The organism is Clostridium sp. K04, assembly GCF_019734375.1.
GTDB lineage: Bacteria > Bacillota > Clostridia > Clostridiales > Clostridiaceae > Clostridium > Clostridium saudiense.
The window spans coordinates 1-57,671 of the sequence record NZ_JAASHD010000014.1; the positions used below are offsets into that span (position 1 = coordinate 1).

Annotated in this window: 53 protein-coding genes and 1 pseudogene (1 of these 54 running past the window's edge); 8 read left to right on the plus strand and 46 right to left on the minus strand. The window is 27.6% G+C overall.

Annotated elements, in window-relative coordinates:
• Positions 1–295: 295 nt before the first annotated feature.
• From HCG70_RS07455 to HCG70_RS07510, 12 genes are all read right to left on the minus strand, one after another.
• On the minus strand, positions 296–1,648 hold the full coding sequence (locus HCG70_RS07455; protein ID WP_055275965.1) for an alpha-amylase family glycosyl hydrolase: 1,353 nt from the start codon (positions 1,646–1,648) through the stop codon (positions 296–298).
• Positions 1,649–1,951: 303 nt separating this feature from the next.
• A complete protein-coding gene (locus HCG70_RS07460) occupies positions 1,952–2,746 on the minus strand; it encodes an acetyl-CoA carboxylase carboxyltransferase subunit alpha (RefSeq protein ID WP_154820878.1) in 795 nt (264 codons plus the stop codon).
• Positions 2,730–3,608, minus strand: a complete 879-nt coding sequence (accD, locus tag HCG70_RS07465; protein WP_055275967.1) for an acetyl-CoA carboxylase, carboxyltransferase subunit beta — start codon at positions 3,606–3,608, stop codon at positions 2,730–2,732. Before accD ends, HCG70_RS07460 begins: the two co-directional genes overlap by 17 nt.
• A 12-nt stretch (positions 3,609–3,620) precedes the next feature.
• Positions 3,621–4,964, minus strand: coding sequence for an acetyl-CoA carboxylase biotin carboxylase subunit (locus HCG70_RS07470; protein WP_042400333.1), 1,344 nt, complete (start codon positions 4,962–4,964; stop codon positions 3,621–3,623).
• 13 nt (positions 4,965–4,977) lie between these two features.
• On the minus strand, positions 4,978–5,394 hold the full coding sequence (gene fabZ / locus HCG70_RS07475; protein WP_042400336.1) for a 3-hydroxyacyl-ACP dehydratase FabZ: 417 nt from the start codon (positions 5,392–5,394) through the stop codon (positions 4,978–4,980).
• A gap of 33 nt (positions 5,395–5,427) precedes the next feature.
• Entirely contained in the window at positions 5,428–5,901 is a 474-nt protein-coding gene (accB, locus tag HCG70_RS07480) for an acetyl-CoA carboxylase biotin carboxyl carrier protein (protein ID WP_055275969.1), read from the minus strand.
• Between the two features lie 6 nt (positions 5,902–5,907).
• Complete coding sequence (gene fabF, locus HCG70_RS07485; RefSeq protein ID WP_055290851.1) at positions 5,908–7,143, minus strand: beta-ketoacyl-ACP synthase II; 1,236 nt, start codon at positions 7,141–7,143, stop codon at positions 5,908–5,910.
• 14 nt (positions 7,144–7,157) lie between these two features.
• Complete coding sequence (fabG, locus tag HCG70_RS07490; RefSeq protein ID WP_042400344.1) at positions 7,158–7,901, minus strand: 3-oxoacyl-[acyl-carrier-protein] reductase; 744 nt, start codon at positions 7,899–7,901, stop codon at positions 7,158–7,160.
• Positions 7,895–8,848, minus strand: a complete 954-nt coding sequence (gene fabD, locus HCG70_RS07495) for an ACP S-malonyltransferase (protein ID WP_042400346.1) — start codon at positions 8,846–8,848, stop codon at positions 7,895–7,897. Before fabD ends, fabG begins: the two co-directional genes overlap by 7 nt.
• 12 nt (positions 8,849–8,860) lie before the next feature.
• Positions 8,861–9,793 (minus strand): enoyl-[acyl-carrier-protein] reductase FabK, encoded by a 933-nt coding sequence (gene fabK / locus HCG70_RS07500; RefSeq protein ID WP_055275976.1) that lies wholly within the window; start codon positions 9,791–9,793, stop codon positions 8,861–8,863.
• 17 nt (positions 9,794–9,810) lie between these two features.
• The gene (gene acpP, locus HCG70_RS07505; RefSeq protein ID WP_042400349.1) at positions 9,811–10,038 is read right to left on the minus strand and encodes an acyl carrier protein; all 228 of its coding nucleotides are present in this window, start codon (positions 10,036–10,038) and stop codon (positions 9,811–9,813) included.
• 93 nt (positions 10,039–10,131) lie between these two features.
• Entirely contained in the window at positions 10,132–11,109 is a 978-nt protein-coding gene (locus HCG70_RS07510; RefSeq protein ID WP_042400351.1) for a beta-ketoacyl-ACP synthase III, read from the minus strand.
• Positions 11,110–11,509: 400 nt separating this feature from the next.
• Between HCG70_RS07510 and HCG70_RS07515 the strand changes: the two genes are divergently transcribed.
• Entirely contained in the window at positions 11,510–12,562 is a 1,053-nt protein-coding gene (locus HCG70_RS07515; protein WP_055275979.1) for a nitronate monooxygenase family protein, read from the plus strand.
• A gap of 76 nt (positions 12,563–12,638) precedes the next feature.
• Here the strand turns inward: HCG70_RS07515 and HCG70_RS07520 are convergent, their stop codons facing one another.
• Positions 12,639–13,160, minus strand: coding sequence for a CarD family transcriptional regulator (locus HCG70_RS07520; protein ID WP_042400356.1), 522 nt, complete (start codon positions 13,158–13,160; stop codon positions 12,639–12,641).
• 281 nt (positions 13,161–13,441) lie between these two features.
• Here HCG70_RS07520 and greA point away from each other — a divergent pair, with 281 nt between their 5' ends.
• On the plus strand, positions 13,442–13,906 hold the full coding sequence (greA, locus tag HCG70_RS07525) for a transcription elongation factor GreA (RefSeq protein ID WP_042400359.1): 465 nt from the start codon (positions 13,442–13,444) through the stop codon (positions 13,904–13,906).
• A gap of 33 nt (positions 13,907–13,939) precedes the next feature.
• On the opposite strand, the gene HCG70_RS07530 is transcribed toward greA, so the two are convergent.
• From HCG70_RS07530 to HCG70_RS07545, 4 genes are all read right to left on the minus strand, one after another.
• Positions 13,940–14,722 (minus strand): hypothetical protein, encoded by a 783-nt coding sequence (locus HCG70_RS07530; protein WP_042400362.1) that lies wholly within the window; start codon positions 14,720–14,722, stop codon positions 13,940–13,942.
• A gap of 82 nt (positions 14,723–14,804) precedes the next feature.
• Entirely contained in the window at positions 14,805–15,320 is a 516-nt protein-coding gene (locus HCG70_RS07535; protein ID WP_042400365.1) for a GrpB family protein, read from the minus strand.
• Positions 15,321–15,678: 358 nt separating this feature from the next.
• On the minus strand, positions 15,679–16,332 hold the full coding sequence (locus tag HCG70_RS07540; RefSeq protein ID WP_042400368.1) for a Bax inhibitor-1 family protein: 654 nt from the start codon (positions 16,330–16,332) through the stop codon (positions 15,679–15,681).
• A 53-nt stretch (positions 16,333–16,385) separates the two neighbouring features.
• The gene (locus tag HCG70_RS07545) at positions 16,386–17,777 is read right to left on the minus strand and encodes an MATE family efflux transporter (protein ID WP_042400370.1); all 1,392 of its coding nucleotides are present in this window, start codon (positions 17,775–17,777) and stop codon (positions 16,386–16,388) included.
• Between the two features lie 99 nt (positions 17,778–17,876).
• On the opposite strand from HCG70_RS07545, the gene HCG70_RS07550 reads away from it, so the two are divergent.
• Positions 17,877–18,311 (plus strand): MarR family winged helix-turn-helix transcriptional regulator, encoded by a 435-nt coding sequence (locus tag HCG70_RS07550; protein ID WP_052330720.1) that lies wholly within the window; start codon positions 17,877–17,879, stop codon positions 18,309–18,311.
• Between the two features lie 64 nt (positions 18,312–18,375).
• Here the strand turns inward: HCG70_RS07550 and HCG70_RS07555 are convergent, their stop codons facing one another.
• Complete coding sequence (locus HCG70_RS07555; protein WP_198133999.1) at positions 18,376–18,858, minus strand: N-acetylmuramoyl-L-alanine amidase family protein; 483 nt, start codon at positions 18,856–18,858, stop codon at positions 18,376–18,378.
• A 113-nt stretch (positions 18,859–18,971) separates the two neighbouring features.
• Here HCG70_RS07555 and dusA point away from each other — a divergent pair, with 113 nt between their 5' ends.
• Positions 18,972–20,009 (plus strand): tRNA dihydrouridine(20/20a) synthase DusA, encoded by a 1,038-nt coding sequence (dusA, locus tag HCG70_RS07560; protein ID WP_042400373.1) that lies wholly within the window; start codon positions 18,972–18,974, stop codon positions 20,007–20,009.
• A 54-nt stretch (positions 20,010–20,063) separates the two neighbouring features.
• Here dusA and HCG70_RS07565 read toward each other — a convergent pair whose 3' ends face one another.
• From HCG70_RS07565 to HCG70_RS07640, 17 genes and pseudogenes are all read right to left on the minus strand, one after another.
• Entirely contained in the window at positions 20,064–20,861 is a 798-nt protein-coding gene (locus tag HCG70_RS07565) for a Cof-type HAD-IIB family hydrolase (protein WP_042400375.1), read from the minus strand.
• 128 nt (positions 20,862–20,989) lie between these two features.
• Complete coding sequence (locus HCG70_RS07570) at positions 20,990–22,333, minus strand: MATE family efflux transporter (protein WP_042400378.1); 1,344 nt, start codon at positions 22,331–22,333, stop codon at positions 20,990–20,992.
• 398 nt (positions 22,334–22,731) lie between these two features.
• On the minus strand, positions 22,732–23,748 hold the full coding sequence (locus tag HCG70_RS07575) for an alpha-hydroxy-acid oxidizing protein (RefSeq protein ID WP_042400381.1): 1,017 nt from the start codon (positions 23,746–23,748) through the stop codon (positions 22,732–22,734).
• A 209-nt stretch (positions 23,749–23,957) separates the two neighbouring features.
• Entirely contained in the window at positions 23,958–25,658 is a 1,701-nt protein-coding gene (locus tag HCG70_RS07580) for a molecular chaperone HscC (protein WP_042400384.1), read from the minus strand.
• An 82-nt stretch (positions 25,659–25,740) separates the two neighbouring features.
• A complete protein-coding gene (locus HCG70_RS07585) occupies positions 25,741–27,885 on the minus strand; it encodes a tetratricopeptide repeat protein (protein ID WP_221697654.1) in 2,145 nt (714 codons plus the stop codon).
• Positions 27,886–28,017: 132 nt separating this feature from the next.
• Complete coding sequence (locus HCG70_RS07590; protein WP_074431760.1) at positions 28,018–28,167, minus strand: FeoB-associated Cys-rich membrane protein; 150 nt, start codon at positions 28,165–28,167, stop codon at positions 28,018–28,020.
• Positions 28,168–28,202: 35 nt separating this feature from the next.
• Positions 28,203–30,347 (minus strand): ferrous iron transport protein B, encoded by a 2,145-nt coding sequence (feoB, locus tag HCG70_RS07595; RefSeq protein WP_055275987.1) that lies wholly within the window; start codon positions 30,345–30,347, stop codon positions 28,203–28,205.
• Between the two features lie 32 nt (positions 30,348–30,379).
• On the minus strand, positions 30,380–30,601 hold the full coding sequence (locus tag HCG70_RS07600) for a ferrous iron transport protein A (protein ID WP_042400389.1): 222 nt from the start codon (positions 30,599–30,601) through the stop codon (positions 30,380–30,382).
• A gap of 11 nt (positions 30,602–30,612) precedes the next feature.
• A complete protein-coding gene (locus HCG70_RS07605; protein WP_042400391.1) occupies positions 30,613–30,822 on the minus strand; it encodes a FeoA family protein in 210 nt (69 codons plus the stop codon).
• 202 nt (positions 30,823–31,024) lie between these two features.
• On the minus strand, positions 31,025–31,861 hold the full coding sequence (locus tag HCG70_RS07610; RefSeq protein WP_042402216.1) for an aldo/keto reductase: 837 nt from the start codon (positions 31,859–31,861) through the stop codon (positions 31,025–31,027).
• 10 nt (positions 31,862–31,871) lie between these two features.
• Entirely contained in the window at positions 31,872–32,543 is a 672-nt protein-coding gene (gene rpiA, locus HCG70_RS07615; protein ID WP_042402214.1) for a ribose 5-phosphate isomerase A, read from the minus strand.
• A gap of 17 nt (positions 32,544–32,560) precedes the next feature.
• Positions 32,561–33,415, minus strand: coding sequence for a MurR/RpiR family transcriptional regulator (locus tag HCG70_RS07620; protein ID WP_042402212.1), 855 nt, complete (start codon positions 33,413–33,415; stop codon positions 32,561–32,563).
• Between the two features lie 166 nt (positions 33,416–33,581).
• Complete coding sequence (locus tag HCG70_RS17780; RefSeq protein WP_242858777.1) at positions 33,582–33,779, minus strand: TrkA C-terminal domain-containing protein; 198 nt, start codon at positions 33,777–33,779, stop codon at positions 33,582–33,584.
• Positions 33,780–33,827: 48 nt separating this feature from the next.
• Positions 33,828–35,225, minus strand: a pseudogene (locus HCG70_RS07625) (potassium/proton antiporter); the annotation flags it as partial.
• 272 nt (positions 35,226–35,497) lie between these two features.
• A complete protein-coding gene (locus HCG70_RS07630) occupies positions 35,498–36,877 on the minus strand; it encodes an MFS transporter (protein ID WP_055290859.1) in 1,380 nt (459 codons plus the stop codon).
• A gap of 27 nt (positions 36,878–36,904) precedes the next feature.
• Complete coding sequence (locus tag HCG70_RS07635; RefSeq protein WP_042402204.1) at positions 36,905–38,551, minus strand: glycoside hydrolase family 43 protein; 1,647 nt, start codon at positions 38,549–38,551, stop codon at positions 36,905–36,907.
• A gap of 97 nt (positions 38,552–38,648) precedes the next feature.
• Complete coding sequence (locus HCG70_RS07640) at positions 38,649–39,818, minus strand: glycoside hydrolase family 5 protein (protein ID WP_221697656.1); 1,170 nt, start codon at positions 39,816–39,818, stop codon at positions 38,649–38,651.
• A 238-nt stretch (positions 39,819–40,056) separates the two neighbouring features.
• Between HCG70_RS07640 and HCG70_RS07645 the strand changes: the two genes are divergently transcribed.
• Positions 40,057–40,917 carry a helix-turn-helix domain-containing protein gene (locus HCG70_RS07645; protein ID WP_042402198.1) on the plus strand — a complete coding sequence of 287 codons (861 nt, stop codon included), beginning with the start codon at positions 40,057–40,059 and terminating at the stop codon, positions 40,915–40,917.
• Between the two features lie 18 nt (positions 40,918–40,935).
• On the opposite strand, the gene HCG70_RS07650 is transcribed toward HCG70_RS07645, so the two are convergent.
• Together HCG70_RS07650 and HCG70_RS07655 are read right to left on the minus strand one after the other, a co-directional pair.
• Positions 40,936–42,615: a peptide ABC transporter substrate-binding protein gene (locus HCG70_RS07650; protein ID WP_221697657.1), complete on the minus strand. Its 1,680-nt coding sequence runs from the start codon at positions 42,613–42,615 to the stop codon at positions 40,936–40,938.
• A 543-nt stretch (positions 42,616–43,158) separates the two neighbouring features.
• Positions 43,159–44,229, minus strand: coding sequence for a M42 family metallopeptidase (locus HCG70_RS07655; protein WP_042402192.1), 1,071 nt, complete (start codon positions 44,227–44,229; stop codon positions 43,159–43,161).
• 179 nt (positions 44,230–44,408) lie between these two features.
• Here HCG70_RS07655 and HCG70_RS07660 point away from each other — a divergent pair, with 179 nt between their 5' ends.
• On the plus strand, positions 44,409–45,131 hold the full coding sequence (locus tag HCG70_RS07660) for a gamma-glutamyl-gamma-aminobutyrate hydrolase family protein (RefSeq protein ID WP_055277758.1): 723 nt from the start codon (positions 44,409–44,411) through the stop codon (positions 45,129–45,131).
• A gap of 84 nt (positions 45,132–45,215) precedes the next feature.
• On the opposite strand, the gene HCG70_RS07665 is transcribed toward HCG70_RS07660, so the two are convergent.
• The 3 genes from HCG70_RS07665 to HCG70_RS07675 all read right to left on the minus strand — a co-directional run bounded on the left by HCG70_RS07665 (position 45,216) and on the right by HCG70_RS07675 (position 48,044).
• Positions 45,216–46,892, minus strand: coding sequence for a peptide ABC transporter substrate-binding protein (locus HCG70_RS07665; protein ID WP_221697658.1), 1,677 nt, complete (start codon positions 46,890–46,892; stop codon positions 45,216–45,218).
• A 263-nt stretch (positions 46,893–47,155) separates the two neighbouring features.
• Positions 47,156–47,395, minus strand: a complete 240-nt coding sequence (locus tag HCG70_RS07670) for a hypothetical protein (RefSeq protein WP_055277760.1) — start codon at positions 47,393–47,395, stop codon at positions 47,156–47,158.
• 118 nt (positions 47,396–47,513) lie between these two features.
• Positions 47,514–48,044 carry a 2'-5' RNA ligase family protein gene (locus HCG70_RS07675; protein WP_042402655.1) on the minus strand — a complete coding sequence of 177 codons (531 nt, stop codon included), beginning with the start codon at positions 48,042–48,044 and terminating at the stop codon, positions 47,514–47,516.
• Positions 48,045–48,222: 178 nt separating this feature from the next.
• On the opposite strand from HCG70_RS07675, the gene HCG70_RS07680 reads away from it, so the two are divergent.
• Positions 48,223–48,822 carry a hypothetical protein gene (locus HCG70_RS07680; RefSeq protein ID WP_042402658.1) on the plus strand — a complete coding sequence of 200 codons (600 nt, stop codon included), beginning with the start codon at positions 48,223–48,225 and terminating at the stop codon, positions 48,820–48,822.
• Positions 48,823–48,875: 53 nt separating this feature from the next.
• Here HCG70_RS07680 and hydF read toward each other — a convergent pair whose 3' ends face one another.
• The 6 genes from hydF to HCG70_RS07710 form a co-directional block, all read right to left on the minus strand.
• The gene (gene hydF / locus HCG70_RS07685) at positions 48,876–50,069 is read right to left on the minus strand and encodes a [FeFe] hydrogenase H-cluster maturation GTPase HydF (RefSeq protein WP_195948711.1); all 1,194 of its coding nucleotides are present in this window, start codon (positions 50,067–50,069) and stop codon (positions 48,876–48,878) included.
• A gap of 9 nt (positions 50,070–50,078) precedes the next feature.
• Positions 50,079–51,455, minus strand: a complete 1,377-nt coding sequence (gene hydG, locus HCG70_RS07690) for a [FeFe] hydrogenase H-cluster radical SAM maturase HydG (RefSeq protein ID WP_221697659.1) — start codon at positions 51,453–51,455, stop codon at positions 50,079–50,081.
• An 11-nt stretch (positions 51,456–51,466) separates the two neighbouring features.
• Complete coding sequence (gene hydE / locus HCG70_RS07695) at positions 51,467–52,603, minus strand: [FeFe] hydrogenase H-cluster radical SAM maturase HydE (protein ID WP_055277763.1); 1,137 nt, start codon at positions 52,601–52,603, stop codon at positions 51,467–51,469.
• A gap of 8 nt (positions 52,604–52,611) precedes the next feature.
• A complete protein-coding gene (locus HCG70_RS07700; RefSeq protein WP_042402670.1) occupies positions 52,612–52,860 on the minus strand; it encodes a TM1266 family iron-only hydrogenase system putative regulator in 249 nt (82 codons plus the stop codon).
• Positions 52,861–53,276: 416 nt separating this feature from the next.
• Complete coding sequence (gene metH, locus HCG70_RS07705; RefSeq protein WP_221697660.1) at positions 53,277–56,936, minus strand: methionine synthase; 3,660 nt, start codon at positions 56,934–56,936, stop codon at positions 53,277–53,279.
• Between the two features lie 86 nt (positions 56,937–57,022).
• Entirely contained in the window at positions 57,023–57,340 is a 318-nt protein-coding gene (locus HCG70_RS07710; RefSeq protein ID WP_221697661.1) for a nucleotide pyrophosphohydrolase, read from the minus strand.
• Between the two features lie 208 nt (positions 57,341–57,548).
• Here HCG70_RS07710 and HCG70_RS17660 point away from each other — a divergent pair, with 208 nt between their 5' ends.
• On the plus strand, positions 57,549–57,671 hold the start of the coding sequence (locus tag HCG70_RS17660) for a hypothetical protein (protein WP_311776464.1). It continues 825 nt past the right edge of the window; only the first 123 of its 948 coding nucleotides appear in the window; it begins with the start codon at positions 57,549–57,551; its stop codon lies off the right edge, out of view.

Below are 57,671 nucleotides of genomic sequence, written 5' to 3' on the forward strand. Positions count from 1 at the left end.
TTACAGTAAAAAATCATTTATACTGCAATTCATTTATTTTATACTCAATATATTTTTTATAATATTAATAAAATATTTAATTAATTATGCTTTAAGAATTCCATATCCTATTTATACACTAAAATTAATTAGTACATTTATGCCACCAATTATATTTATTAATACTGCAATATTTGTAATATTATCGTTTTCATATATAATTAATGCTTATAATGAAAAGTATTAACTAAAATTAAAACTACACAAATTATAAATAGATTTTATGATGATTTATAATTTATGTAGCTTTATTTTTTTATTCTTCTTCTTTTAATATTTTACTACTAAAGGCTGGTATAGAAATGTTTAATTTATAGTCTTTTACATTTAGTTTTTCAGTTTTATCTAGTAGATTAATTAATGTACTATTTGCAAAAGGTACATTAAATTGTAAAATTTCTTCTTTATTATCAAGGTTCAAAGCAATCAAAATCCATTTATCATTATATCCTCTTCCAAAAACAAATTGTTTATTTTTGACTAAAATTTCTTTATAACATCCTTGTGTTAATTCTATATTTTTAGTTCTAATAGATATTAAGTTAGAAATGAACTTTTCTATATTTTTTGCATCAATATCATTTTCAAAATCCTCTAAAAATAATTCTGGTCTTAGGTTTAAATCACTTATCTTTCTATCACCTTCTATTGCCCACTCGCTTCCATAGTAAATTGATGGTATTCCAGGAATAGTAAATAGTATTGTATAAATATTTTTTAAATATTCCTTTGTATTAACCATTGAAGCAATTCTATTTACATCATGGTTATCAACAAAATTATACAAGTCTATATTTTTATAAATACCATAATCACCAAATTCTCTATTTAAAGAATAAGCGATTTCAAAATAATTTTTTTCATTATGACCTGAATATAAACCTTTATATAGTTCATAATTGGTTGCTGAGTGTAACATTTCTGGTGAAGCTATACTATTATAGTCACCATGAATCATTTCGCCCATTAGCCAAAAATCATTTTTAAATTGAGTTGTTTTTTCTCTAAGTTCTTTTAAGAATTCTTTAGGTAATAAATATGCAACATCAAGTCGTATTCCATCTATTTCAAATTCATTTATCCACTTTTCAATTACTTCAAAAAGATAATTTTTAACCTCTTTGTTATATAAGTTAAGTTTGACTAAATCATAATGTCCTTCCCATCCTTCATAATAGAAGCCATCATTATAGTTACTATTTCCATTAAAATTAATATTAAACCATGATGTATATGGTGATTGAGATTTTTTATCTATAACATCTTTAAATGCCCAAAATTCACGTCCAACGTGGTTAAAGACTCCATCAACAATAACGCTAATATTATTATCGTGTAATTTTCTAACTAATTGTTTAAAGTCTGCGTTTGTTCCTAAACGATCATCTATTTTTAAATAATCAATGGTATCATATCCATGATAGGTAGATTGAAATAATGGTCCGAAGTAAATTGAATTTATTCCAAGTTGAGTGAAATGATTTATCCATTTATCATCAATCTTTGATAATCCAGCTTTTTTTGTATAATTTTTTTTATTATTTATCACACCGCAAAACCCTAATGGATATATGTGATAAAATACTGAAGATTTTATTGAATTAATCATGTTATACCCTCCTAAAATTAAATTATTAGTAATCATAATTTAAAACTTCTACCATATAATATATAATATCAAAAAACTCATAATATTCTCCTATATATATAGCCTTTCAGCTTATAATTATTATATTTGTCTGAAAGGCTCAATTTTATAACTATAAAAAAAATTATTTTTAGTGTATAAAATAGAAAAAGTGGCAATAATTATTAATGTAAGATACATTTTGTGTATTGAGCTACACATACCTCTGTATAATTACCTTAAAAAATAAAGGAACAGGTTAAATAAATAACTTGTTCCTTTATTTTAATAAAATTTTCTATAACGTTCATACCTTTGATTAATAAGTTCATTTACATCCATTGATTTTAAATCATTTATTTCTGATATTAATGATTTTTTTAAATCATTCGCTACTGATTTAATATCTGTTTGAGCACCACCAGTAGGCTCATTTATTATTTTTTCAATTACACCGTTAGAAAGCAGATCATAAGCTGTTATTCCCATTACATCTGCTACCTCTTTAGCTTTTGATGAATCTTTTAATAAAATTGATGCAAAACCTTCAGGTGATAAAATAGAATAAACGGAATTTTCTAAAGCCCAAACTCTATCACCACAAGCTAATGCAATGGCACCACCACTTCCACCTTCACCAATAATAATAGAAATAATAGGTGTTTTGATTTGTGAAATTTCAAAAAGATTTCTTGCAATGGCTTCTCCTTGACCTCTTTCTTCAGCTTCAACTCCGCAGTAGGCTCCAGAAGTATTAATAAAACAAATTACTGGTCTATTAAATTTCTCAGCTTCCTTTATTAATCTAAGTGCTTTTCTATAACCTTCTGGATAAGGAGAACCAAAATTTCTTTCCATATTTTCTTTTAAATTTTTTCCTTTTTGGATTCCTATTATAGTTACAGGAGTATTTTCAAGCTTTCCTATACCCCCAATTATAGCTTTATCATCTCCATAGTATCTATCTCCATGTAATTCAAAAAAATTATCAAATATTAATTTTATATAATCCTCTGCGTTTGGTCTATCAATCATTCTAGCTATAGATAATCTATCCCAAGCTTTAATTGCTTTTGTCAATAGAATCACCTCCTGCTTGATTATGCAACCCTAATAGAAGCGATAAAACATTTTTCATTTCATCTCTTTTTACAATATTATCAACAAATCCTTTTTCTAATAAAAATTCAGCACTTTGAAAGTCTTCAGGTAACTGTTCTTTTATTGTGCCTTCAATTACTCTTCTTCCTGCAAAACCAACTAAAGCATGAGGTTCAGCTAAAATTATATCACCTAACATTGCAAAGCTTGCTGTTACACCTCCAGTAGTTGGATCTGTTAAGACAGTTATATAAAGTAATCCGGCTTTACTATGACGAGCAAGAGCTGCACTTACTTTTGCCATTTGCATTAATGATAAAATTCCTTCTTGCATTCTAGCTCCACCTGAGGCAGTGAAAATTATTATTGGCAAATGTTCTTCAATAGCTTTTTCTACAGCTAATGTAATTTTCTCTCCAACAACAGTTCCCATACTTCCCATCATAAAATGAGAATCCATTACACATATCACAGATTTATTACCATTAATTAAACCAGTACCAGTTATAACAGCTTCTGTAATTCCAGAACTATCTTTATATTTAGCTATTTTCTTTTCATAGCCTGGAAATTTCATAGGATTGTTTGTTTCCATATTTCTATTAAATTCTATAAATGAATCTTGATCACATATCAAGTTAATTCTATCGTGAGCTGATAATCTAAAATAATGATTGCAGTTGTTACACATGTAGTAATTTTCTTCTAAGTTTTTCTTATATAATATTTTGCCACAATGGTCACATTTAACCCAGGCTCCATCTGGTACTATTGGGATATCTTTGTTATCAATAAAAGGAACATTTATAACTCCATATTTTTTCTTTTTAAAAATTCTCATAATATCACCAACTTATAGTTTAAATTCATTGCTTATAAAACTAGTATCATAATTTCCTAAGCGAAATAATTCATTATTTAATATACTAATTTGAAAATCTATATTATTATCAACACCATCTATGACAAATTCATCTAATGCTCGTAACATTTTTCTTATAGCTTCTTCTCTAGTTTTTCCATGAGCTATAAGCTTAGCAATCATTGAATCATAAGTAGGTGGAATACTATACCCATTATAAACAGCAGTATCTACTCTTATTCCATTTCCACCAGGAATATTTAAAAAATTTATTTTACCTGGGCATGGAGCAAAACCTTTATTAGGATTTTCAGCATTAATTCTACATTCAATTGCATGACCTTCAATTACAATATCATCCTGAGATAATGATAATTCTTTACCATTTGCTATATTTAATTGTTCCTTTACAATATCTACATTTGTTATCATTTCTGTAACTGGATGCTCAACTTGTATTCTAGTGTTCATTTCCATAAAATAAAAATCACCATGTTTATCAAGTAAAAATTCTATAGTTCCTGCATTTATATAGTTAACTGCTTTTGCTGCATTAACTGCAGCTATTCCCATTTTTTCTCTTAATTTATTACTTAAAATTATAGATGGTGCTTCTTCAAGCACCTTTTGATTTCTTCTTTGAATTGTACAATCTCTTTCACCTAAATGAATTACATTTCCGAAGGAATCAGCTAAAATTTGAAATTCAATATGCCTTGGATTTTCAATAAATTTTTCCATATAAACAGAGTCATCGCCAAAATTATTTTTAGCTTCTGTTTTAGCAGTAAAATATGCATTTTCCAATTCAGATTCGTTAGGTACAATTCTTATTCCTTTACCTCCACCACCTGAAGAGGCCTTTATCATTATAGGGTATCCTATTTTTTTTGCTTCTATTTTAGCTTCTTCAATATTATTTATAAGTCCATCGCTTCCAGGAATAACTGGAACATTTGCTTTTTTCATTATCTCACGTGCCATTGATTTGTTGCCCATTATGCTAATTGTTTCACTACTAGGGCCAATGAATTTTATATTACATTCTTCACACATACTTGCGAAACTTGCCTTTTCTGATAAAAAGCCAAATCCAGGGTGAATGGCATTACAACCAGTAACTACGGCAGCACTCAATATATTACTTTCATTAAGATAAGAATCTTTAGATTTTGAAGTTCCAACACAAATAGCTTCATCTGCAAGTTCTGTATGCATGGCATCTTTATCAATCTCAGAGAAAATAGCAACAGTTTTTATTCCAAGCTCTCTACAAGCACGAATAATTCTTACAGCAATTTCGCCTCTATTAGCTATTAAAACTTTTCTAATCATAAAAATACCTCCATTAACCTACCATAAAGGTTAATTCTCCTTCGCATACCTTTTTATCATCTACATAAGCTATACCATATCCTACTCCAGCTCTACCACGTAACTTTGTAAGTTCAACTTCTAATCTTAATGTATCACCAGGTACAACCTTTCTTCTAAATTTAGCTTTATCTATACCTGCAAAATAAGCAATTTTACCTTTAAATTCATCTTTACTTAATATTGCTACTGCCCCCGTTTGAGCTAAAGCTTCGATTATTAATACACCTGGCATTACAGGCTCTATAGGAAAATGACCTTGAAAATAATTTTCGTTAGCAGTAACATTTTTGATTGCAACTATTTTATTTCCATCTATACTTATAACCCTGTCTATTAATAGAAAAGGATATCTATGGGGTAATATTTCTTTTATTTGATTTATATCCATAAAAATTTCTCCTTATTAACTTATGAAGTATTGTTAAACTATTTTGAAAAGCTCCATTCCAAATTCTACAATATCTTCATCTTCTCTTAATACTTCGATTATCTTTCCATCTACTTCAGCAGTTATTTCATTCATTATTTTCATCGCCTCAATAATGCATAACACATCTCCTTTTTTTACTGTCGTACCTACTTCAACATATGGTGTTCCACCAGGAGTTGAAGAGGAATAATATGTGCCTACTAAAGGTGACTTAACAATTGTTACATTTTCATCAATAATTGGTATATTGTCATTTCTATCTGACATGATTGTATTATTATTAACATTATTTAAGCTTTTAACTAAATCCTCTTGCTGAATATCATTTATAGTTTCATTAATACAGTTAGTAGTATTATTTTTACTTAGTTTTAACTTAATATCACTATCTTCTAATTCAAAAACTCTTAATGACGAGGAATCTATTTCCTTTATCAAATCTTTAATTTGGTTATAGTCTAACAATTTAAGCTACCTCCATTTTTTAAATATAAGAGTTGCATTATGACCACCAAAGCCTAATGAATTTGACATAGAATACTCAATGTTACTTTCTTTACCTTCATTTACTATTAGGTTTATGTCGCAATCAGGATCAGGATGAACATAATTTATTGTTGGTGGCACAAAGTTATCTTCTACTGCTTTAATAGATGCAATTGCTTCTATTGCACCAGCTGCACCTAATAAATGACCAGTCATTGACTTTGTAGAGCTAACATATGGCTTCATATAGTTATCTCCAAAAGCTTTCTTTATTGCTAATGTTTCAACTTTATCATTGATTTCAGTTGCAGTTCCATGTGCATTAATATAAGAGATTTTACTAGGTTCAACATCTGCATCCAACATTGCATCTCTCATAGCTCTATAAGCACCATCTCCATCAGGACAAGGTGAAGTTATATGATATGCATCACAAGTAGAACCATAGCCAACAATTTCACAATAGATATGAGCACCTCTTTTTAAAGCACTTTCAAGTTCTTCTAATATTAATACTCCTGCACCTTCCCCCATTACAAATCCATTTCTCTCTAAATCAAATGGGATAGAGGCTCTATTTCTGTCTTCACTTTTACTTAATGCAGTTAATGATTGGAATGAAGAAATACCAAATTCACAAATTGAAGCTTCTGCTCCACCAGCGAAAATAACATCACAATAACCATCCTTAATGTTTCTATATGCTTCACCTATACAATGAGTTGCTGATGCACATGCTGATGTTATACTAAAGCTGCTACCTAGTAAACCAAATTTAATAGCTATTGTTCCAGAGGCTATATTTGATATTGACATTGGTATAGTTAATGGTGAAACTCTACTAGGTCCTTTAACTACTAAAGTTCTTATTTGAGATTCAAGTGTTGATAACCCTCCAATTCCAGAACCAAAAAAAACACCTATTTTTTCTCTATTAGCTTCATCAAGATTAATTTTACTATCATTTAAAGCTTCAGTAGCCGCAGCTATTGTAAATTGAGTATATCTATCCATTCTTTTTGATTCTTTTTTATCCATATATAATGTAGGATCAAAGTTTTTAACTTCTCCTGCCATTTTAACTTTTAAATTTTCATGATTAAATAATGTAATTTCATCTATTCCATTTTTAGCTGATTTTATTCCAGACCAAAAACTTTCAACATCATTTCCAATTGGTGTTACAGCACCAAGACCTGTTACTACTACTCTTCTTTTCAAAGTAAAACCTCCTTTTAAGCCATTACCATTCCACCATCAACATTTATTACTTGACCAGTAATATAGTCAGATAAACTTGATGATAAAAATAATACTAAATTAGCAACTTCTTTAGGATTACCCATTTTTTTCATAGGTATACTTTTTAATATTTCATCTTTTACTTTATCAGGTAAGCTTTTTGTCATATCAGTATCAATATATCCAGGAGCAACGACATTAACGTTTATGTTTCTAGAAGCTAGCTCTCTAGCCACTGATTTAGAAAAGCCTATTACTCCAGCTTTAGATGCGGCATAATTACATTGTCCTGCATTTCCTACAATACCAACAACTGAAGATATATTAATAATCTTTCCATGCTTTTGTTTAATCATTATTGGTGATATTGATTTTGTAGTATTAAATGTTCCTTTTAAATTTACATCTAAAACACTATTAAAATCTTCATCTTTCATTCTTAATAATAATCCATCTTTAGTTATTCCAGCATTATTTACTAATACATCTATTGAACTAAAATGATTTTTAACTTCAGATATAAAGTTATCTACTTCATCCGATTTACTAACATCACATTTTACAGCAATAGCATCTACTCCAAATTCTTTTATTGAATTAATTAGTTCTTCTACTTCTTCATTATAATTTCTATAGTTTATAGCAATATTAGCACCATTTTGAGCTAATGTTAGTGCTATTTCTTTCCCAATTCCTCTAGTAGCTCCTGTTACTATAATATTTTTATCTTTTAACATTTAGTTTCAACTCCTTCTAATGTCTTATTAAGTGAAGTTAAGTCTTCTACATTAAAGATGTTTACTTTAATTTTTTTACCTCTGCTTATTTCTTTAACGAAGCTACTTAATGTTTTGGAAGGTCCGATTTCTATAAAAGTATCAATGCCTTCATCAATCATTTTTTCAATTGTATTGCTCCATTTAACAGATGATTTCACTTGTTTTTCTAATAAACTTTTAATTTCATCTTTATTTTTAATGAAATCACCTGTTACGTTTGTAATAACTTTTACTTTTGGTTCGTTAAAGACAGTATCATTTAAATGTAACGCTAATTTTTTTGAAGCTTCATTTAACATAGATGTATGAAAAGGACCAGAAACTTTTAATGGGATTACTCTTCTTGCACCTGCTTCTTTTAAAGAATTTTGTGCTAACTCTACAGCTTCCTTCTCGCCTCCAATTACAATTTGATTAGGTGTGTTATAATTAGCAATTTCAACAATACCTTTATTAGATATACTATCTAAATTAGATTTTATTATATCTTCATTCAATCCTATAACAGCTGCCATTGCACCAAGTCCAGGAGGTACAGCTTCCTGCATTAATTGACCTCTTTTCCTAACAAGTTTTAATGCACTTTCAAAGTCAATGGAATTACTTGCTACTAAAGCAGAGTATTCTCCTAAACTTAGACCTGCAACAATTTCAGGTTCAATACCTTTTTCATTTAATATTCTTAAGATTGCAATAGAAGTAGTTAGTATTGCTGGTTGAGTATTTTCTGTAATATCTAATTCTTCTTTATTACCATTAAAAATCATATTTTTAATATCAAATTGTAAGATTTCATTTGCTCTATTAAAAACATCCCTACAAACAGGATAGTTATCATATAATTCCTTGCCCATTCCAATATATTGTGAACCTTGGCCTGAAAAAATAAAAGCTATTCTCATAATTCCTCCATTTGTTTATGAATTAAAATTGCACTTAATATTGTCATATTCATTAAACATTTCTTCAATTATTTCTTTTACACTTTGTATTTTATTTACCATTCCAGATATTTGACCTGCCATTAATGAACCATTATCAATATCTCCATCTATAACAGCTTTTTTCAAAGCACCTTTTCCTAATTCTTCGAGCTCCTCGATATTTACATTGTTATTTTCAAGCTTTAAATACTCTTTAGCTAATTTATTTTTTATAACTTGAACAGGATGCCCTGTAGATCTTCCGGTTACTACAGTATCAATATCTTTAGCTTTAACTACTGCATTTTTATAGTTTTGATGTATTTGACACTCCTCTGAAGCTAAGAATCTTGTTCCAACTTGAACAGCACTTGCTCCAAGAGTGAAAGCAGCAGCAATACCTCTACCGTCTGCAATTCCTCCAGCTCCGATTACTGGAATATTAACAGCATCACATACTTGTGGAAGTAAAACTATTGTTGTTAATTTACCAACATGACCACCTGATTCACATCCTTCAGCAATTACAGCATCTACTCCACTTCTTTCCATTCTCTTAGCCAGTGCTACAGAAGCTACTACTGGAATAACTATAATACCTGCGTTTTTCCATTTTTCGATGTACTTACCAGGATTCCCAGCACCAGTAGTTATAACTTTAACACCTTCTTCAATTGCTATATCTGCTAGCTCATCAGCATTATCAGATAAAAGCATAATATTCAATCCAAATGGTTTATCTGTCAATTTTTTTGTTTTTCTGATTTCTTCTCGTATATGGCTAGCAGGAGCATTAGCTCCTGCTATAATTCCTAATCCTCCTGCATTTGAAACAGCAGCAGCTAAATTACTTTCAGAAACCCAGGCCATGCCTCCTTGAAAAATAGGATACTTAATACCTATAAGATTACATATATCCTTTTTCATAGTTTTTACCTCCAATACTAATTAGCTGTTGCTTTTTCAATAAATGATACAGCATCTGAAACTGTTTTTATATTTTCAACATCTTCTACTTTTACATTAAAAGTATCTTCAAGTTCCATGATAACTTGGAATAAATCTAAAGAATCAGCATCTAAATCTTCTATAAATCTAGTTTCTAATTGTACATCTTCTTCATTAACTCCTAATTGTTCTACTATTATTTCCTTTATTTTATCGAATATCATATTACTTCCTCCAAAAATTCTTTATTTTTACAATATATATTATTATTGACATTTTAAATAAATTTAATTAGTCATTTCTATTTATTTTTTAAATTACCATTCTAATAATATTCCACTCCAAGTAAGGCCACCACCAAAAGCAACTAATATTACCTTATCACCTTTATTAATAAGCCCTTTATCTATAGATTCACTTAATACTATTGGAACACTTGCTGCAGAGGTGTTACCATATTGTTCAAGATTCATTAAGAACTTGTCCCTACTTAAATTTAATTTTTTAGCAGCATCATCTATAATTCTAGAGTTAGCTTGGTGTGGTATTATATACTTTATATTCTCAATATTTTCATTAGATTTTTGCAATAAATCATTTACTACTTTTGGGATTATTGATATTGCAAACTTAAATACTTCTCTGCCATCCATTTCTATAAATTCTTTTCTTTCTAAAGTAGAATCAGAAAAAGGGGTTTTAATTGGAAATTGATTAGACGATAATGCCTTCAATCCATTAGTTCCATCAGAACCAACACAGGTACTTATTATTCCAGAACTATCATTAGAAGTTTCTAGTATAGCTGCACCTGCCCCATCTCCGAACAATACACATGTATTACGATCAGTCCAATCTACTATTCTTGAAAGAACTTCGCTTCCAATTACTAAAGCTCTTTTACCTTCTCCACATTTTAATAATGAATTAGCTATTACTGATGAATATAAAAAACCTGAGCATGCTGCACTTATATCGAAAGCCGCTGCATTTATACATCCTAATCTTTGCTGTACACTACATGCAGTTGATGGCATAAGCCTATCTGGTGATGTTGTAGCTACAATAATAAAATCAATACTTTCAGGAGTACAATTAGCCATTTTCATAGCATTTTTAGCTGCATTAACTGCTAAATCAACAGTTCCTTCACCACTTGAAATTCTTCTTTGAGATATTCCAGTTCTTTTAATGATCCATTCATGTGACGTGTCAACAATTTCTGATAATTGATTGTTTGTTACGATATTTTCAGGACAATAATGCCCAACTCCTATAAACTTCACTAAACTCATCTTAACACCTTTGTTTTTAAAATATAATTATTTGATAATCAAATTAAAATGTTAAAAATATAAAATATTAAGTAATTTAATATTTTTATCTTAAGCAACTTATAATAAATAATAAGTTATATTTTTCCTTTGTATGTTTTATCGAGTTTTCCTTTTGTTTTATATAAATAATAATAAATAATTTCTAATTAATAATTTTATAAAATAAAAAAATGCTTTTAAAAAATGTTAAATATTTCACTCCTTTCTCAAATATTTTGACCATCAAACATCTTTATCATAATTCTACTTTTAAATTTTGTCAATAATTTTTTTGTTTATTGCCTTTTTAGATAATTTATATTATACTTTGAAATATATTTTGATTATCAAAGTATTTTTCGTAGAAGGAGTAAAAAAAATGAAATTGAAAGAATTAAAAATTGGAAACATATTGTCGAAATTACCTATTATACAAGGTGGTATGGGAGTTGGAATTTCACTTTCTAACTTGGCTGGTAATGTTGCTAAAAATGGGGCTATTGGAATTATTTCAGCTGCACATCCTGGATATCGTGAAAAGGATTTCGAAACTAATACATTAGAAGCTAATATTAGAGCTTTAAAAAAGCATATACTTAAAGCAAAGGAAATTAGTAATAATGGAATTATAGGAGTTAATTTAATGGTTGCTATGAATAATTACAAAGAATTAGTTGAAGCAACTATTGAAGGTGGTGCTGATTTAATTATTTCAGGAGCTGGATTACCATTGAAATTACCAGAATATACAAAAGATAGTTCTATAAAAATATTGCCAATAGTGTCATCTACAAAAGCTACTAAATTAATATTAACTTATTGGAAAAAACATTATAATAAAATTGCAGATGGGATTATCATTGAAGGGCCAAAGGCAGGCGGACATCTAGGATTTAAGGGTGATAAAATTGAAAGCGAAATTGAAAAATTTGATGATAATGTAATTGATATCTTAAAAACTGTTAAAGAATTTGAAGAAGAAAATAATCAAGATATTCCTGTAATTGTTGGTGGTGGCGTTTTTGATAATAATGATATAAAGAAATATATGAATTTAGGGGCTAGCGGTGTGCAAATTGGTACAAGATTCGTAGCTACTAATGAATGTGATGCTGATATAAGATATAAAAATGCATATGTTAACTGTACTAAAAAAGATATACAAATTGTAAAAAGTCCTGTTGGTATGCCTGGAAGAGCTATTAAAAATAAATTTTTAGAAAAGATAGCAAGTGAAGGTGAAAAAATAACAAAATGTTACAATTGTCTTGTTCCATGTAATCCATCAACTACACCATATTGTATTAGCAAGGCTCTTATAAATGCAGCTTATGGCGATATTGATAATGGTTTGATTTTTTGTGGATCTAATGCATATAGAATAGATAAAATAGTTCCAGTATCTCAACTAATAGATGAACTAATTTCATAGAGAAATATCTATTATTTTATATTATGGGTAAGGTGTTTTAGTAAAATACCTTACCCTCTAATTTTAGATTAAATAATTAAAAATTCAAATTTTGTTTTTCTTCTGGGGATAATTCACCTAAAATGAAAGGTAAAACTTCATCTACTTTGATATTTAATACTAATGCAAATTCTTCATGCAAAAGCTTTTCAGCTTCATTCATAATTTTTTCATCTCCAGCATTAAGTTTCTTACCCTCTTCTTTTTTTCTTAGCTTTTCCATATATAGTGTCTTAATAAGCTTAACTATATCTTTCTTATTACCCTTTTTTAATATTTCATTGTACGTTTCTTTTCTTAAATTCATATCATCAATCCAGATAGTTTCATTATCAGGCATTGTTTTGATTAAATCGTATACCTCTTCTTTAGTCATAATTTTTCTAATGCTAATTTTGTCGTTATCAATTGGTGCATATATAGTTGAATTAGTATCATATGCTGGTTTTAGAATGTAATATTCTCTTTCTTTATTAAATCCAAATTTCTTTTTAACAATATCGATTATTTTACAAACACCTGTTGATCCATAAATGATATATTCATTTTTTGAAAACATAAACCTTTCCTCCTAACAAAAAAAGTGTAATTTATCGGCAACTGGACTTACGTTGAACATCGACAAACTACACGTTGTATTTTAAATTTATTATGATATTTAATTTTATATTATAGTATAATTATACATCTTTAAAAAATTAATTTCAAATGAGAAATTAATTTTAAGTTTAAGTAAAAATATTATTGGAATTTTTTCGTTTCTTATAATGATATCTTTATTTTTATTTAATAAATCTTTATAATATTATCATAATAATTTTTAGGAGAGATACGCTTTTTATGAAAAAAATATTAACTGAATCAAATATTAAAAAATTACAAGAAGAATTAGAATATAGAATGACTGTTCGTAGAGCAGAAATTGCTAAAGAAAAATTAATTGCAGCAGCTCATGGTGATAGATCAGAAAATGCAGAATATAAAGCTGCATGTGAAGAATATAGAGAAAATGATAATAGGATACAACACTTATTAACATTAATTACAACATCAACTATTATTGATGATGAACGAATGGATAAATCTATTATTGGAATAAATACAAAAGCTAAAATTAAATTTTTAGATGATGATTTCGAAGATACAATTACCCTAGTTACTACGTTAGATGCAAAGCCAGAAGATATGTTAATTAGTATTGAATCTGACTTAGGAAAAGCTCTAGTTGGAAAAAAAGCTGGGGATATAGCTGAAGTAATGGCACCTGGTGAAAATTATAAGGTGGAAATACTTGAAATTTTATAATAAATAAAAATGGTAGTATAATTGCTACCATTTTTATTTTAAGTTTATATTTATTTCATCTAAATTTGGAAATTCATATTCATTAATTTCAATTTCTTTAAGAAGATTAATTACATCATTAAAATTTTTAACTAAATTTATATTTTTATGTCTTAAGAGTGACTCTAAAGAAGAATTTTCCCACTCTATCCATCTGATATAATTATCTCTTTCTTCTTTATACTTTTTAAAAGTAGACTCTTCTATAAGGTTATCAGTTATTTCATCACATAAAAAAAAGTTACAAATATAAGTTCTATATTTTTTATTTAATGTACAACCTTGACCATCTATTACAAAGGGACAAGCTCGAAAGAACATAGAAACATCATTTATAACTCTAGGTTTTTTTATACTATTATTTTTATCTGAATCATATTCATTATATTCTTCATATATATAATATTCATCATTTTCAGAAATAATTTCACTTCTGACTTCTTTAATTTGTTCCTCTGTTGCATATGGTAATTCACATGTCCCATTATTTTTTATATATTTATCATGACTATCATAATCAAAATATCCAACTGCATGAATATAGTAATTATATATTTTAATATTAGGCAGTTTTAAAATCCTATTTAAAGTAGAAATCCCTTCTTCACTTTTTATCATCTTCTGTATATCATATAAAGTAAACTTGGGGAAATACCAACAACAACCTCTATTTTTAACTTTACATAAGCTTTTCCCAAAAATGCTATTACATTTATAGCATAAGCTACATCCAAATTGAGGTGTGCCTTCAGTATTAGTTATAAAAATTTTTTCCATTGGTACAATCTCCTATAAAAATAAATTTGATTTTTGCTAATATTATATCATTATAAATAATTATAAATAAAGATAACTTTTCTTATAGCAAATTCAATTTTTTATAGATTTCTTTTACATATTCTGATTTTAGCTTAATATATGTTTCAATATTATTTGGATATAAATTAGCTGCTTCAAGTTTAATATTGTTATATTTATTAAGACTGTCTTTATTTTCTTTTAAATAGGCTTTAAACGCTAAATGTCTTTTTAATTCTTTTGACTTTCTTGAACATATAAATAAATTGTGATCCATTAAATTAGTATTACCAACATATTTGAATATTTTCATATCTTTATTACTTTTATTTTCTTCATAAGTATAACCAAGTTTTTTTAATTTTTTTAATAATATGTTAAAACAATCGTAAGTTGGAATTACAATATCGATATCTATCACAGGATTTGAAGCTAATCCTTCAACCGATGTACTACCAACATGTTCTACATCAATAATTATATCAGCTAAAGATAAAACTATAATGTTCTTTATTTTTTCAAATTCTATTCTCCATTTTTTATCATAAGGTAAAACTTCAACTTGTTTAGTTTTCATTTTTCCTCCTAAAAAATTACTAATTGGATATACGTAATGTATAAATTGTTTAAACATAAATAGAACAAAAAAGATAAATATATCTTTAATGTTACTTTTTTTATAAATATATATAACTTTAATTCCTTATGTTTATTTATATTTTATAACTCATTAATATATTCAATAAAATTATGATTATATAATATATTAGTAATTAAGAGCACTATTATATAGTTTAATTATAAATTAATATGTTATTAAATATTGAGTTATGCTTTAATTGAAAATATTATAATTAATGAAACTAAAAAACTATTATTATGCTTTTAAGATAAAATCATAATAATAGTTTTGTGAACTAATGTTTAAGTAAATCTTAATTATCATTTTTTAATATTGATACAAATCTTAATAAATCAACTAAAAGATTTAAAAAGCTTATAAAAATTGAGAAAGAAAAAGTAACAATTTCACTTTCAGATAAAATACTATACTTACACCTACTTTGTATTGATTTCATAATTACTAATGCATAAACTGAATAAATTACTATTCCTATTGCAGAAATAATTAAATCAAATGTTCCAAACTTAAAGAAAAATATATTTATAAATTCTAATATTAGTAGCACCAGTATTCCAATTGTTATCATTGGTCCTAATCGAAAAATAGTTTCTTCACTTTGATTTAATGCTACTAAATAAGAAATACCAAAAATAAGAACTACACCTATAACTATTGAAATAAATGTACCTGCTCCTAAATTATAAAAATAATATACATATGTCGATCCGGTTAATATTCCTAAAATAAAGGCATAAATGTTCATACTCACTTTATTAGGAACAAATCCGCCTCTTCTTGTAAAGGCTGATACCAATATTAAAATGAAAAATGCTATATTTAACATATATCTAATACTATAAGGTATAAAATTTACTCCAATAAAGGACCCAAGTGCTAAGAAAACTAAAGCAATAAAAAATGTTTTTAAAATTTCTAAATAATTTTTCTTTGCAATACTATCCAAAAAAATCACCTTCTTAGTTATTATATTTTTTTTATATTTTACTTTAGTTTTATTTACTGTACTTCTTCAGTATTATCAGTATTATTTGATATTTCATTCATAGCTTTTTTAAATTGAATGTAAAACAATATTGCAGTAGTTGAAACAGCAATGAAATCTGCTACGGGTTCAGCCATAAATACAGCTGTTGTTTTGTCTGAAATAAATATTGGCATAATATATATTAATGGAATTAATAATATTATTTTTCTTAATAAAGCTAAAAATAATGAAGTTTTTGCATTTCCTAAAGCAATAAATGATTGCTGACAAGCTATTTGTATTCCAAATATACCAGATAAGGCCATATATATTCTTAAGGCATTACTTGTAAAATCTAATAGTTCAGGATCATTATTAAATATTAGTACAAATGATTTTGGCGTTATCATTGCTAAAGCCCATAATATCATAGAATAAGTTACACATGATATAAGCAATATTTTAAATGCCTTTTTTACACGTTCTGGATTTTTTGCACCGTAATTATAGCTAAGAATCGGTTGTCCTCCTTGTGTCAAACCATTAAGAGGAAGCATTGAAAATTGCATAACACTAGTTAAAATAGTCATTGCTCCAACTGCAATATCTCCACCATACTTTAAAAGTGATGAATTAAAGCAAACAGCTATTAAACTTTCAGTTGCTTGCATGATAAATGGTGCTAAACCTAATGCAATAGAAGGTAAAACAATGTTTTTTGATAAAGATAAATTTTTTCTTTTAATTTTTAATGTTGTTTTCTTACCTGTTAAGAATTTTAAAATCCATAGCATTGATAATGCTTGAGAAATTATCGTTGCTAGTGCAGCACCTGATACTCCCATATTAAATCCAAAAATTAAAATTGGATCAAGTACTATGTTAAAAATCGCGCCAATTAAGACAGTCATCATGCTTACTTTTGCAAATCCTTGAGCACTGATGAAAGCATTTAATCCTAATGTTAATTGTACAAATATAGTACCTATACTATAAATTTTCATATAACTAGTTGCATACTCTATTGTGTTTTCACTTGCACCGAAAATTAATAATAGATCTTCAGCAAAGAAAAAGAAAATTAAAGTTAATATAATTGATATAATTACTAATAATGAGAAAGAATTTCCTAAAGTTTTTTCAGCATTATCTTTTTCTCCTTTTCCTAAGAAGATGGATGCTCTAGGTGCTGCCCCCATACTTACTAATGCTGCAAAAGCAGAAATAAGCATAATAAGTGGTAAACACACTCCTACCCCAGTAAGGGCTAACTTACCAACTTCGGCTATATGGCCTATATACATTCTATCAACTAAATTATATAATAAGTTGATTATTTGTGCGGCAATTGCAGGAACTGCTAATTTGAAAAGTAATTTGCCGACACTACAAGTTCCTAATTCTTCTGTTTGATTTTGTTGCATTATAAATTCTCCTTTAAAATAAATTGACAAATATATAATATTCACATAAAATAGTTTATAAAGAAACTGTTTTCCTGTCAACTATATTGGAGGATTATTATGATATATAATTTAAATATTACAAAAATGCTATATTCATTTAAGCATATTAATGAGTTATACTATAAACTTTCTTGTGAAGCAGCTAAAAAATGTGGTATTACAAAACCAGAAGCAGATATTTTAGCATTTCTATTTAATAATCCAAAGTGTGATACTGCTAAAGATATTGTTCAATTAAAAGGGTTTTCTAAGGCTTATGTTTCAAAAGCTGTAGAACCATTATTAAAAAAGGGATTTATTTCAATAGAAGTTGATAAATCTGATAGAAGATGTCAGCATTTAAAATTAACTTCTCAATCCGAAGAAATTGTTGGTGAATTACACAAGATACAGATGGAATTCCTCAAGAAATTAACAAATAATATTCCAGAAGAAGATATATTAACATTTCTTGAGGTAACAGAAAAGTTTGCAAATAATTCACACTTATAACATTCAATAAATAAAAGAACATTTTTAATATATGTTCTTTTATTTTTTTAATACAAAACAAATATTAGGAATTACAGAGAGTTCTCTTAAACTCATACCATTTACACCAATTATTTTTCATAAATGATTTTGGACATTTCTTTCTTGAAGCATCATAATGTCGAACTACATTATTAATAGAAATATTATATTTTTTCATTAAAAATTTGATTAATTCTAATGTTGATTGTAAAGTTGCTTCAGTAGGATTCCCATCTTTTTCAATACATATCTCTATACCCAAAGAATTTTGATTAGTTATTCCGTACTTTCCATGACCATCACCGCAATGCCAGCTATAATTAACATCACTGTCAACTGTTTGAATAATTTGTTTTGAATCTACAAAGAAATCTGCACTAGCATTTTTATTTTCGCTATTAAAGTAATTATAATGGTATTCAGCATCTAAGCCTGGGTTATCAGTATCGTGTATCACAATGTATTTAGGTTTTTCATTTCTTTTTGTGAAATTAAATTTAATAAATCTTTGTTTTATTAAAATCATTACCTATCACCTACTTTTAAAAATTTATCATATTTATGTTTATTTATATAAGTAATCAAAATTTATTATGCTATAATAAAATTGACTAATTTCAAAAATTAGAAAGGATACAAATGATGGAAAAATATATTTCAAATATAAAAACACCTAAAATAAGTATTGCTCCAATGGTTGACAAATCACATAGACATTTTAGATATTTCTGCAGATTAATGAATAAAGAAATTCTATTATATACAGAAATGGTAACAGCACAAGCAATACTAAATGGTGAATTAGATAAAATTCTTTATTTTAGAGAAGAAGAAGGTAATGTTGCACTGCAAATTGCTGCATCTAATCCTGAAGATGCTTATAAAGCAGTTAAGAAAGCAAATTCATATAATTATTCTGAAATAAATTTAAATTGTGGCTGTCCATCTGATAGGGTTTCAGGAAATTTAATGGGTGCCGCATTAATGTCAGATAGAAAATTAGTATATGAAATATTACTTGCTATGAAAGAAGCTACAAATAAACCAATAACTATTAAGCATAGAATAGGAATTGATGGCACAGGAATAATTCAAGATAAAAATGCTAAAGTAATAATGGATGGATACGATGATTTATTAGAATTTTTAGATACTGTATCTAAAGCAAAACCAGATAGATACACTGTTCATGCTCGTTCAGCAATTTTAAAAGGATTAAGTCCAAAAGATAATAGAGAAATACCTCCTCTAGATTATGATATGGTTTATAGATTAAAAAAAGATTTTGATTATTTAAATATTGAAATCAATGGTGGATTTAAAACAGTTGAATCAATTAAAGATGCTCTTACTAAAGTTGATGGGGTTATGATTGGTAGAGCTGCATATGAGGATTGTTATCTATTAGCTAATTTACAAAAAGTTGATAATGAAAATTTAAAACCTATTTCGCGTGGAGAAATAATAAAATCATATATTCCATATGTTAAAGAAGAAATCGCTAATGGCAGTAATGTGCATCTACTAGCTGCTCCACTACATAGCTTATTTCAAGGTCAACCTGGAAGTAAACAATATAAACAGCTTTTATCATCTGGAAATATAAAAAAGGATACTTTTGTTCAAATTTTATATAATATTTTAGAAAGCATGCCAGAGAATAGTCTTTGGTGCTAAATGTAAAAGTTAAAACTCTCTTAAAAGATATTAAATCAATTAAGAGAGTTTTTATTATTTTTTAAGTATAAATCTTTCAATTCCAGTTGCTACACCATCATCGTGTATTGATGTTGTGATTTCATTTGCATATTTCTTAATACTATCGCATGCATTACCCATAGCTATTCCACATCCAACAGTTTCTAACATTTCGATATCATTTTTACCATCACCGAAAGCATAACTATTATTTATATCAATATCTAAGTATTCTAAAGCTTTAATTATACCAGTTGCTTTTGTATTTTTCTTTGAATACAATTCAAATGATTTTAATGCTATGCTATTAACATAATCATAATCCTCATTTCTTTGAACTATATTTAAGCATTTTTCTACTGTTTCATCATTAGGACACATCATTTCAATTTTATATATTCCAATATCATCTAAAGAATAGTTAACTTTAAACAATTCTTTTGAAACTCCTACTGTGTCATAAAAGTCATGAAATTCTTTAAAACACTCTTTCATATATGAGTGATATTCACCTTCCAACACATATTGAATATTAAGATTTTCTAATTCATCTACTAAATTGCTAACAAAAGATTTATCTAGATATTCACTAAAAATAGTTTTATTTTTAATAATGACATGTGCTCCATTAGCTAGCACAAATCCATCAAAGCCAAAATCTAATATTGATTTACTTAAAAAGGCATATGGTCTACCAGTTGCTATAAAAACATAATGCCCTTCTTCTTGTAAGGAATGAATAGCTTGTTTAACTTTTGGTGTTATATCAACAATTCCATTCATATAATCTAATAATGTTCCATCTATATCGAAAAATATAGCTTTTTTCATTTAATCCCCTCCATCCTATTCATGCCTATTTTATCCTATGATAATTATACTGTAAATATTTTTAATAAAGAAATTGCATAAAGACCTATATACTTATCTAGTAGTAAGAATATAGGTCTTTATGCAATTTAAACAAGCCTTTTATTTTTCCATTTACCACTTCTATATCTATATATAAAGAAAAATGCACGGATGAACCAATCAACAATCATTGCTAACCATACACCAACAAGTCCTAAAGCTAATGTTCTACCTAAATAAAAACTCAATAAGTATCTAAATGTCCACATTGAACATATAGATACGATCATAGTGAATTTTGCATCATTTGCAGCACGCAAGGCATTTGGAAGTGTAAAGGATATAGGCCAAATTATCATTCCAGCAAGACCATGAATTAAAATACATTTTGTTGCTAAGGAAGTAGATTCTTCTGATAAAGAATACATTTTTAAAAGGATTGGAGATAAAATGATAGCAGATAAGCTTAGTATTATCATCCACACATAAGCTTGCTTCATTAAACGCTTTATATAATAAACAGCTTGATCATATTCCTCTGCCCCGATACATTGTCCAACTATTGTTACTAATGCCAATCCAATTGCAGAGCCTGGTATAATCATCATTTGTGCAATATTATTACTAACGGCATTAGCAGCAATTGCATAAGTACCAAATGTTGCTACTAAACTTTGTACTAGTATTTTCCCAAGTTGAAACATACCATTTTCTAATCCAGATGGAATACCGATAAGAAGTATTTTTTTTATATAAAATCCATTCCATTTAAAACTATGATAATTATCAATATACATAAGATTCTTTTTGCTTTTTAACATAATTAATATAATTATACTAGTTACTATTCTGGCAATTAATGTTGCAATTGCAGCACCAAAAACTCCTAATCCACAACCAAATATAAATACTGCATTTAATATAATGTTGATTACGTTCATTATTGCAGCATTTATCATAGAAATTTTTGAGTTTCCTATTGCTCTAAACAATCCTGCTCCAGAATTATATAGTGCTATAAAGGGATATGAAATTGCAGTTACATAAAAATATGTTTGAGCTTTAGACATTACGTCAGTATCAATAGTTCCAAAAATTAAATTTAATAATGGTTTATTTAATATTAAGCATGCAATCATTATAAAAAATGATAATAATCCAGTTATTAAAATTAGCTGTTTAGCTGATTCACGTGCTTTTTTTCTTGAGTCTTGTCCAATAAATTGTGCTGTAACCACTGCACCACCTGTTCCTAATGCAGCAAAAATATTTATTAACAAAATATTGATGGTATCAACTAATGAAACTGCAGAAACAGCTGTTTCACCAATATTTGAAACCATTATAGTATCTGCAAATCCTACTGTTACAGCTAATAGTTGCTCAATTATCAAAGGAATTATTAATTTTTTTAGATTTTTATTTGAAAAGCGTCTTTTTACTTCAACCATTTTAAGTATTAAATTTAATTATTCCAAAGTATTTTTTCCCTTTGATATTTTTAAACTTAATAATAGTTGGTTTGTATAATATAGATTCATTTAGTCTCATTATTACTCCTCCTTTATTAAGAAATAATTCCTAAATAATTATACCATATTTTAACACATTGTTTACAAATATAACCTGCATTTTAAAAATAAAAAAATAAACTATAAATAAAATATTTATCTATAGTTTATTTTTAATAAATACTTAGCTTATATGGTGTTTTGAAAGTAATTGTTACTTAATATAATAACCCTTAATTTAACCCACAGTTTTATTATTACTTTATATTAAAATTTATAATGGTAATATTTATAAAGCTATAGCATTTTTTAGTATGTTTTCTTTTTTTTAATTTACATTAATACCTAATCATATCTCGTGTTATTTCATTTATTGAATATGCTCCACACATAGCCATTGTGTCTTCAAGTTCACTTGCTAATTTTTCAATATAAGATTTAACACCAGCTTCTTCGCCACCATAAAGAGCTGTTACAAAAGTTCTGCATATAAGCACGCCATCAGCACCTAAAGCTAAAGCTTTAAACACATCAACTCCTGAACGTATTCCACCATCTACAAATACTTTCATAGAATCACCAACAGCTTTTACTATATCTTCTAAAACTTCTGCTGTTGAAGGACATTGATCTAAGACTCTGCCACCATGGTTAGATACCACTATAGCATATGCCCCTGCTTCTTTAGCTTTTAAAGCTCCTTTTACAGTCATTACTCCCTTTACTATAAATGGTAAATTTGAAATTTTAATTATTTCCTTTAATTCATCTACTGATTTTGCTCCTGCTGGAGGATTCATATTTTTTAAAAATGGAAGACCAGCAGCATCAATATCCATAGCCACTGCAATTGCATTACTTTTCTTTACTAGTTCTATTTTTTCTTTAATAGTATCAATATTCCATGGTTTAATCGTTGGAATACCTAAACCTCCTACATTTTTTATAGCAGTCGTAGCACCTTTCATAACATCTGGATTGGTTCCATCTCCCGTAAATGCTAAGATACCTTCATTAGCACATGCTGAAACTAATAAATTATTGTAAGTCATATCATCATATTTTTCACCATAATGTAAATTAACAGCACCTACTGGTCCTGCAAAAAAAGGATACTTAAATTTCCTATCAAATAAATTACAACTCATATCTACAGGTTTATTTTCAGTTAATGTATCCATATTAACTCTTATTTCTTTCCATTTATCATAATTTCTAATTGCAGTATCTCCAACACCTTTTGCACCGGGTCCGGGAATTTGATTTTTACATGCTTTTCCATTACATTCAACACAGGCCTTACAATATTGACCAATACAACTTTTAGCATTAATTAAAACATCTTTATAATTCATTTAAGCACACCTTTCTTTTTTATATTAAATTTAATATCTTCTATTTAGTATTATAGTAACATATTTATTTCACATTATCTTTATTATATTAAATCAATTGATTTATAATATTGTATCAAATTTATTTATAAACAAAATAAGTTGCTAAAACAAAATGAAATAGCAACTTATTTATCCAAATATTTTGTATGATAATTAGAAGGTATATATTAACATTCATTATTTCTACTTAATATAAATTCAAATTTTTCTTTTAGTTCTTTAGCAGCAGCTTTAATTTCATCTCTATTTTGCTTATCAAGTATATTTTCAAATTTTCTTAAATAAAATTCAACCTCTCTTCGAGTTTCTCCAACACTTTGTTCGTAAATACTTTCACCCATAGAAAGTATAAGTTTATTTTCTTCCTGTTCTCTAGGTGGTATTTTAAGCTCAGATAATTCTTTAAATCTTTCTTGAATTTCTTCGTCACTCATATCATTATCACTCTTTTTTATAATTAGATGTTTCTTAAGTTTAGTAGATACAACTGTAACTTCAACCTCTAAAATAGAGTTAATATCATAAGTATAAGTAACATCAACAGCTTGTTCACCTGCTTTGCCTATTGGTACAGGAGTGTTTATCTCGCCTAAGTAAACATTATTTTTAGCAAACCTACTTTCACCTTGTAATATTTCTACTTTAATAGAAGATTGATTATCATGAATTGTGTATAATCGTTCTGTTCTACTTACTGGAACTACAGTATTTCTTTCAATTATTGGACAAAAATGCCCACCTTCATAATATTCTCCTTCTTTTAATACAGATATTTCAGTTCCTAATGTATATGGACATACATCTGTTAAAACAATATCCTTTATTAGTTCATTTCTTTCCTTCATAGCACCTTGTATACCAGCTCCAAGAGCTACAGCTTCTTCAGGATTAATAGATATATTTGGTAAACGCCCAAAAAGCTTACCAACGAAATTTCGTATAATAGGAAGCTTTGTAGCACCACCTATTAAAAGTATTTCATCTATATCATGTAATTTAATTTCCGCATCTTTTAATGCTCTTTCAATTGGTTTACGTATTTTAGCTAATAGTAATTCACAGTTTTTTTCATAATCATCTAATGATATTTTATATTTAAGTATCTCATCATTAACTTTACATTTAATTATTACTTCTTTTTGTTTAGAAAACATTTTTTTTGCTTCTTCTGCTTGTTTTTTTATAATAGCAATTGTTGTAGAATCAAGATTACATGCTTCTAATTCATTAGCCCTTAAAAACATATTAACTAATATCTCGGTAAAATCATCTCCACCTAAATAATTATCACCAGCAATAGCATGAACTTCCATTATATTTTTATAAACTTCGAGAATTGACACATCGAAGGTACCACCCCCTAAGTCAAATACTAAAAATTTAGTGTTAGTATTTCTATTTTGCAATCCATAAGCTATAGCAGCTGCAGTAGGTTCATTTACTATTCTTTCAACCTTTAGTCCAGCTAGTTTTCCAGCCAATTGAGTTGCTTTACGTTGCTTATCATTAAAATATGCTGGCACACTTATTATAGCCTCATTAACTTCACTTCCTAAATACTCTTCAGCATCTTCCTTTAAAGATCTTATAATAAACGAAGATAATTCTTCAGCAGTAAATTTATTTTCATTTATTATAAACTCTTTTTTACTGCCCATACTTCTTTTAAAAAGTTCTTTTGTACTTTCTGGATGAGTAATCATTCTTTCTTTAGCTACTTTCCCAACATAAACTTCTCCATTATCTCCAAAACTTACAACTGATGGTGTTAGCTTTTCTCCAAATCTATTTGGTATAATTACTGTTCCTTTTTCACTAAAATAAGATACTAAGCTGTTTGTAGTACCAAGATCAATTCCTATTATCATATTCATAGACTACAAATTAAATTAAATTATATTAATATTTTAATTTAATCGTAGCCATATCCCTCCCAACTAAAATTTAATATTATAAATAACTATTTAGCTTTTGCTGCAACTTAAAAATCTCTTCTTTTGCATTTGGGTAATCTGGGTCAATTTCTAATACTTTATTAAAGTAACTTATTGCAATTCTATATTTACCAATTTCTTTGAATATAAGTGCGCATTGATAATATGAAAATGCTATATTTCCATTATTATTGATTATAAAATTATAATCATTTAATGCTAGATTGTATTCAAAAATACACCTATAAATATATGCTCTTAAATAATAACTATCTAAATCTTTATAATTAAAAGAGATTGCTTCATTAATTAATTCTAAAGCAAAATTAAAATTATCTTTATTTAATTCATTCAGTGAAAGTAAGTAAAAAGCCTTACATTTTATTTCATTATTTTCTTCATTAGAGTCATTAATATTTATTAATAAATTTTTAATTAAATCTTCAGCCTCTTCTCCTCTATTTAATTTTATTAAGGCCTCACATTTGCATAATACAATTTCACTATCATTGATTTTGTATTTGTTTGCTTCATTAGAAACCATCAATACTTCTTCATTTTCTTGATTATCTAATAATATTTTCATTTTAATAATATAAGGAGCACTAATGTATGGGCAAAGATTAATGCATCTATTAGCAGAATCCAATGCTTCTTTTAAATATCCTAAATTATATAATGATTCAGCTCTAAAACTGTAAATAAGTGAATCATTTTTATCTACTTCTATACCAATATCACTTAATTCTAAACATTCTTCATATTTACCTAACTTAATTAATGTATTGCACTTACAATTTATATAATAGATATTATTAGGCATTAAGTTCAAAACTTTATCAAAGAATTTAAGTGCCTCATCATATCTTTTTAATTTTGAATATATTCGACCAAGTTTATTGTATATACTGATAAGCTCAATTTCATTATTTTTAGTTTTTTTGTTTTTTAAAAGTTCATGAAAATATTTTAATGCAGTATCATAAGATCCCATATCAAAGTATGAGTTGCCTAAAATATCATACTTTTGAATAATTTCACTTCTATCATTACACTTAATTTTCAAAACTAAATTTATGGCTTTTTCATAATTGAAATTTTCATAATAGCACCAAGCTAATTTAAATTTTAATTTATTATTATCTGGGTTTGTTTTTAACTGATTATCTAGCTTAGCAATCAAAAGGCTATTTATATATGAAACTCTTTCTCGAAGATAATCATAATATGGATCAATATTAATTAAATCAATAAATATATTCTTAGATTTTTCTAATTCACCAAGTTCTAAAAGTACATCAGCAAGTCCTACTTTTGCATTAAAATTATTTGGAGAAATATCTAAGCAGTGCTCATATAATTCTTTAGCATGTTTATAATTCTTTTCCACCCATTTTAATTCTGCTGCATAATAATTTATAGCCATATCATTTGGATAATTTTTTAGTAAATTAGAAATTATATTTTTTGAAATAGTGTAATCTCCTAAAGCCATATGATATCTACACTGAAGCAAATCAAAATATGGATGATATATGTTAAAACTTTGTAATTGCTCTAAATATGTTTTAACTACTTCTATGTTATTATTGTTTAGCTCCTGTATTGTATTAAAATATAAATTAATCCATGAATCATAATCTTTATTATCTTCAACTTTAAAAAGGTAATAATTTATAATATCATTGTTTTCAATTCTATCAATAATAAAATCAATATATTCTTTTGGAAATTGTTCATAAAGTTCTTTTTTTCTTTCATTTATTTCGAAATGTGAATCAATTAATCTCCATACTTCGCATGGAATATTAATATTATTAATTAAATATTGAAGTAATTTTTCACAGGCCACATCTTTAGTTTCTAAAGAAAAACTTATATCTTCATTGAGTAATTTATTCCATTCATTTATGTCTATTCTTAATGAAAATGACTTATAAATAGTTTTAACTTTTTCAATCCATTTTTCTAAGTCAGAATTATCCTCATCAATATTTTCATTTTTAGCATATTCAAGAGCTTTTTCATATGCAGCTCTTAGAATTTTAAAGCCTTCTGGATTATCTTCTGGATTTACTTTGGTTAACAAATCGAAATACCTATCTTTTATTAAGGACTTATCTTTAGTTTTATCTATTCCTAAAACCATCCAAGTATCCATTTTTCCTCCTATATTATGATTTAACTACCATATTATATAATATGTAATAATAATTGGATTATTATCTCAAAGCAAAAATAATTTATATAAAAAATAAGCTGAGACTTATAAATCTCAGCTTATTTAAAATGGTTATTTTTTAATTTCAAGTTTATTATTACAAGATTTCGCTTGAGAGCATCCGGAACAATGACATCCACAACTCTTATTATTCTTAACTATTTTTCTAATAGCTAAAATTAATAGCACTAAAACTATTCCACCAATAATAAAGTTTGCCATACTATTCACTTCCTTAATGAGTATAATAAATTATCTTAGTTGGCATTTGTTACTTTTTTCTTGCTTTTTATATCTCTACCTGATAATACTGCTATAGAAATTGCGAATACTGCAATTAAAACAGAACCAATTGCACCAATTAAGCTACCAGTACCTAAAATAAAACTACCTATTTGATTAATCATTAAAGCAACAATATAAGCAGTAAGTGTTTGGAATCCTATAGTAATCCACATCCATTTCCATGATCCCATTTCTCTTCTAATTGCACCTATAGCTGCAAAACAAGGAGCATTTAACATGTTAAATGCAATAAATGCTAATCCACTAGCAGCTGTAAACATTGATCCTATTTGAGTTAATAATACAGGAGTATCTTCTGCTGCTTCTGCTATTCCAAATAATACTCCAAAGGTACCAACTACATTTTCTTTAGCAACAAAGCCTGTTAATGTTGAAACTGCTGATTGCCAATTTCCAAATCCAAGTGGTGCAAATATAGGGGCTATTACTTTTCCTATGCTTGCAAGAATACTATCTTGAGCATCTACCATTTGTAATGTCCAGCTAAATGAACTTGTAAACCAAATTACTGCACAAGCTACAAATATAATTGTTCCTGCCTTAACAATAAAGGCTTTTGCTCTGTCCCACATATGAAGTATTACACCTTTAAAACTTGGAATATGGTATTGTGGTAGTTCCATTACAAAAGGAGCAGGTTCACCTTTAAACACTTTTGTTTTATTTAATATAATTCCACAAATTATAATCATGAAAATTCCTAAGAAATATACAGAAGGCGCTACCCATGATGCTCCTCCAAATATTGCCCCAGCAAATAAGGCAATTATAGGAAGCTTTGCTCCACAAGGAATAAATGTTGTAAGCATTATTGTAATTCTTCTATCTTTATCATTTTCCATTGTTCTAGTAGCCATTATACCAGGAACCCCACAACCAGAACTTATAAGAACTGGAATAAATGACTTTCCAGAAAGACCAAACTTACGGAAAATTCTATCCATAATAAAAGCTATTCTAGCCATATAACCACAATCTTCTAATATCGCTAATAAGAAAAATAATAACATAATTTGAGGAACAAATCCTAATACAGCACCAACACCGCCTATTATTCCGTCATTAATTAATCCTTGTAACCAAGGTGCAGTTCCTATATTTTCTAAAAATGCAGCTACATTTTCTCCAATAATTTCACCAAATAGCGTATCATTAGTCCAATCAGTAAGTATTGCTCCTAATGAACTAACAGAAATATAGTAAACTCCCCACATTATTAAAGCGAAAATAGGTAATGCAAGTATTCTATTTGTAACAACCTTATCAATTTTATCTGAAATTGTATGCTTAGAGTTATCTTTTTTCTTTATAATCTTTGAAACAATAGAACCTATGAATTCATATCTTTCTGCTGTAATTATACCTTCAGCATCATCATCAAACTCTTTTTCACATTTACTAATGATATTTTCAATTTTATTATTTACTTCATTACTAATAGTTACTTTTTCTAATAAGTTGCTATCTCTTTCAAAAAGTTTTATTGCCATCCAATTATCGTTAATATCGCTTTTTTTCAATTTTTCACTGCTTATTAATGCTTTTATTTCATTAAGTGCAGATTTTACTTCTTGAGAAAAATTCATATTAAAATTATTAGAAGTTTTATTTTTAGCTATTTCAATTGCTTTTAAAGCAACTTCTTTAGTTCCAGTTCCTTTTAATGCACTAGTCTTAATTACTGGACACCCTAAAATTTGTGATATTTTATCTAAATTTATAATATCACCACGTTTTTCAACTACATCAATCATATTTAATGCAATAACCGTTGGTATACCTAATTCTAATATTTGAGTTGTTAAATATAAATTTCTTTCAATGTTTGAAGCATCAATTATATTTATAATTGCATCTGGTTTATCATCAATCATAAAGTTTCTTGTTACTACCTCTTCTAGAGTATATGGTGATAAAGAATAAACTCCCGGCAAATCTACAATCTCAACATCATTATACCCCTTTAATTTACCAACCTTTTTTTCAACTGTTACTCCTGGCCAATTACCTACATATTGCTTTGCACCTGTAAGATTATTAAACATTGTTGTTTTACCGCAATTTGGATTACCAGCTAATCCAATTTTAATTGACATAGTTTTTCCCCCTTATTTGTTCAATTATATAATTACTCAATTACAATCATTTCTGCATCAAATTTTCTAAGTGATAACTCATATCCTCTTATATTAATTTCAATTGGATCACCTAATGGAGCAACTTTACGAACATAAATTTCACTTCCTTTAGTTATTCCCATATCCATTATCCTTCTACGAATTGGACCTGCACCTTCTACTTTTTTAACTTTTACTGTTTGTCCACATTTAACATCCTTTAATGTAGTCATATTTAATCCCCCTAAACTAAGATTCTACTAGCCATTCCCTTATCTAGTGCTATTCTAGCTCCTTTAATATTTACAATTAAATTTCCACCTAAATCAGATACTATTGTTATTCCTTCTCCAATTACAAAACCTAAGCTATTAAGAAATTTTTTTGTTTCAGCATTGCCTGTTATTTTTTTTATCGTTACTTCTTGTCCTACTTGAGATAAAATTAAAGACATTTCTACACCTTCTTTTATTGATAATGATTATCGTTATTTATAATTACATTATATCCTTTTTTTAGAATTTGTAAATATATTTAGAAGAATTTCTAAATATTTTTATAAACAAATCTAAATATAATAAAAAAGAACCACAAATAATCAACTTATATTATTTGTGGTTCTCTAAATTTATATTTGTAATTAATGTAAGGTATAATTATTTGAAATCAAGATAAGTTGTATTTTCAGGTACTCCTGTTATTGAAGCATTATACCCTTCATCTAATGAATTAATCGCGTTCATATCTTCAGTAGAAAGTTCAAAATCAAAAATATCTAAGTTTTCTTTTATTCTTCCTTCATTTGAAGACTTAGGTATAGGAATTACCCCTCTTTGTATATGCCATCTTAATGTTATTTGTGCTATAGATTTCTTATATTTTTCTGCTAATTTTAACATTAACTCATTAGTAAATAACTTCCCTCTCATAATTGGGCTCCAAGCAACAAGTTGAATATTATTTTCCTCACAGTATCTTAGCATATCATTTTTAGAACTTTGAGGATGTACTTCTACTTGATTTACCATAGGCATTATTTCAGCAGTTTTCTTTAATTCCTCTAAATGTCCTATCTTGAAATTACATACTCCTATAGTTTTCACTTTACCTATTTTATAAAGATACTCAAAGGCCTTCCATGTTTCAGAATTTAGTTTATTTGGCCAATGAATTAGATATAAATCTAAATAATCAACTTGTAATCTTTCTAAAGATTTGTTAAATGCTTCGATTGTTTTATCATATCCATGATCATCATTCCAAAGTTTGGTAACTAAAAATAAGTCTTCCCTTTTAATTCCACTTTCTTTTATACCATTACCAATTCCAACTTCATTTCCATAAAATGAAGCAGTATCTATTTGTCTATATCCAGCTTCTAATGCGTACTTAACAATTTTAGCTGTTTCTTCATCACTTCCAGATTTATATGTTCCAAATCCTATAGATGGCATATTTACACCATTACTTAATACTTTAAAATTTTTTATCATTTTACATAACCTACCTTTCAACTTCTATTAATCTTACTTTATCTTCACTTGCAACAATAGCTTTTGTTGCTATATTATAAAATAAAGAGGTATCTAAAACTCCAACTATCTTTTTTAAATTATCATTTAGCAATGAAATATCTTTTATATCATCTTTATTAAACTCAACATCCATCAAATATAAACCATTATCACTTATAGTAATACCATCTTTTGAAGGGCTTGTTCTCATTTTAGGTATTCCTCCTAAGTTTTTAACTTCCTTTTCAACAAGAGCCTTACTTTCTGGAAGAATTTCTAATACAATTGGATATTTAAACTCTAATCTTTTTACAACCTTACTTTCATCTACAAGTAAAATATAATCATCTGCCATAGTTGCAATTATTTTTTCCTTTGTATGTATTCCGCCACCACTTTTTAAAGCTATAAGATTTTCATCTACTTCATCACAACCATCAAATGCAACAGATATTTTATTAACTGACCATGTTGGAAGAACTTTTAATCCATTTTCTATACAAAGACTAGCGGTTTTAAAAGATGGTGTTACTACTTCAATATTTAAACCTGCTTCTTTTATAAAAGATATAAGGTATGAAATAGTACTTCCACCACCTAAACCTATAATGGTATTGTCTTTAATATATCTCAATGCTTCATTTGCACATCTTTTCTTCATTAATTTCACTCCTATAATTAAATTTTACTATCTGCAATAGATTGCTCATGTTTACTTAAATTTTTGTAAACATCAGGTTTTCCTACTGTTAAGAATAAATATAATATTTCTATTACAGTCATGGCAGATATTCGCGAAAAATAATATTCTTCCAAAAATAATTTTTCACGTGTTGCAGTTTTAATATGATAATCTGAAATTTTAGCAATTGGGGAATTATTGCTGTTTGTAATAGAGACAATATAAGCCTCCTTAGCTTTTGCAGCTTCAATTACATCAATTAGTCTTTTAGATGATCCTGAATTTGATATTATTATAACAACATCACCTTTTGATAAATTAAATGTATAAGCTATTTGCGTTTCCCATATTGGATTTGTAACAGAAGGTATCCCAATTTGATTGAATTTATAACATCCATCAAGCGCTACAGGTATTGTATTTCCTACAGCAGCAAACTGTACATTTCGAGCATTTCTAATTAAATTTAATATTTCACTTAATTCTTTTTCATCTATCATAGAAACTGTTTGTTTTAATTCTTCAACTTTATTAGCTAATATATTACTTAATGATTCTTTTATATTACTTTCACTTACATCACCTGAAATTTTCACATCATCTTTTTTAGATTCAACAAGTTCTCTTGCTAAAGTTATTTTTAAATGATGAAATCCTTTCATATGACATTTCTTACAAAACCTCGTAACTGTTGCATCACTTGCTCCAGCAGATTCTGCTAATTCTGAGATTGTCATATCAATTACTTTTTGCGTATTGTTAACAATATAATCAGCTATTTTCTTTTCAGCTTCATAAAAGTTATTATATTCAGCAAAAATTATGTCAATTACAGATTTATTTTTTTTCATGGTATGTCCTCCTTTCTATAGATAACTCCATTAATTAAAATATAACAACAAAAATTAATTTTGTAAATAATTGATTATGCGAAAATAATTTTCGTGTTAAAAAAATAAAATACTATCATCAATATTATGATGATAGCACTTTATTTTTTTCTATTATTTATGCTATTTACGCTATTACTAAAGATTCAACCTCTTCGAAATCATTAGCAGTTACAACAAGTATATCTTTAGGCTTTATTACTGTATTACCATTTGGTACTATTACTTTATCATTTCGCTTAATCATAACTATTAATATATCTTTATTTATATTTGAATCTTTTATTGATTTATTAGCAATACTACTATCACTATTTACAGAAATCTCTACTAAATTTGTACTTTTTCCTTCTTTATAATATTCAAAATTGGCAAGAGTATTACCTGATAGGACTAAAGTATCTCCGGGTAAAATTACTGTTGATCCATTAGGAACTAATACATCGCCTTTACGTTTTATCATAACAACTAGTATATCTTCAGGAATATTTGAGTCCATAATACTTTTATTTGCAATAGGACTATTTTCACTAATTGTGAATTCTATCAATTTAGTACTTTTATTTTCCTTATAGTCGTTAAAAGTTTTTAAAACAGATTGATCATCATCTATTAAGTCAAGCTTTCTTGCCACCTTTGGAATAAGTGTCCCTTGAACTGATACTGAAAATAATGCTATAAAGAATATTATGTGAAATATATCATAATTTATATGAACATCATATGTTACAGCAAATATTGCAAAAACAATTGATGCTGCACCTCTTATTCCTACCCATGATATAAAAAGTTGCTCTTTAATAGGAACTTTAAACCAGCTTAATATGCTGAATGTTGCAATAGGTCTTGCTATTAAAATCATAAATATTGATATTGATATTCCTTTAAACATAACTGATGGTATTTGTGATGGAAATGCTAATAATCCAAGTAAGAAGAATAATAAAATTTGCATTAACCATGATACTCCATCAAAGAATTGGAAAATACTCTTTTTATGAGGTATTTTACTATTTCCAATTATTATACCTGTTATATAAACACTTAGGTATCCATTACCACCAAAATATTCACTTAATGAATAAGCGAGTATAGATATTGCAGTAATGAAAATAGGATAAAAACCTTCTATCTCAAACATTACATTTCTTAATAAATAAACTGATAGTTTTGCCAATACTATTGAAGCTAGAATTCCTACGATGATTTGATTTAATAGCATTGGAACTATTGATCCATATCCTTGATTTGACATTAATCCTAAAATAATAATTGTAAGCATATATGCAAAAGGATCATTGCTACCACTTTCTATTTCTAATATAGAAGCTATTGATCCCTTTAAATTCAACTTTTGTGAACGTAATATTGCAAAGACAGCAGCTGCATCTGTGGATGCAATTACAGATCCTATTAGTAAACCCTCTAATAAGGAGGTTTTAAAAACTATTGAAGAAAATAATCCAGTTAAACCAGCAGTTATAACAACACCTAATGATGACATAAGTATTGATTGAACTGCTATAGGCTTGGCCATCTTCCAATTAGTACCGAATCCACCATAGAACATAATAAATATTAATGCTATAGAACATATATCACTTGCAAGTTCATAATTATCAAAGTATATACCTACAATTCCATCTGAACCAAAAAGCATTCCTAGTACTATAAATATTAAAAGTATAGGAACTCCAAATTTATATAATATTTTTGTAGATGTTATACAGATTAATAAAACTAATGAGCAAATAATCATTAAACTTATCATATTTCATTCCCTTTTTGCTAAAATTTATATTTTTTCATCTTTATAGTACTATAATTTGGTAATATCATCGATGATAACCAATGCTAAATTTAAGTAAAATTTAATCACTAATTATTTATTTAATAATACTAACTTAGGATTTGGAAATTAACTAGTATTCTTAAATAAATACATATTTTACTTTTAAATATTTAAAAAAGGGCTTCAATGAACTGCTTATTTATTTTGCATAAATCAGTTCAAAGAGCCCTTTTGGTATGATTACTTTTATATTATTTATTTTCTGCTCTAGATTTTAAATCAGACACTATTTCGTCGAATTCTTTATCTAAATTATAGAATTTTAAGATAATTAGTACTAAAGCATAAATTACTATTGGAACTATTACATATACTAATCGAATTGAAAAAATTGCTGAAGAGGACTGTGTTGCTGATTGAGCCATATATCCACCAATTGCAAGTATCCATCCTAGTACTGCTGAACCAAGTCCATTACCAACCTTATATCCAAAGCTTGCAGCACTATTAGCTAATCCTTCTGTTCTATATCCTGTTTTCCATTCTCCATACTCAATTGTATCAGATAACATAGCCCACATAGTAGCACCAGAACAAGCATTACCAATACCACGAATTATGCTTGAAATCATAACTGTAGCATAACCAATTCCAGGAATAGCAATCATTATTGTTCCTAGTATTGTTATAATGAAACCAATTGCCATTACATTTCTCTTTCCTAATTTTTTAACAAAGCCAGCAATTAAGAACATGCAAATTATTTGAGAAATATTCATAACTGAGTTAATAGTATCAGCTAAGTAAATATCACCTAATATAAATTCTGTATAGAATGTTGTTGAACCATAAGTTAAAGCCATACCAATAAATAAAAGTAAAAGGATTAATGTAACTTGTATCCAGTATTTATTCTTAAATAAGGCCTTAAATCCTTCTTTTATTGGAATTTCATTAGCTTTTTCAGCATTTGCTGCAACTACTCTTTCTTTAGTTCCATAAAAAGTTATAAGGAATGCTATTAAAGATAAAGCTCCTAATAATACAAATGTTTTAGTCCAAGCACTTGCATTGTTACCAAAAAAGGTAACCAATCTTAATGTACAAGAGTTTATTATTAAAGTACCAGCTGTTGCTAATAAATTTCTATAAACACTTAAAACTGATCTTTCATAAGGATTTTGTGTCATTAAAGCATTTAATGTTGAATATGGTACGTTTATTGCTGTATATATTACAGTAGATACTAAATTATAAGTTATGAATACGTAAACAAGCTTTGCAGCAGTTCCCCATGAAGTTGGAACAGCAAATAATAATATTCCTGATACAGCAAATGGTATTGCCATTCTTAAAATCCAAGGCCTTGCTTTACCATGTTTTGATTTAGTTCTATCAACTATGATTCCCATTATAAGATCACTTACACCATCAAATAATCTAGATATTAACATTATTGTACCAACTGCTGCAGCACTTACGCCAGCATAATCTACATAGTATTTTAATAAAAACACTGACATTGCAGTATAAATTATATTACAACCAAAATCTCCGCATCCATATGCAAAACGCTCAAATATTGATAACCCTTTGTTTGTTGATTTTTTATTTTCCATTACTCCTTGCATAACTCTCAAACCTACCTTTTATATATTTTACTCTACATTTTTTGATTCATCAGCTTTATAATCAAAGAAATCAAAATCTGCATAATGTTTATGAAGAACTCTATCTGCACAAGTAATTCCTACAAATGTACCTGTAAATTCACCATATTTACAATACTCATCAGAGAATTTAGTTGTATCAAATACTTTACCTATTCTTTCGTAATTTTCACCATTATAAGACCATTCAAAGTATGAACTTCTTCCATTAATTTTTAATCTAAAATAAATAGGAGAATCATCTACTTTTACTCTAGTATTAATAAACTCTGTCTTTTCACCATTTTCTAAATGAATTATTGAAATAGCACTACTATTTAAAGTATCACTATAATATTTTCTTAAATAAATGTAATTCATATTATCATAATACATTATTAATCCAGCACTATGTTGATGTACTTCAGGCTTAAATTCCATCTTTGTTGTTATAGTTGCATATACAGAAGTTAACTTTCTAGCTAATATACTAACTTTATTTAAGGAGCATCTAGATTCTTGTCCCCTTATTCTAACATAACCTGGTCTAGATTTTACATCTGCAAATGAAGTTGGCATAATTCTTGGTGAATAATATTGTATTCCAAGTTCCCCGCTATCAAAATCATCAAAGCTAGGAATTTGGGGTAATTTATATTCCGGAAGTTTACTTTCTTCAATAAACTCTTTTGCTAAATTAGAGCCATCAGCCATTCTTAACCACCCATCATCTGTCCAAATCATCTTCTGAATAGCTGTTTCACGCCCTAGAGTACATCTTAACTCTGGAACAAATGGTCTTGCTGTAAGATGAACTAAATATACTTCACCTAACTGTGTCTCAACATAGCTACCATGACCAGATTTTTGTAAAATAGATTCTGGATTATAGTATTTGGGTTTTAAATGATCCGGATCATGTCTTTCATAAAAATCCCCTGGTATTGATGTTACTATTGGGTTAGTAGGATCACCTTCATATGGGCCCCAGACATTTTTTGATCTTCCCATAGTAACACTGTGTCCATAGCCTGTCCCACCTTCAGCGCACATTATATAATAATACTCTCCACGTTTTGTTAAGTGTGGAGCTTCAATACATCCTCTATTAGTTCCACCACTCCAAATTCGTTTTGGATATCCTATAATTTCTTTCTTTTCAGGGCAATATTCAACCATACAAATTGCACCTGGTTTTTCGTATCCTTCTCTAGTTTCCCATTCTAATGAAACTATATATTTTCTACCATCATCATCATGTAAAATTGATGCATCAAACCCTGATGAATGTATATATACAGGTTCACTCCAAGGACCTTCTATATTTTTTGATGTTATTACAAAATTATCAACATCAAAATACCTAGCATTCATGGAATTCATCACTCCATACACTACATAAAATAAATCTTCTTTTTCACAATAAGTTAAGCAAGGGGCCCAAATCCCCTTTGCTGAAGGTAATTTTTTCAAATCTACAGCTGTATCATTTGTTAAAACATGAGTTAATAGCTCCCAATTTTTTAAATCTTTCGAATGATATACAGGAATTCCTGGAAACCACTCAAAAGAAGAGACAGCCATATAATAATCATCACCTTTTCTACAAATACATGGATCTGGATTAAATCCAGGCAAAATAGGATTTCTAATCATATTATTTCTCCTTTTATTAATATAATTTTTTTAATAGTTCATAATTTATCTTGTACTAACATTAATTGCTTTATATAATGTCAGTACTTTATAATGTCTAATTTTTTTCAATAGGATACCAATCTTGTGCTACACATTTTCCTAAGTCCCAACTATCCCAACCAATCCATCCTGGTTCATTAACTGTATCTAAAAGTAATTTATAATTCCAATAAAAATGTCCACTTCCTTTTTTCCAGGCATTTAATTGAGCTTTAGCAATAGTACTATATAATTCTTTCTTTTCATCAGAAGAAAGAATTTCCGTATTTGCTTCTACACCATTTAATGGAGATTGTCCTCCTTTGGTATCTACTCCTGTACCATAAGAATTAAATAAACTCCACTCTCCACAAATTACTGGGAAATATTTTTGCATTTCTTCAACATCTTTTTCAAAATTTTCTTGAATATATTTCACATAAGCTTCAAGATTTTTTTCACAACCGTTAGCTTCTGCAACCATTAAGTATTGATGTGTATCTAAAACAACATTTTTAAACTCTTCTTCTCTCATAAAATCTTTCCATGATTTTAAATCAAAGCCATCATGGAATACTACAGCTTTATCTTCTGGCATATGCTTACGCATAACTCTATAAGCATCAATATAAAAACTACGTAAAAACTTTAATGAAATAGGACCACTTCCTTTAGCCATTTCTTCATCGACTGGCTTGTACCTATTTTGAATATCAAATAAATCCCACATATTTTCTGTTATAGGCTCGTTTAATATTTGTATTCCATAAAGACCTTTTCTTTTTCCGTATCTTTCTGCTAACCTTTCTAATAAGCTCAAGGTAAATTGAACACTTTCAGGTTGTTTGGCCCACTTACATACTCCTGATATCCCACCATTGTCAAACCCATTTTGGCTACCTGGAACAGTATGCAAATCGATTAGAATACTTAATCCATACTTTTCTGCCCAATTGAAAGCTTTATCTAATTCTTCTACACAACCTATAAAAGGTTTACAATCACCAAAAATAAAATAAGGAACTGGGATACGAACGGCATTAAGTCCGAAAGATTTTATAGTAGCAAAATCTCTTTCAGTTATATACTCGCTGCGATGAATTTTTATTCTAGACTCATATACTTCTTTAGATAAACTTCTTGGAAGATAATATTCATCTTCTGCATCTGTTCCATAAAATAATGTTGGACTCATCCACTTTTCTAATACTAACCAATTTCCTAAATTAACTCCATTTATATACATAAGTATTCCCCCTCATATTACAATCAATAATATGTCTATATTGATTTATTTATAATATCATATATTATTCAACCAATGAATAAAATAATGTTTTTCACTTGGTATGCTTATATTGTATACTTTTACATTGTGTTATAAAAGTATCATTATTGTCTAATTTATTAGTCAATATTATCTTTTTTATAAATTGAATTAATAAGAATATTAACATATAATTTAATAAAGGGAGGTTATAACTATGGCTATAAAAGGATTTACTCATGAAATTATACAACCTACAGAAAATTTAGATGTTTATATTGAATTGTTTAATGATGAAGGACGATATGTATCAAGTCATTGGCATAATTCCATTGAAATAATATATCTTACATCTGGAACATTACAATTAGATATTGGTGAATATAAATATAATTTAAAAGAAGATGACTGCATATTAATTAACTCAGGGGTTGTTCATTCAACTCATTCAATTGAGGGAAATACATCTATTATGATTCAAATTCCAACTGCTTTATTAAATAAATATATTCCAAACTATAAAAACTTTTATTTTGATGTTTATTCAAATACAAAGAATGAAGAATATTTAAAGAAAGCTAATAACTTAAAATATATATTGAAAGAAATGGAATCAATAGAAAAGTCACCTTCAGATGCTGGTAGATTAAAATTTACAAGTTTAGTATTTGAACTGCTTTATGAACTATATACAAATTTTAGAACAACTCTTGGTTCTAAGCAAATACAACATAGCAGCTCATCACTTTCAAGATTTGAACCTATATTAGAATACACTAAACTAAACTATAATAAAGCTATTTCTATTCAAGAAATAGCTAATGTTGCACACTTGCAACCAGAATATTTTTGTAGAAAATTTAAGCAATATATGGGACAAACATTTTTAGAATATTTAAATGAAATACGACTTGCACACATATATAAGGATTTAATTAATACTAATAATCCACTTTGTGATATATTAGAAACACACGGATTTACAAATACTAAATTATTTTATAAAACATTTAAGATGAAATTCAATTGTACACCTAAAGAAGTTAGAAAAACAATGAAAAAAGATGATTTCAAATAGAAATCATCTTTTTATTAATTATTCTTTGTATGCACCTTGTAAGTAAACTGTACCTAATACAGAAACTTGGATACCCTTAACATTTTCATTCCAACCCATAACAGTTGTATAGTAGTAAATTGGAAGTATAGGCATATCATCCATTAAGATATCTTCTGCTTCTCTTAATTGTTCTTTTCTCTTATCTGGATCTGTTTCTACTTTTGCTGCAGCAATTAAAGCATCGTATTCTGGATTGCTGTAACCTGAATCATTGTTACCACCACCAGTTACAAATAAATCTAAGAATGTCATTGGATCACTATAATCACCTATCCAACCTTGTCTTGCAATTTCATATCCACCTTGTTGTCTAGTATTTAAGAATACAGCCCATTCTTGGTTAGCTAATTCAATATTGATACCAATCCTAGCTAGGTTTTCTTGAATTATTTGGCAGATATCTTTATGAGCACCTTCTGAGTTATACATTAATTCTATTGTAGGAAGACCTTCACCATTTTCATAGCCAGCTTCTTTTAATAATTCTTTAGCTTTTTCTATATTTCCATCCATGTCAGAAGGATCATAATATTCTTTATCTGCGAATTCAGTACCATCTGGATTATAGATACCTTCTGGTACAAAGCTATAAGCTGCAACCTGTTCAGCTTTACCAACATTATCAATAATTTCTTGTCTGTCAATTGCTAAATTAATAGCTTGTCTTACTAATTTATTACTTAATGCTGTTTTTACATCTTCCGCCATATCATCTTGCTTACCAACGTTAATACCAAAATAATATGTTCCTAATTTAGGTGAAACATGAACTAAACCAGCTTCTTGACCAGGTTCAATTTCATTTGTTGGAACAGAGTTAACAACATCAAAGTTTCCTGCTTGTAATTCTGAGTATGCTGTAGTGTCATCAGTTACAAGTTTAAAAGTTAATTTATCTAATTTAATACTATCCTTATTCCAATAATTTTCATTTTTTTCGAATACTAATTGATCTTTCATATCCCATTGAACTAATTTAAATGCACCATTAGTTACATAAGTTTCAGGTTTTGTAGCCCATCCTTCTGGATCAGCACTAACAATATCTTCTCTTAATGGAGCATATGTTGGAAATGCTAATAATTGAGGGAAGTATGTTGTTGGAGCTTCTAAAGTTACTTCTAAAGTATAATCATCAATAACATTAATTCCTAATTCATCAGTAGTTGCTTCACCATTATAGTATTTTTCAGCATTTTTAATATAATATAATTGATAAGCATATTCTGCAGCATTTTCCTTAGTAAGCGCTCTTACCCAAGAGTACTTAAAGTTATCAGCTACAACTGGTTCCCCATCTGACCATTTACCATCTTTTCTTAACTTAATAGTATATACTAAACCATCATCTGATACTTCAACACTTTCTGCTGCACCTTCAACTGCATTATCATTTTCATCAAGTGTCATAATACATTCAAAAGCATTAAGAATAACTGTTGATGCTTCTGAAGCAGTATTAATTGTAGGATCGATTGTTTCTGGATCAGCTCCTAAATTAAATACTAATTCCTGTTTAACTGTATCACTGGCATTACTATTACCTTTGCTTGAAGTACTACCATCATTTGAGCTTCCACAGCCAATGAATAAGGTTGTACTAATTGTTGCTGCCATTATAACAGCACATAGTTTTTTTAGTTTTGAACTTTTCATCTTAAATTTGCCCCCTTTGTAATATATATAAACTGCTTTAAGCAATTTATCCTATTAGAATTATGAATTATATCAATTAAAAACTAATAGCAAACTTTTTGTATAATTATAAATATATTGATTTAATTAGTCATAATTTAAATACCAAGTATTAACTATTTAATTATTTATTGTTAATTCGTAATTTAATTATACTTGCTTTTTTTACTTTGTCAAAACATATCGTTAATATAAGTTATATTTTTTTAATATATTCTTAACTTTTTTCTAAGGTTTTAATTAATTTAATAATATTTTCATTTTAGTTAGTTAACGTTTCCAAGGGCTTGTTTACACGCTTTCAGAAATTAATCTAGGAATATTTATACATTATTTTAGTAGTAAAATTATAAAAATAATAAATTTCTAATAATTTACTATTCGCAGACAAATTCCAATATTTATACCATTATAGAAAAACATTCCAATCCATATTATTTATCTTTAAATTAAAAAAATCTACAATTTGTTATAAATTATTAGCAAATTGTAGACTATAAATTATTATAATATTTTATTTATATTATCTTTTAAGCTTACTATTATTTCATATGCAAGCTTTACTGTTGCTTCTATATCGGCTTTAGCACAAAAATTATAATGACTATGGACATAACGTGAAGGAATCCCTAATACTAAAACAGGTACAGCCTTATTAAATAAACTTATTTTAGCTGCATTTGTTGATCCACCCCTTCTTACTGCATTTTGAAATTTAATATGTTTTTCTTCGGCTATGTCTTCTGCATACCTGATGAATTTATGATTACCAATATATCCTTGATCTAGATTTCGTATTTGTGTTCCATTTTTTAATACACTTTGAGCTATTCCTTTAGAATAATATAAGTCATCAGCAGGAGATCCTTCAAATACGATAGCTAAGTCAGGCTTTACTACTTGTGAAGTTATTTGAGCTCCCCTAGTGCCAACTTCTTCTTGTGCTGCAAAGGCACCAATTATATCAAAACCTAAGTCTTTTTCTCGTGAAAGAAGCTTTAATGTTTCAATTATGCAAAAACAACCGACTCTATTATCAAAAGCTTTTCCATAACATACTTCTAATTCTTTGTTATAATCGAATTCTACTTTAGGTGCAATTGGATCTCCAACTCGTATATTAAAAGTATTTACTACTTCATCTTTACTAGTTGCACCTACATCTACGTAAATATCTTCAATTTCTAAAGTATTATTAGCTCTTTCTGATGCTGTCATAAAATGTACAGGTTTAGAAGTTGTAATTCCTTTAATAAGTTTACCATCTCTATTTTTTATATATACAGTATGTGCAGGAATATTAGTTATATGCCATCCACCTAATTGTACTATACTTAATAGTCCATTTTCATTAATAGCTTGTACCATAAAACCTACTTCATCAGTATGTGCATCTAACATTATAACAGGTCTTTTTTTGTTGTTATTCTTTAATTCAACATAAACATTATTCATAGCATCTATATTAACATCCATTTCTCTACAATGTTTTTGAATTATTTTAGTAACATCATCTTCAAAACCAGATGGTCCGAATGAATTTGATAACTCCTCAAGAATACTTAAATTAATCACATTAATCCCCCTTTTATATATTTGCAATACAATATAAATTATTACTTTTTTTACATTATACATTTATAAAATAATTTTGTCTATTAACTTTAGTCTTTATTTTACATATTTTACTTTATTATGAGATTTTTTTGAATTATAATATATATTATATATTTGATATTGAGGGGGCTATCCATATGAAAATACCTAAGATCGCAATTGCGGGTGGATTAACTAAAGATTTTAGAGTTGAATTTGCCGGGGATTATTATACAAAAGTGAATAACAATTATCCTAATGCTATATTTAATGCAGGTGGAATACCTATAATTTTGCCATTAATTAATGATATTAATATAATACAAGAACAATTATCATGTTGTGATGGATTATTATTACCAGGTGGCATAGATGTTAATCCTTTATCTTACGAAGAACTTCCTAAGCCTTTACTTGGAAATACTAACTCATTAGTTGATTGGTATCATATAAGCTTAGTTAAAAAGGCATTTGAGATGGATATACCTATTTTAGGAATATGTAGGGGATGTCAAGTTATTAATGTTGCCTTTGGTGGTACACTTTATCAAGATATATCTTATGCAACAGAAACTCAAATTCTTCATAAACAAGATAGTCATTTATCAGAAAGATGTCATCCTATTTTCATTGAAAAAAATAGCTTTATATACGATATATTTGGAAGTAACTATCTAGTTAATAGTGCTCATCATCAATCTGTTAAGCGAATAGCTCCTAATTTTAAAACTACAGCAGTATCTCCAGATGGAATTATTGAAGCAATAGAATTAGTAGATGAAAAAATAGTAATAGGTATACAGTGGCATCCAGAAATGATGGCTTCTAATGACGAAATTACTCTTAAATTATTTAGAAAGTTTATTGATTGTTGTAAATAAAAAAACTCACTGAACCTTTTAGGGTTGAATAAGCCCCTGTCTACTTAACGGGGCTCTTCAATTTCAGTGAGTTTTTTCCATTTATTATTTAGCTATTTTATATGCATTTTTGAAATATACTTTTCCCAGTGCTGTAACAAGTACTCCTTCTACGTCATCATTCCATGCCATAACAGTTGTATAAAAATATACTGGTATAACTGGCATTTCATCCATTAATATATCTTCAGCCTGCCTTAATAACTCTTCTCTTTTTTTAGTATCAGTTTCTACTTTTGCTTCTGCAATAAGAGAGTCATATTCAGAATTACTAAATCCACAATCATTATTTCCTCCGCCTGTTACCCACATATCTAGGAATGTCATAGGATCACTATAATCACCTATCCAGCCGTGTCTAGCAATTTGATACTCTCCATTTTGTCTTGTACTTAAAAATACAGCCCATTCTTGATTTGTTAACTCTACATTAACTCCAATCTTAGCTAAATTTTCTTGAACTATCTGACATACATCTTTATGAGCACCTTCAGTATTGTACATTAATTCAATGGTTGGTAAACCTTCACCATTTTCATAACCAGCTTCCTTCAATAATTCTTTTGCTTTTTCAATATTTCCATCCATATCAGAGGGATCATAATATTCCTTACTTGAGAATTCATTACCATCTGATGTTGTAATACCAAGAGGAACAAAGCTGTAAGCTGCTACTTGATCTGCTTTACCAACATTATCTATTATTTCTTGTCTATCAATTGCTAATGCAAGAGCTTGTCTAACTAATTTGTTACTTAGTGCGTTTTTAACGTTCTCTGACATACTATCTTGTTTACCTACGTTTATAGCAAAAAAGTATGTTCCAAGCTTAGGGAATATTTTCACTAACCCATCATTTTTACCAGGCTCAATTTCATTAGTTGGAACAGAGTTAACAACATCAAAATTACCTGCTTTAAGCTCCGAATAAGCTGTAGTTTCATCTGTTACTAATTTATATGTTATCTTTTCTAATTTTACATTATCTGCATCCCAATAATTATCATTCTTTTCAAAGACTAATTGATCTTTCATATCCCATCGAACTAATTTAAATGGACCATTTCCAATATAAGTATCAGGAGTAGTAGCCCATGTATCTGGATTAGCTGTAACTATATCTTCTCTTACTGGAGAATAAGTTTGATGTGCTAATAATTGTGGATAATAAGCTGTTGGAGCTTCTAAGGTAATTTCTAATGTATAATCATCTAAAACCTTTAATCCAACCTCATCAGCTGTTGCTTCACCATTGTAATACTTTTCTCCATTTTTAATATAAAAGAATTGATAACAGTATTCAGCCGCTGTTTCTTTATTTAGACCTCTCATCCATGCATAATAGAAATCATTAGCAGTAACAGGTTCACCATCTGACCATTTTCCATCTTTTCTAAGTTTGAACGTATAAACCAATCCATCATCAGATACTTCATAGCTTTCTGCAGCACCAGGAACAGCCTCATTGTTTTCATTTAACACCATTAAACATTCAAATGCATTAACAATAACATTAGATCCATCAATGGCCGTATTTAACAAAGGATCAATTGTTTGAGGATCGGCACCTAAATTATAAACAATTTCTTGTTTCACCTCATTAGTTATAGTATTTCCGTCAGTTTTTGATTTTTCATTTCCACTACACCCTATAAACAATGTAGTACTCAGCGTCATCGCTAGAATTAATGAAAATATTTTTTTTAGTTTTGAAGTTTTCATAAACTTTGCCCCCTTTAAAAGTAATAATTTAATACTAGTCATCTTATAAAAGTAAATAGTCATATATTTTAAAATCCCCAATACATATAAATTTACTTTATATGTATTATGACTAGATATTACTATAAATGTAAAATAAATTAATTATTTCCTCTATTATAATATTATTTTGGGGCTAAGAGAAGTAAAAATGTAAAATTTGTTTATAAATTTATTAAATATTTAAATTGCTTTATTTAATTTTAGTATATAAATCAACATATTTAGTTCTTTTTATTTACTTTGCTCATTTTATTTAAAGCAGTAATAACTAATGCTGATATAATTACAATCCAAATAAAAAAATTACTAGCACCTAAGAAATTATTTCTTTCTTTCATATAAGTAAGAAAAGCTGAAATCTCAGCTTCTGAAAATATCAAATTTGTTTTAAAAATAATAGTATAAATAAGCATTATTATAATACCAGCTATTAAAGTTTTTATAATTAATAATCTTTTCATCATTTCCCCCAAACAGAATTTTTTCTTATATTAATGTATGTATACAAAAGTATTTATATGTTTAGGATATTAAAAACACATATAACACTATCCTGGTTATATGTGTTTTATAAATTATTTAATTTTCTAATTTGTATTCTCTGTGTAGAACCCAAGTATTATTTTGCCATTTATAGATACAAATATTATCAAACATACAATCAAAACAACAGGGAATCGTATTTACATAATCCCATAATTGCTTATATATTTTTTGTATTTTTTTTGAGCTTAAAGTAACATGAAAAATTTTATCTTTACCTTCATTATTTTTAAAATTTATATATGAAATAGTACTAAGTTTATCTATAAGTTCATCATGTACTTTTTTTGCTTCTTTGGACATATTTACATCCATATATATTACTCTATCATCAAAATGATTATATCCATCTATTTTATAAGGTGTAGCTTTTTCTTTTTTACTTATTTCTTCTATACAATTTTCTAAATCAGTTATATTTTCGTTATATTCAAATGGTGCTTTTATTGTAAAATGTGCAGGTAATTTAGAAGATTTAGCTTTATATTTACTAAAGATATCTTTTCTTAAATTATTATTAAAATCTCCTGCAGGACCTTTTACAATGCTTACAATTACATATCTCATCACTCTATTTCCTTTCTAATTTATTTTTAATATTTATTTTATGTTTTCATCTGTATTTTGTTTTTATTTTATTCTCATTTACGAGTATATTATATAAGAGTCTTGTGCTTATAAGAGAAATAATTTTTAATATATTTTCATATAAATCAATAAAAGAGTATAATATGGAGGAGCTATTATGCCAAATTTAACAACTCATATTAATTTTATAAAGTACCTAACAAATAAAAAATATAATAATTATGATTTAAATTATTTAGTTCTGGGCAGTATTGCTCCAGATTATTATTTTATTTTTAATAATGAAAAAAAAGGTTGCCTTTCTCATTTTGAAGAAACAATTAATGATGAATCTAATTTAGATATATTTAATTCTAAAATACTTAAATTAAACGTAAATCACTTCGAAAAATCATATATTGTTGGGTATTACTCTCACCTTTGGTTAGACAATTATTTTTATAATAATTGCGATAAATTCACTATAATAAATAATAATTTTAGTACTACTTTATTAAGAAAATTTCTTAAAGAAAATATTAAAATATATGATTTAAAATCAACAAGGGAGCTTATTAATTCTATTTCAATATCTCCTAACAATAGTGATTTTAATGATATATTACCTATTAGCTTAAATAAATCAATTCATCTTTTAAATGATCTTAAGTTTAAAAGTTTAATTAGTCCACTTGAATTATCATGCCCAACTGTTATTGAAAATAGTAGTTATAATAAATTTTTATTAGAAGCCGCTAATAGCTTTTATCTTCCTTAAAAAGAATACCAAAAATAAATAAGGCTGCCTTAAAAAGACAACCTTATTTTACACTAATTGTTTTCAAATATTTCTAAGCTTCTATCTAAAATTCCATTTAAGTAAGCTAATACAACTCCATAATTTGTAATGGCTACTTTTTCTTTATTACAAATCTCAATTCTATTAACTATAGTTTTTCTATTAATCATACATCCACCACAGTGAATTATTAAATCATATTTATTAATATCTTCTGGAAAATCATGACCAACTTTGAATTCATAATTAAGTTTAGTACCAACATATTTATTAAGAAGCTTTGGAATTTTAATTCTACCTATATCCTCGTGAGATACATTGTGGGTACAGCTTTCACAAATTAGAATTTTAGAATCTTTATTTAAATCATTTATTTTTCTAGCTCCAGCAACAAATGATTTTAAATCTCCCTTATGATTAGCAAAAAGTATTGAAAAACCTGTTAATTTTATATTTTTAGGAACTATTTCACTTACTTTTTTAAATGCCTGAGAATCAGTTACTACCAAATCAACATCCTGTATATCTTCTAAAGCTGAAGCTAATTCTGTATCTCTAACTACATATGTTTTAATTCCATTATCTAAACAATCTCTAATACATTGAACCTGTGGAAGAATAATTCTCCCCTTTGGTGCTTCTGAATCTATTGGAACTACTAATATGACCTTTCCTCCATATGGAACTAAATTACCTATTATAGGCATTTCATTTTCACTATCTTGTAGCTTTGCTACTAATTCATTTTTAAGTTCATCAATACCTTCTTTACTATAAGTAGATACAAACTTTGCTTCTTTATATTTACTTTTTAATTCATCAAGCTTTGATTTTTCGGTATCTTCTATTTTGTTAATAATCAACATATAAGGCATGTTATATTTTTTAAATTCTAACTTTATTTCTTCATAATCACTATCATCTATATTATTAACGTCCATCAAATATAAAGCAAAATCAGTTCTTTTCATCATTTCCTTAGTTTTTTTTATTCTTAGTTTACCAACTTCACTTTTATCATCAAGACCAGCTGTATCTATAAATAAAACTGGCCCTATTGATATTAACTCCATTGCTTTAAATACAGGATCTGTTGTTGTTCCTGCTATTTTTGATACAATTGCAATTTCTTGTCCACAAATACTATTTATTAAAGATGATTTACCTGCATTTGTCTTACCGAATATAGCTACGTGTTTTCTATTAGCATTTGGTGTACTATTCATACTTTCCTCCTAAATATAAATATCTCTTTTACCTTCCTTCAATTTTACTATTCCTTCAATGACAAACTTTCTTATTGCTTCATTATTGATTTTAATTATTTCTTCATTCACCAATTTTTCAGCTTTTTCACAGGTTTCTTTATCACCATAATCTAATGAATATTCCATTAAAGTCATTAACGCATTTGGTTCACACATATTTTGAATTTCTCCACTTTTAGCTAACCCCATAAAAGTTTCACCAGTTCTACCTTTTCTATAGCATGCTGTACAATAGCTTGGAATATATCCTTCATCTAATAACCAATTTAATACTTCTAATGGTGTTCTTTCATCTGAAGTCTTAAATTGTTCAATGCTTTTTCCTTCTTCCCTTTGCTTATATCCACCTACTCCTGTTGAAGATCCAGAGCTAACTTGAGTTACTCCAAATTTAAGAGCATCTCTTCTCATTTCCTCCTCTTCTCTAGTAGACATGATTATTCCTGTAAATGGTACTGCAATTCTTATAATTGCTACTACCTTTTTAAACATTTCATCACTTAAAAGATGTGGAAAATTCTCTAAAGTAACACCTTCAGCTTGCCTTATTCTTGGAACTGAAATTGTATGGAATCCAACTCCGAATTTTTTTTCAAGATGTTCATTGTGCATCATTAATGATAAAACTTCAAATTTAGGATCAGCTAATCCAAATAAAACTCCCCCACCAACATCTTCAATTCCACCTTCCATTGCTCTATCAAAAGCATTTAAATGATATTCGTAACTTGACTTTAATGAATGTGGATGCATAATTTCGTATGTTGGTTTATGATATGTTTCTTGAAATAATATATAAGTTCCTATATTAGCTTCTTTAAGTTTTTTATAATTTTCAACTGTTGTTGCTGCAATATTTACATTAACTCTTCTAATATTTCCATTTTCATTTTGAGTTTTATAAATAGTATCAAGACTTTCTAAAACATATTCAATTGGAGCATTTACAGGGTCTTCTCCAAGCTCTAATGCTAATCTTTTATGTCCCATTTTTTCTAATATTTTAACTTCTTCTATTATTTCATCTTGTGTAAGCTTTCTTCTTTTAAAAGTATTGCACTTTTTATATCCACAATAAACACAATTATTAACACAAAAATCACTAATATAAAGTGGTGCAAATAAAACTACTCTTTTTCCATAAATGGACTTTTTAATTTCACCAGCAACTTTAAACATTTCATTTAATAATTCTTTATCTTCTAATTGTAATAATACGGCAATATCCCTATGAGAAATTCCATTTTTTTCTCTTGCTTTATTTAAAATTTTTAAAACATCGTCCCTAGTAGCATTTTTACCATCTTCTAATAATCTACAGACTTCTTCATGATTAATATACATAATCTATTCTCCTACCCTTTTTTTACTAAACTTATATTATCTAAATTTTCTTTAATAATTTTTTCTATTTTAATATTTTTATTTATATTATTAATTTCCTCTTCTGATAATACTAAGCTGTCACCTCTACTAATATTTAATTTGAAACCTGCTTTATTAATTCTTTTTTCTATACAAGCTCTACATTCTGCTGCTTCATCACCAGTACATATTTTTCCATCATACAATAAATACTTTTCCCTAACATTTGTAGGTGAAAGATTTGGCATTACAACATTTCCACCTGCTTTTAATCCTTTTTCTCTACCAAGAGGATCTATACTACCAAGCGCTGTTGTTGCTGGCAATAAAACTTTAGGTAACATTAACCTAACTAAGGCTAACATCGTAATAGTTTTTTCTAATGTTCCACAGTTTTCATTATAAAGAGGTGTATCTTTATGGGGGATAAATGGACCTATTCCGCACATATGTGGATTTAATTCTTTTAAATATAACAAATCATTAACTAAATCATTATTTGTTTGCTTTGGAAGTCCTACCATAAATCCAGCCCCTATTTGATAACCAATTTTCTTTAAATTTTCAAGACACTTTCTTCTATTTTCAAAGCTAGAATTTGGATGTAAAGATTCATATAATTCTTTACTTGCTGTTTCATGTCTTAATAAATATCTGTCTGCACCTGCTTTAAACATCCTTTCATATGATTCATATGAACGTTCACCTAAAGATAAAGTAATTGCATTATATGGATATTTTCCTTTTATCTTTTTAATTATTTCAACCATTATTTCATCAGTAAAATATGGATCTTCCCCACCTTGAAGTACAAATGTCTTATATCCTAATTTGTCTCCAAGTTCAGCACATTCTAATATTTGCTCAATACTAAGCCTATATCTATCTGCTTTATTATTTGATTTCCTAATACCACAGTATTTACAATCTCTAATACAGTAATTTGTAAATTCTATAAGACCTCTAATATAAACATTATTACCATAATTATTTAAAGCTATTTCATGAGACTTTTCTATTAAATACTCTTTATCTTTTTTTGTTAAATTATCTAGTAAATAATTAAGTTCTTCTCTAGTTGCAGTACTTGTATTATATAGCTTGTTTATAATTTCTATAACACTCATACCTTTTATTAAATCTCCCTTTTAGCAATTGCTGTTTTCACTACAACACCCTGTATATTTCCAAGCTTCCCAGTTAAACTATTTATTTCTTCTAATGTTCCTGTTACAGTAATGCTTATAACTGATATTCCTTCTTCAAATGGTATTCCCATTCTTCCTTTTATACTTCCTCTAAAGCTAGAAACTACATTATTGAATCTTTCTTGACATTCTTTCGGTTCTTCTAATATTGCACTTATTACAGCTATTTTTTTCAAAATTCTCATCCCCTTATTTATCTAATAAAAAAAAGCTAGCTTCTAATAAAAGAAAGCTAGCTAAATAAAATATATAAACTTATAGAGGCACTTATATATTTTTAACAAAACTATTAATTACTCTCTTTTAGATTAGATTTAACTTTTCTATCAGATTGAAATATATCCTATATTTGTAAATTAAATTATGATTAAATCATATTCCTATTTGTAATTAATGTCAATAATATTATTTTTTTTACTTAAACTAAAAATATTTATTTTATTCTTTTTGCTATTTCCTTCAAATATATATTATCTGTACCACAACAGCCACCAAAAATCTAAAAGTTAAACTCTTCTTCTAATCTAATAATACTATTAGCAAGATAAATAAACTGAGGGAAATTATCTCCCCTCAGTTTATTAAATGTACTTTACTTATAGCTTAATATATTAGGTAATGATTTTTCTAACTCTTCTAATGTGCATCCACATCTTTTTGCATAATCTTCTGCTTGATCTTTATCTATATAGTTTGAGTTAAAATATCTAGAATCTTCTGAAGCAAAATATAATCCACAAACAGATGATACAGGATCCATCATATAACTTTCAGTAAGTTTAACCCCAGTTACTTTTTCACCATCTAAAATATTAAATAATTTTTTCATTTGGCTTTGATCAATAAGTGACGGATAGCCAAATGCAGGTCTTATTCCTCTATAACTTGCCTTAAATATTTCTTTCATAGATAAGTTTTCGTCTGGATCATACCCCCAATAAATTTTCCTAATGTCTTCATGAAGCTTTTCAGCAAATGCTTCTGCCAATCTATCACAAACAAGCTTTAACATAATTGCGTTATAAGAATCACCTTCATCTTCAAGTTTTTTAGCATAAGCATCTGCTCCTAATCCTGTTGTTACAATAAATCCACCTAAGTAATCTTCCTTACCACTTTCTTTTGGTGCAACGAAATCTGAAAGGCATAAGTACTCACCATTGCTTTTTTCTCTTTGTTCTCTAAGTAAATTGAATATAGTTGTTTGTGATTTATCTTTAGTATAAACCTCAATATTATCTCCATTAGAATTAGCTTCAAAAATTCCAAAAACACCTTTAATATCAATAATATTATTTTCTTCAATAAAGTCTAACATTTTGTTAGCATCATCAAAAATCTTTTTAGCTTCTTTTCCATAAACTGAATCTTCTAATATATCTGGATATAACTTTTTCATTTCCCATGCTATAAAGAAGAATGTCCAATCAATATATGGTCTTAAATCAGATACTGAATAATCCTTAACTTCTTTTATTCCTATAAAGTTTGGCTTTGAAATTTCTCTATTAACCCAGTCAATCTTAAAACTATTTTCTTTTGCTTTCTCTAAAGAAATCATCTTATTTTCATGACTATTATAATTTTTTCTTACTTCTTCATATTCATCTTTAATAGCCTTAATATATTCATTTTTATTAGTTCCTAATAAATTCTTTGATATTTCAACTGTTTTAGAAGCATCATATCCATAAATAACTGCTCCACTATAATTAGGATCAATTTTAAGAGCTGTATGAGCTTTTGAAGTAGTAGCTCCACCAATAATTAAAGGAATATTCATTTTTCTCTTTTCCATTTCAATAGCCACATGGCACATTTCATCTAAAGATGGTGTTATTAGTCCACTTAATCCAATTATATCAACATTTTCTTTAATAGCTTTATCTAGTATTTCTTCACACAGAACCATTACTCCCAAATCTATTATTTCAAAGTTATTACAAGCAAGAACTACACCTACAATGTTTTTACCTATATCATGAACATCACCTTTTACAGTTGCTAAAAGAATTTTTCCAGCACTTGATGTTTCACCTTGCTTTTTTTCTTTTTCTATATATGGAAGTAAATATGATACAGCCTTTTTCATAACACGTGCTGATTTTACAACTTGTGGTAAGAACATTTTTCCATCACCAAATAATTTTCCTACTCTAGTCATTCCATCCATTAAAGGCCCTTCAATTATACTTAAAGGCTTAGGATATTCTTTAATAGCTTGCCCTAAGTCTTCCTCTAAATATTCTGTTATACCCTTAACCAAAGCATAACTTAATCTATCATTTAAACTATTTTCTCTCCATAAATTTTTATTTGTATTATTAACAACATTGCCTGTTTTATAATCTTCAGCTTTATCTAATAATCTTTCTGCTGCATCCTTGTGTTTATTTAAGACAACATCTTCAACTAATCTTAATAAATCCTTTGGTATATCGTCATAAATTTGAATCATTCCTGGATTTACAATTCCCATATCCATTCCAGCCTCAATTGCATGATATAAAAATACAGAATGCATAGCTTCTCTTATTGTGTTATTTCCTCTAAATGAGAAAGATAAATTTGATACTCCACCTGAAACTTTTGCATATGGTAAATTTTCTTTAATCCATTTGGTTGCATTAATATAATCAACTGCATAATTATCATGATTCTCAATACCAGTTGCTATAGCTAAAATATTAGGATCAAAAATTATATCTTCTGGTGGGAAATTTAATTTATTTACTAATAAATCATAAGCCCTTTTGCAAATGGATATTTTTCTTTCATAAGTATCAGCCTGTCCATTTTCATCAAATGCCATTACTACAACTGCAGCACCAAAGTCCTTAACAACCTTAGCATGATTTAAAAATTCTTGCTCACCATTTTTTAATGAAATTGAATTTACTATTGGTTTACCTTGAATACTTCTAAGACCGGCTTCAACAACTTCCCATCTTGAAGAATCAATCATTATAGGTCTTGAAGCTATATCTGGTTCTGAAGCTATAAGTCTTAAGAAATATTCCATTTCCTTAGCACTATCTAATAAACCATCATCAAAATTTACATCAATTATTTGAGCTCCATTTTCTACTTGCTCCTTTGCAATAGATAAAGCTTCTTCGTATTTCTTTTCCCTTATAAGTCTTGCAAATTTTGCAGAACCTGCAACATTAGTTCTTTCACCTATATTTATAAAGTTATTTTCTTTATTACTTCTTACAATTTCAAGTCCACAATAAATACTTTCTTTTTTTATATTAGGAATGGTTCTTGGCTCTACACCTTCAACTACTTCTGCAATTGCTTTAATATGTTCTGCTGTAGTTCCACAACATCCCCCTACTATATTAACCTTTTTTTCACTTGCTAATTCTTTAATATATTTAGCTGTTATGCTTGGAATTTCATCATACTCCCCTAAAACATTAGGTAATCCAGCATTAGGATAACATGATATATATAAATCCTGTGTATCAGCTAATTCTTTAATAAAAGGTATCAAATCTGCACCACCAAAAGAACAGTTTAATCCTATAGAAATTACATTTTCATTTCTAACTGATTGAGCAAAAGCTTCTAATTTTTGCCCTGCTAATGTTCTTCCTGATTTGTCTGTTAATGTACCTGAAATCATTATTGGTAAAGTAAATCCTTTTAATTTATATACATTGTTTGCCGCAACTATTGCTGCTCTACAGTTTAATGTATCAAAAACAGTTTCTATTAATAAACAATCTACTCCACCATCTACTAATGCCCCTATTTGCTCACTATAAGAATCAACTAAATCATCAAATGTTATATTTCTATAACCTGGATTTTCAACATCTGGTGATAATGACGCTGTTTTATTCGTTGGTCCAATAGAACCTGCAACAAATCTTGGCTTATCAGGATTCATTGCTGTAAATTCATCTGCAACTTCTCTTGCTATTTTAGCTGAATGATAATTTAAATCATAAACTAAATGTGCTAAATCGTAATCTTCTTGAGAAATACTTGTTGAATTAAATGAGTTTGTTTCAATTATATCTGAACCTGCCTCTAAGAAGCTTCTGTGTATTTCTTTTATTACTTCTGGTTTTGTTATAGATAATATATCATTATTACCTTTTTGATCTTTATGAAAATCCTTTAGTAAATCCCCTCTAAAGTCCTTTTCATTTAAATTATAATTTTGTATACTTGTTCCCATAGCTCCATCAAGAACTACTATTTTCTTTTTTAAAATTTCAATTAAATTGCCCCTATTCATTTGCTTTCCTGCCTTTACTTCTAAATGTTTTAGAATAATTATACAATTTTTTAGCATTATTTACAATATAATATAAATGCTTACTATTATAACTCTGTATATTTTTTACTATTACCTTTTGCTTTCTCTACTGGATACTTCTTTTCATTTTTATCCATTTTCTTATTTATTATCTCTGAGATATCCAGATTTAAAGCATCTGCCATATGTATGCAATATACCATAACATCAGCTAATTCTTCCTCCACATTTTGTTTATTATAATTTTCATTATTCCATAAAAATTCTTCTAATAGTTCTCCTGCCTCTATAGAAATTGCCTTTGATAAATTTGAAGGTGAGTGAAATTGATCCCAGTCCCTGTCCTTTCTAAACTTTCTTATTCTATTAATTGTTTCTTCCATACGTACTTATACTCCTTTATGTTTTTATATAGTTTATCATAGTTTATTCTAAATTAACTACTTTTAACTTTCTATACTTATAATATTATTCTTTAGGATATTAATAAATTTATAAGTACCATATTAATATGATAAAGAATAAATTAATATATGTAAAAATTTATCTATTTATAGTAGTTAAAATCATATTAATTATTTAGGAGATCTAATGAATAGTAATCATTATATAAGTAAAAATATTAAATACTGTTGTACAGCATACAAAGTAATTTACCAATATTGTTATCAGTGTCCATATTATGAATATTGTCCATATATATTTCCTAGCCTA

Bases quoted from the DNA above. Each gene is read 5' to 3' on its own strand.
- HCG70_RS07610 (WP_042402216.1), bottom strand. From the start codon at position 31,861: ATGATAAAAAATTTTAAAGTATTAAGTAATGGTGTAAATATGCCATCT.
- greA (WP_042400359.1), top strand. From the start codon at position 13,442: ATGAAAAAAATATTAACTGAATCAAATATTAAAAAATTACAAGAAGAA.
- HCG70_RS07515 (WP_055275979.1), top strand. From the start codon at position 11,510: ATGAAATTGAAAGAATTAAAAATTGGAAACATATTGTCGAAATTACCT.
- HCG70_RS07470 (WP_042400333.1), bottom strand. From the start codon at position 4,964: ATGATTAGAAAAGTTTTAATAGCTAATAGAGGCGAAATTGCTGTAAGA.
- fabK (WP_055275976.1), bottom strand. From the start codon at position 9,793: ATGAAAAAGGATATATGTAATCTTATAGGTATTAAGTATCCTATTTTT.
- accD (WP_055275967.1), bottom strand. From the start codon at position 3,608: ATGAGAATTTTTAAAAAGAAAAAATATGGAGTTATAAATGTTCCTTTT.
- HCG70_RS07570 (WP_042400378.1), bottom strand. From the start codon at position 22,333: ATGGTTGAAGTAAAAAGACGCTTTTCAAATAAAAATCTAAAAAAATTA.
- HCG70_RS07555 (WP_198133999.1), bottom strand. From the start codon at position 18,858: ATGATTTTAATAAAACAAAGATTTATTAAATTTAATTTCACAAAAAGA.
- HCG70_RS07620 (WP_042402212.1), bottom strand. From the start codon at position 33,415: ATGAAAAAAAATAAATCTGTAATTGACATAATTTTTGCTGAATATAAT.
- HCG70_RS07585 (WP_221697654.1), bottom strand. From the start codon at position 27,885: ATGGATACTTGGATGGTTTTAGGAATAGATAAAACTAAAGATAAGTCC.
- HCG70_RS07580 (WP_042400384.1), bottom strand. From the start codon at position 25,658: ATGATAATAGGAATTGATCTTGGTACTACAAACAGCTTAGTATCTTAT.
- HCG70_RS07590 (WP_074431760.1), bottom strand. From the start codon at position 28,167: ATGGCAAACTTTATTATTGGTGGAATAGTTTTAGTGCTATTAATTTTA.
- HCG70_RS07510 (WP_042400351.1), bottom strand. From the start codon at position 11,109: ATGAGTTTAGTGAAGTTTATAGGAGTTGGGCATTATTGTCCTGAAAAT.
- HCG70_RS07550 (WP_052330720.1), top strand. From the start codon at position 17,877: ATGATATATAATTTAAATATTACAAAAATGCTATATTCATTTAAGCAT.
- hydF (WP_195948711.1), bottom strand. From the start codon at position 50,069: ATGAATAGTACACCAAATGCTAATAGAAAACACGTAGCTATATTCGGT.
- HCG70_RS07455 (WP_055275965.1), bottom strand. From the start codon at position 1,648: ATGATTAATTCAATAAAATCTTCAGTATTTTATCACATATATCCATTA.
- fabG (WP_042400344.1), bottom strand. From the start codon at position 7,901: ATGTTAAAAGATAAAAATATTATAGTAACAGGAGCTACTAGAGGAATT.
- HCG70_RS07545 (WP_042400370.1), bottom strand. From the start codon at position 17,777: ATGCAACAAAATCAAACAGAAGAATTAGGAACTTGTAGTGTCGGCAAA.
- HCG70_RS07650 (WP_221697657.1), bottom strand. From the start codon at position 42,615: ATGAAAAGTTCAAAACTAAAAAAACTATGTGCTGTTATAATGGCAGCA.
- HCG70_RS07630 (WP_055290859.1), bottom strand. From the start codon at position 36,877: ATGCAAGGAGTAATGGAAAATAAAAAATCAACAAACAAAGGGTTATCA.
- acpP (WP_042400349.1), bottom strand. From the start codon at position 10,038: ATGATATTCGATAAAATAAAGGAAATAATAGTAGAACAATTAGGAGTT.
- dusA (WP_042400373.1), top strand. From the start codon at position 18,972: ATGATGGAAAAATATATTTCAAATATAAAAACACCTAAAATAAGTATT.
- HCG70_RS07640 (WP_221697656.1), bottom strand. From the start codon at position 39,818: ATGTATATAAATGGAGTTAATTTAGGAAATTGGTTAGTATTAGAAAAG.
- HCG70_RS07575 (WP_042400381.1), bottom strand. From the start codon at position 23,748: ATGAATTATAAAGATGTTTTAATTAATGCTAAAAGTTGTATTGGTCAA.
- hydE (WP_055277763.1), bottom strand. From the start codon at position 52,603: ATGAGTGTTATAGAAATTATAAACAAGCTATATAATACAAGTACTGCA.
- rpiA (WP_042402214.1), bottom strand. From the start codon at position 32,543: ATGAAGAAAAGATGTGCAAATGAAGCATTGAGATATATTAAAGACAAT.
- HCG70_RS07660 (WP_055277758.1), top strand. From the start codon at position 44,409: ATGAAAATACCTAAGATCGCAATTGCGGGTGGATTAACTAAAGATTTT.
- HCG70_RS07605 (WP_042400391.1), bottom strand. From the start codon at position 30,822: ATGTCTTTAATTTTATCTCAAGTAGGACAAGAAGTAACGATAAAAAAA.
- metH (WP_221697660.1), bottom strand. From the start codon at position 56,936: ATGAATAGGGGCAATTTAATTGAAATTTTAAAAAAGAAAATAGTAGTT.
- hydG (WP_221697659.1), bottom strand. From the start codon at position 51,455: ATGTATATTAATCATGAAGAAGTCTGTAGATTATTAGAAGATGGTAAA.
- HCG70_RS07670 (WP_055277760.1), bottom strand. From the start codon at position 47,395: ATGAAAAGATTATTAATTATAAAAACTTTAATAGCTGGTATTATAATA.
- HCG70_RS07520 (WP_042400356.1), bottom strand. From the start codon at position 13,160: ATGTTTTCAAAAAATGAATATATCATTTATGGATCAACAGGTGTTTGT.
- fabZ (WP_042400336.1), bottom strand. From the start codon at position 5,394: ATGGATATAAATCAAATAAAAGAAATATTACCCCATAGATATCCTTTT.
- HCG70_RS07680 (WP_042402658.1), top strand. From the start codon at position 48,223: ATGCCAAATTTAACAACTCATATTAATTTTATAAAGTACCTAACAAAT.
- HCG70_RS07675 (WP_042402655.1), bottom strand. From the start codon at position 48,044: ATGAGATATGTAATTGTAAGCATTGTAAAAGGTCCTGCAGGAGATTTT.
- HCG70_RS07645 (WP_042402198.1), top strand. From the start codon at position 40,057: ATGGCTATAAAAGGATTTACTCATGAAATTATACAACCTACAGAAAAT.
- HCG70_RS07535 (WP_042400365.1), bottom strand. From the start codon at position 15,320: ATGAAAACTAAACAAGTTGAAGTTTTACCTTATGATAAAAAATGGAGA.
- HCG70_RS07665 (WP_221697658.1), bottom strand. From the start codon at position 46,892: ATGAAAACTTCAAAACTAAAAAAAATATTTTCATTAATTCTAGCGATG.
- HCG70_RS07600 (WP_042400389.1), bottom strand. From the start codon at position 30,601: ATGACTACATTAAAGGATGTTAAATGTGGACAAACAGTAAAAGTTAAA.
- feoB (WP_055275987.1), bottom strand. From the start codon at position 30,347: ATGTCAATTAAAATTGGATTAGCTGGTAATCCAAATTGCGGTAAAACA.
- HCG70_RS07635 (WP_042402204.1), bottom strand. From the start codon at position 38,551: ATGATTAGAAATCCTATTTTGCCTGGATTTAATCCAGATCCATGTATT.
- HCG70_RS07530 (WP_042400362.1), bottom strand. From the start codon at position 14,722: ATGGAAAAAATTTTTATAACTAATACTGAAGGCACACCTCAATTTGGA.
- HCG70_RS07565 (WP_042400375.1), bottom strand. From the start codon at position 20,861: ATGAAAAAAGCTATATTTTTCGATATAGATGGAACATTATTAGATTAT.
- HCG70_RS07710 (WP_221697661.1), bottom strand. From the start codon at position 57,340: ATGGAAGAAACAATTAATAGAATAAGAAAGTTTAGAAAGGACAGGGAC.